Origin of the sequence: Rhizobium album, assembly GCF_003122325.1 — a bacterium.
In the GTDB taxonomy this organism is placed as follows: domain Bacteria; phylum Pseudomonadota; class Alphaproteobacteria; order Rhizobiales; family Rhizobiaceae; genus Metarhizobium; species Metarhizobium album.
This window is the reverse complement of record NZ_QFBC01000001.1, coordinates 733,903-789,852: the sequence shown is the minus strand read 5'-3', so window position 1 is coordinate 789,852 and position 55,950 is coordinate 733,903. Positions and strand designations below refer to the sequence as shown.

The window sequence follows — 55,950 nt, the reverse complement described above, 5'->3', positions numbered from 1 at the left end:
CGTCGATGACGCCGATAATGTTGGAAATCTCGCGCGACGAGGTTTCGATCCGGCCCATGGCATCGACGGCGGTGGTGACGATCTGGCCGGAGCGTTCGGCGCTGCTGCTGGTATGGGCCACCAGTTTGCCGACGGTATCGGCGACGGTGCTGGTGCGCCGCACCGCCTCCGTCACCAGCGTCAGCGAGCTTAGGGTTTCCTCGATGGAGGCTGCCTGGCGCTCGGTGCGGGCGGAGAGGTCCTGCGTGGCTTCGCTGATCTGGCTTGCGCCGTTGCGCACGCTGTTGGTGATCGAGCTGACCTGGCCGATGGCGGCCTCGAGATTTTCCACCGACAGGTTGAAGGAACTGCGCAGGCCGTCGAGATCGCCCTTGAAGTTTTCCGAAATGCGGCAGGCAAGATCGCCACGCGACAGCGCCGAAAGGGCCGTCTTGAGCTTTTCGACGGCAAATTCCAGTGCCGCCGCCTCGGTCTGGCGCTCCTGCTCATGCTGGCGGCGCTGTTCTTCGGCCTGGCGGTCGGCGCTGCGTGCCCGCTCCGACATGTCCTTTTCGTTGCGTTGGGCCTCCTGGGCCAGGGTAATGGCGTTTTCCGCCGAGGAGAACGACAGGCTGACGGCGCGCACCAGCGTGATCAGGACCGCCGTCTGCAGGATCAGCACGACGGCATGCAGGACGACCCGGCTGAAATCGGACTCGCCGGGGAAAACGGCAAGGGGCGCTGCAACGAACAGGAGAAGGTGATGAACGGCCACCAGTGCCGAATAGGCGATCAGGGCGCGCCAATCGACCCAGGCGGCACAGATCGCCAGCGAGGCGAAGAAATACATGTGGATGTCGATCTGCAGCGGCGATCCGGAAAAGGTGTAGACGAGGATCGCCACCGTTGCCGCATGCGCCATCGACGTCACCACGCGTGTCGTCGGGCCGGTGCGATCCGTCACCCAGCCGACGCTGACGGCAGCCGCGACGATGACGGCAGCCAGCACCGGAAAGATCTCGAAACCCTGCTCGCGAAAGATCGTATGAACGATGATGAGCAGAACGTTGATCCAGACAAGCCCGAAGATGGCAGGAGCGATCTTCTCTCGCAGTCGATTCAAGGCATTCATTTGAGATCCCTCTGTAGGCAGCCAGCAGCCAGACTATGATTGAGCACCAGCAGTGCTCCGGATTGCATGAGACGTGTGGGAAAACCCTCTGCGTCGGAATAGGCGATCGCCATCCATGGAAGGCGGCCGGGACCAACAAAAGCCCCTCCGGCACCGCCGATGACCGACAGCATATGCGCCGGCGGCGCGGACGGGTCGGTGACGACAAGCACGAAACGTCCGCTCGGCAACGCCCAGACCACGATCAGCAGCGTCAGAAACAGACAGAAATGGGCCGCAACGACGACACGGTTCATGCGATTGGTCACCAGGAAATGGATATCGGATCGCCGCCCCCTGTAGACGGCGTTCTTTATAAGGAAACACAATATGGCAACGTAATTAAAAAATCGTTACGACTGATATATTGCTGATTCTGCTGAAATATTCCGAAGATAATCATTTCCGTTGCTTCGTTTCCTCCAAAAAAATCGATGGAATTGACAAAAATCAACTTAAGAAACATCAATCGCAGGCAAATTTCTGGCGTCATACTTCTTTAATTGATTAAAAGCGCGGCATAGTTGCATAATATTTCACTCTCTCCGCAGGCAAAACGACGGCCTTTCATGCAAAGCGACATTCCTATCCTGCTCTTGCGTTCATGGCGGAGTTCGGCGAAAACGCCGACATGATTACGATAACCAATCTTTCGGCCCGCATCGCCGGGCGCCTGCTCATCGACCAGGCCAACGTGACGCTTCCGGCGGGCACGAAAGCCGGCCTCGTCGGCAGAAACGGCGCCGGCAAATCCACGCTCTTCCGCATCATCACAGGCGAGATGGAAAGCGAGAGCGGATCGGTATCGATGCCGCGCAATGCACGCATCGGGCAGGTGGCGCAGGAGGCGCCGGGCACCGAAGAATCGCTGATCACGATCGTGCTGAAGGCGGACAAGGAGCGCGAGGCCCTGCTCGCCGAGGCCGTCACGGCAAAGGATCCGCACCGGATCGCCGAAATCCAGACGCGGCTTGCCGATATCCAGGCGCATTCGGCCGAAGCGCGTGCCGCCAGCATCCTCTCCGGCCTCGGTTTCGACCATGAGGCGCAGGCCCGACCCGCCTCCAGTTTCTCCGGTGGCTGGCGCATGCGTGTGGCGCTTGCCGCGGTGCTGTTCTCCGAGCCGGACCTCTTGCTGCTCGACGAACCGACCAACTATCTCGACCTCGAGGGCACGCTGTGGCTGGAAGATTATATCCGCCGCTACCCCTACACCGTGATCATCATCAGCCACGACCGGGATCTTCTGAACACCGCGGTCAACTCGATCATTCATCTCGACCAGAAGAAGCTCACCTTCTATCGCGGTTCCTACGACCAGTTCGAACGCCAGAAGGCGGAAGCAGACGAGCTGCAGATGAAGGCGAAGGCGAAGAACGACGCGGCCCGCAAGCACCTGCAGAGTTTTATCGACCGCTTCCGCGCCAAGGCCACCAAGGCGCGGCAGGCGCAGAGCCGCATCAAGGCGCTGGAGCGCATGGGCACCGTTGCCGCGGTCATCGAAGACCATGTGCAGGGCTTTACCTTTCCCGAACCGGAAAAGCAGCCCGCCTCGCCGATCATCGCCATCCAGAGCGGTGCCGTCGGCTATACGCCCGGCAAGCCGATCCTGACGCGCCTCAACCTGCGCATCGACAATGACGACCGCATCGCGCTGCTCGGCTCGAACGGCAACGGCAAGTCGACCTTCGCGAAATTCATTTCCGGCAAGCTCGCCGCCGAGACCGGCGAAGTGCGGACGGCGCCGAACCTGAAGATCGGCTTCTTCGCGCAGCACCAGCTGGACGACCTCGTGCCGAAGGACAGCGCCGTCGAACATGTGCGCCGGCTGATGCCGGAAGCACCGGAAGCCAAGGTGCGCGCCCGCGTCGCGCAGATGGGACTGGCGACGGAGAAGATGGACACGCCGGCCAAGGATCTCTCGGGCGGCGAAAAGGCACGGCTGCTGATGGGCATCGCCGCCTTCGACGCGCCGAACCTGCTGATCCTCGACGAACCGACCAACCACCTCGACATCGACAGCCGCAATGCACTGATCCAGGCGCTGAACGACTATCCGGGCGCAGTTATCCTCATCTCGCATGACCGGCACCTGATCGAGGCGACCGTCGACCGGCTCTGGCTGGTGCGCGACGGCACGGTGACCAATTACGACGGCGACCTGGAGGACTATCGCAGCATCGTCGTCTCCAGTTCCAAGCCCAAAAGCGGCGCTGCCAAGGCGGATGCGGCCGACGACAGCCGCAACAAGGCCGACCAGCGCAAGGCAGCGGCGGAAAAGCGTGCCGCCTATGCACCGCTGAAGAAAAAGATCAACGATCTCGAATCCTTGACGGAAAAGCTGAACAAGCAGATTCAACTCCTCGACAAGGAACTTGAAGATCCCGCGCTCTACGAAAAATCTCCCGACAAGGCGGTTACCAAGTCCAAGGAGCGCGCGGCGGCACTTGCCAGGCTGAACGAGGCGGAAGAGCAGTGGCTGGAATTGTCCGCCGAATACGAAGAGGCGATGGCGGGATAACCGCCATCTGTCTACTGCATGCGGAATAGTTAAAATCCGCAGCACGGCGGAAACGCTTCATTAACCATAATCGAGAAAACTTGCTCAACATTATCGATTTGTTGAGTGATTTGATGTCGTCACGTCTTCTTTTCCCACTGCTTGCCGTGGCCCTTGCCCTGGCGGGCTGCGGCACCAAGCCCTCTCCCGAAACCGGCTCTCTCAAGACCTCGTTTGCGGCGACCACGCCGATGCACCACAAGAAGGGTGCGAGCGAGCCCGTGGAGATGGAACCGGCCGCCTGGGTCAAGCCAAGCCATCCCGGCGGACTTTCCGGCCGCACGCTGACCGTCGGTTCGCTCGGCGAACTGAAGCTGCGCCCCAAGGAAGTGATCCTGACCTTCGATGACGGCCCGATGCCCGGCAAGACGGAAAAGGTGCTCGATATCCTCGACGGCTACGGCGTCAAGGCCACCTTCCTGATGGTCGGCCAGATGGCGGAAACCTATCCGTCGATCGCCCGCAAGGTCGTGCAGCGCGGCCACACCATCGGCACCCACACCTACCGCCACAGCAACCTCGCCGGCATGGGATACGACAGCGCCCTGTCCGAAATCGCCCGCGGCGAGAAGGCGGTCGAAAAGGCGACGGCGGTCAATGCCGGCTTCTTCCGCTTCCCCTATCTCTCCGATAGCCGCCGGCTGCGCAGCGCGCTTTCAAGCCGCGGCCTGGTCGTCCTCGACGTCGACGTCGATTCGAAGGATTATTTCAAGGTCGGACCGTCAGCCGTCACCATGCGGACGATGGACACGCTTCGCCGGCGCGGCAGCGGCATCATCCTGATGCACGACATCCACAAGCGCACGGCCATCATGCTGCCCGCCCTTCTCGCCCAGTTGAAGAGCGACGGTTACAAGGTCGTGACGCTCCGCTACAAGCGCAGCCGCATGCCGAACTCGATGCTGATGGCCTCCGCCGAATAAAATCGCGCCGTCTTTCCGTACCGGATACCGCAAAAGCCGCCCTTGCCGAAGGGCGGCTTTCTGCTAAGACTGCCGGATAAACAGACCTAATTCTAGCGAAACACCCGTCAAAGAGCATTCCCATCATGGCCCCCATCAAGCTCGCCATCGTCGGCGTCGGCAAGATCGTCCGCGACCAGCACCTCCCCGCCATCGCCGCCAACGGCAGCTACGAACTGACGGCCACCGCGAGTCGTCACGGCACGGTGGAGGGCATCCCGAGCTATCCGACCATCGGCGCGATGCTGGAAGCCGTGCCGGACATCGATGCCGTCTCGCTGTGCATGCCGCCGCAGTATCGCTACGAGGCGGCCCATGCGGCACTTGCCGCCGGCAAGCACGTCTTCCTCGAAAAGCCGCCGGGCGCCACCCTGAGCGAAGTACAGGACCTCAAGCGGAGCGCCGATGAAAAGGGCCTGACGCTGTTCGCCAGCTGGCATTCACGTTATGCGCCGGCCGTGGAAGCCGCCAAGGCGTTCCTCGCCGCCACCACCATCCGCAGCGTCAACGTCATCTGGAAGGAAGACGTGCGTCACTGGCATCCGAACCAGGACTGGATCTGGCAGGCCGGCGGTCTCGGCATCTTCGATCCGGGCATCAACGCGCTGTCGATCGTCACGTATATCCTGCCGCGGGCGATCTTCCTCACCAAGGCCAGCCTGGAATTTCCGGAAAACCGCGATGCGCCGATTGCCGCCGATCTCCGCTTCACCGACATTGCCGGCCTCGACGTGCATGCCGAATTCGACTGGCGCCAGACCGGCAAGCAGAGCTGGGATATCGTTGCCGCCACGGATGCGGGCGAAATGGTGCTCTCCGAAGGCGGCGCCAAGCTCTCGGTGAATGGCGAACTGAAGTTCTCCGCGCCGGAAGCCGAATATCCGGCGCTCTACGCGCGTTTTGCCGCCCTCGTCGCCGCCGGCCAGTCGGATGTCGACCTGGCGCCGCTGACGCATGTCGCCGATGCCTTCATGCTCGGCCGGCGCAAATTCGTCGATTCGTTCTTCGATTAAAGATGGGCTTCGATTGGGATTGGAGGGCGGCGGAAGCCGCCCTTATCCCTTTTTCTCCCAGCGGCCCTCGGCATTCTGCTGCCAGTAGGTCAGCGTGTGCCCCTCGCCCTTCAACTTCTTCCACTGGCCTCTGGCCGCTTCGAGCTGGCCCTGGTCGTAGCCGTCGAACATGAAGACGACGCGTTCATAGGCATCCAGCGGCGGCGGCTCGGCGCCGTCGATGATGAAACGCACGGTCGCGCCGTTCACATTGTCCGTGGTCAGCGTCAAGAGCACCGGCTGCTCCTCCGCCATCTCCTCGCCATCGAGACCATGCGCCAGAAAGCTGTCGTCGCGAAACGTCCAGAGATGGCCATCGAGCTTGTCGCGCAAGGCGGCGTCGTTCATCTGGACGGCAACCCGCCAGCCGCGCTCGACGCTCTTGTCGAGCAGCGGCGGCAAGGCGTCTTCCAGCTTGCTCTCCGTCAGATGGTAGAACAGGACTTCGGTCACGCCCGTCTCAGACCTCGTAACGGGCGCGGACCAATTGATCCAGCAGCCGCACGCCAAAACCCGATCCCCAGGACTGGTTGATCTCGTTCGACGGCGACGACATCGCCGTGCCGGCGACGTCGAGATGCGCCCACGGCGTCTCGCCGACAAAACGCTTGAGGAACTGTGCCGCCGTGATCGCGCCGGCATGGCGTCCGCCAGTGTTCTTCATGTCGGCGAACTTGCTGTCGATCATCTTGTCGTATTCCTTGCCGAGCGGCATGCGCCACAGCTTCTCGTCCGTCGCAAGACCGGCTTCCGTCAGCTCGGCAGCCAGCGAATCGCTGTTGGTGAACAGGCCGGCATGGGTATTGCCGAGCGCGACGATGATCGCACCGGTGAGCGTCGCGAGGTTGATCATGAACTTCGGCTTGAAGTGCTCGTTGCAATACCACAGGGCATCGCAGAGCACGAGGCGGCCTTCGGCATCGGTGTTGATCACCTCGATCGTCTGGCCGGACATCGAGGTGACGATATCGCCGGGGCGCTGGGCGTTGCCGTCCGGCATGTTCTCGACGAGGCCGATGATGCCGATGGCGTTGACCTTGGCCTTGCGGGCGGCCAGCACATGCATCAGGCCGGTCACGGCAGCGGCGCCACCCATGTCGCCCTTCATCTCTTCCATGCCGGCGGCCGGCTTGATGGAAATACCGCCGGTGTCGAAGACCACGCCCTTGCCGACGAAAGCGACCGGCTGCTCCTTCTTCGCCCCTTTCCAGTGCATGACGACGAGGCGCGGCGGACGCACGGAACCCTGGGCAACGCCGAGCAGCGCGCCCATGCCGAGCTTGCGCATTTCCTTTTCCGTCAGGATCTCGACATCGACGCCGAGCTTCTCCAGTTCCTTCGCCTTGGCGGCGAATTCTTCCGGGCCGAGGATGTTGGCGGGTTCGTTGACCAGGTCTCTGGCAAGATTGACGCCGTCGGCAACGGCTCGCGCAACGGCAAAGGCCTTCTGCGCCGTCGATGAGTCGGCCGTCACGATGGTGACCTTGACGGTCGAGGCCTTGGCCTTGTCGTCGTCCTCGCCCTTCTTCGTCTTGTAGGTGTCGAAGCTGTAGGCGCGCAGAAGCAGGCCGAGGGCAAAATCGGCGGCCTGGGCCGGCTGCACGTCGAGACCGGGGGCATCGAGAAAAACCACGACCGATTCGCTCTTGCCGATCTTCGAGGCGGCGATGCCGCCAGCCCTGAGCCAGTCATGCGCCGTCATGTCTGCTGCCTTGCCGAGGCCCAGGACGAAAATACGATCGGCATCGGCGCCCTGCGGCGCCACGATATCCAGCACCGACATCGGCTTAGCGGTAAACCGTGCGACCTTGGCGGCCTTGGCGAAGACGCCCGCGGGATCGGCAACGGCTGCACCGGCGGGCGCTTCCCCATCCGAGGCCTTGAGAAGAACGGCCGTGGCGCCCTCGATACGGGCCGATTTGGCGAAGGAAATTTCGAATTTCGCAGACATTGATTCTCCGCTGCAACATTGTAATCATGATCGCGGGTCGATCATGGGGGTTTATAGCCTGAACGCAAGTACAAGCTGCTTATGCCGAAATGCACGGTTCTGTAAAACCGGCTCTCGGATCATCATTCTGCTGTCGTACTCCGCCACTAGGCAAGAAACCACATGTTCGAGGGAGCGACGCGGAATGAATCCGGGATTTTTTCGTGACAACTGACTTGGGGAAACCCTGCGCCGGGCAGGAAACAGGCGACCTGACACGTTCCTACGCATATACGCAGACCTTTTGCGTGATATTCGCGCTGTGGTGGGTGACGCTCTGCTTTTTTTACGTCTTTCCACAGATCGACCTGGTCGTCGCCAAGTGGTTCTTCGTGCCGTTCACCTGCCAGGAAACACCGAACGCCCTCGGCATCTGCGGACATTTTCCGCTCAGCCGCGATGATTTCCACAAGGGACTGCGCAAGTTCCTGTTCTTCCTGCCGTCGGTGATCGCCATCATCCTGGCCTGCATGACCGCGCTGGAACTGCGGCGGCGGCGGCGCGGTGTCAAAAAGCTCGACTTCCGCTATTACGGCGCAGCGCTCGTCTCCTTCGTCGTCGGGCCGTACATCCTCGTCAATCTCTGGCTGAAAACGCATTCGAATCGGCCGCGTCCCTACGAGACCGACATTTTCGGCGGCAAGCACATGTTCGAACCGGCCGGCTCCTTCGCCGGCACCTGCAATAACAACTGCTCCTTCATTTCGGGAGAGGGCGCCGGGGCCGGGTGGCTGTTCTGCCTGATTATCCTTGTTCCCCCGGCCCTGCGGCCGCTGCTCGTGCCGCCGATCGTCGTCGTCGCTTTCGTGACGCCGGCCCTGCGCGTCGCCTGGGGCGGCCACTATCTGTCCGATGCCGTGCTCGGCTGGATGTCGTCGCCGGTCATCTTCTTCGGCGTGCTGGCATTGACCGAAGTGACACGCCGCCGGAAAATTTTACTGGCCTGACGGAAATTTGAGAGACGGCCTGTCGCCAAAAATTCACAAACAGCGTAGAGAAACGCGTCGCCGGCAGGTCTTCACGAATGCCGGCCTGAGTTCGAAGGCCTGCATGAAACTTCTCGAGTCATATATTCTGCGGCGCGTGAGCCAGATGTTCCTGGTGGCGTTGCTGCCGGTGCTGGCCATCATCTGGACGACCCAGGTGCTCGGCCGCATCAATCTCGTGACCGATAGCGGCCAGTCGATCGGCTCATTCGTGCAACTGGCGACGCTTATCCTGCCGACGATCATCCCGATCGTCCTGCCGTTTGCGATCATCATCGGCGTCACCCAGACACTGGCGGCGATGAACAACGATTCGGAGCTGACGGTCATCGAGGCCGCCGGCGCGACACGCGCGACGATCATGCGACCGATCCTGCTGCTGGCCGCAGGCCTGAGCGTGTTTTCCTTCTTCGTCGACAACGTCATCGAGCCCAAGGTCCGCGTTGCCGCGCGCGAAATGGTCGCCGCCGCCTACGCCGACCTTCTCTCTTCGGTCATCGAGGAGAAGACGTTCCGGCGCATCGAGGACGGGCTCTATATCCAGATTTCCGAGCGGCATTCCGGCCGTATCCTCAAGGGCCTGTTCGTCGCCGATTCGCGCGATCCGAACTTCGACCTCATCTATTATGCCCGCGAGGGCGCGGTGAATGTCGAGGGCACGGCGCTGATCATGCATGACGGCGAAGTGCACCGGAAGATCCCGAACGGCAACGTCTCGATCATCCGTTTCGATTCCTATTCCTTCGACCTGTCGGACCTCACCCAGACACGCGGCCAGGCCACGCTGCGCTCGGGTGACCGAAGCCTCGGTTTCCTGCTCAATCCGGATCCCGAGGATACGCACTACAAGCAGAAACCCGGTGAATACCGCGCCGAATTGCACCGGCGGCTGACGGAATGGTGTTTTCCGCTGCTCTACGCGATGATTTCGTTGCTGATTGCCGGTGATGCCCGCTCCCACCGCGATGCGCACCTGCATCCGATGGTCTCGGCCCTGGCGATCAGCTTCGGCCTGCGCTGGGCGTCCTTCTACGCGTCGAACCAGTCGGAGCACGACATGACCTATGTCTATGTCGCTTATGCCGTGCCGATCGTCGCGGGTGCCGTTGCCGCCTTCCTGCTGTCGCGCAACATGAAGCTCAGAATTCCGGCCTTCCTCCGCTACCGGACCGCCGACATCTGGCGCGGGCTTGTGGCGCGGCTGAGCGGCCAGCGCGGCGCGTCGAAGGGAGATCCGGCATGATCTTCTCGACGCTCGGGCGCTATTTCTTCCGCCGCTATCTGGCGACCACCCTGTGGTTCCTGCTCGGCATCGTCTCGATCATCTTCCTGATCGATTTTTCCGAGACGTCCGGCCGTTTCTCTTCCCTTGCCGGCTATTCGGTCGGCGGCGCGCTGTTCATGACCTTCGTTCGCCTGCCGCTCATCCTGCAGCAGACTATTCCCTTCATCATGCTGTTCGTCGGCATGACGACGCTGATCGCGCTCAACCGCCGCTACGAGCTGGTGGTGACCCGGGCCGCCGGCGTTTCCGTCTGGCAGTTCATGACGCCCTTCGTGGTCGGCGCCTTCCTGGTCGGCGCGGCAACGACGCTGGCGCTCAATCCCTTGGCAGCCTGGGGCCAGCGTCAGGCTCTATTCCTCGAATCGGATTGGAAGGCAGCCAGCAACAAGTCCCGCTCCTCTTCCGCCGTTCCGTGGCTGCGCCAGATCAGCGGCAAGGACGACACGGTGATCGGCGGACGCGTGATCCTCGAGGACGGAACCCTGCTGGTCGACGCCGTTCTGATCCATTTCGATCCGGAGGGCCGGATCATTCTGAGACAGGACGCGGGAACGGCAAAATTGCAAGATGGTTACTGGTTGCTTAACGAGGTGACAGAGACTAGGCCAGGTGAAGTGCCTGTGCGTCTCCCGTCCGTCCAAGTGCCGACCAATTTGAAGCGGGAATTCGTGCAGGAGCGTTTGGCTCAACCGGAAACCGTTGCTTTTTATGATCTTTCTCAGAAAATTGCGATTGCCAAGTCCTTCGGCGTTTCCACCCGGGCGCTTGAAACGCAATATCACTCCCTGCTTTCGCTGCCCTTCCTGTTGATTGCGATGACCATGATCGCCGCAACCGTCACGCTGAAGTTCAGTCGTTTTGCACAATCCCGCTCGGTGATTCTGGGTGGAATCCTTTCAGGCTTCGTGCTTTATGTTGTGACCGTGCTTGTGAAAGCATTCGGAAGCAGCGGGGTAGTGCCTCCGTTCATTGCGGCCTGGATACCGGTCGTGGTGGCGATGGCACTCGGGGCTACAATTCTGCTGCATCAGGAGGATGGCTAGTGGCGGTAATAAACCGCAAAACGATCAGGAGGCTCTTGACCGCCCTGCTGACCGGGGTGGCTGCGTCTGCGTATTTCAGTGCGACCGTTGTAGCGGCTTACGCTCAGTCGAACAGTTTGCAGTCGCTGGAGCCGAACATTCCTGCCGAGTCGAAGCTCATGCTCGCGGCAAACGAACTCGTGTACGATAAAGATGCCGAGCGGATCTCCGCTGTCGGCGGTGTGCAGATCAATTACGCTGGCTACAAAATGGTGGCCCAGCGCGTTGAATACGATCAAAAAACCGGCCGGATGACGGCGATCGGCAATATCGAGCTGATCGAGCCCGGCGGCAACCGGCTGTATGCCGAAACGCTCGACGTCACGGACGACTTCGCCGAAGGTTTCCTGAACGCCTTGCGCGTGGAGACGACCGACAACACGCGCCTGGCGGCCGAAAGCGCCGAGCGCGTCGGCGCCCGCGACATGATTCTCAACAACGGCGTCTATACGGCCTGCCTGCCTTGCGCAAAGAAGCCGGATCGCGCGCCGCTCTGGCAGATCAAGGCCCAGCGTGTCATCCAGAACGGCGAGAAGCATACGGTGCGGCTGGAAAATGCCCGCTTCGAGCTTTTCGGCCAGCCGATCGCCTGGATTCCCGTGCTTGAGGTTCCCGACCATACGGTGAAGCGCAAGTCCGGCTTCCTCTTCCCGAGCATGTCGACCACTGAAAACCTCGGCTTCGGCCTGAAGGTTCCCTATTATTACGCCATTTCCAACAGCAAGGATCTGACCGTCAGCGGCACCGGCTATACCAACCAGGGCTTCCTGCTGGATGCCGAATATCGCCAGCGCTTCGACAATGGCATACTGACCCTGCGGGCTGCCGGCATCAGCCAGATGAAGCCCGAGGCGTTTACCGCCGGCACCAGCGATGCCGAGGTCAAAGAGCGCGGCATGATCCAGTCCACCGGCGCGTTCAACATCAATCCGCGCTGGGCGTTCGGCTGGGACGTCATGACTCAGACCGACAACAACTTCTCGCGCACCTACGATCTGAACGGTCTCGACGAGAGCGTCCATACCAACCAGGTCTATCTGACCGGCATGGGCGACCGTAACATCTTCGACATGCGCGCCTTCTATTTCGACGTCCAGGATTCCAATCCGCGCGATACGGAAGAGAACAAGCAGGCGATGGTCTACCCGGTCATCGACTACGGCTACATTGCGCCGGTTCCGGTCGCCGGCGGCGAACTGTCGATCGACGTCAACTTCACGAACATTTCGCGTTCGAACCCGGATATCTACACCGTCAGCGGCTACGACCGTTTCCGCGGTCTCGACGGTCGCATGGCGCGTCTTTCGGCGGAAGCCGAATGGAAGCGCACCTTCATCACCGACGGCGGCCTGTCGCTGACGCCGATCCTTGCCTTGCGCGGCGACGCGCTCAATGTCGACATGGCAAGCCCGAACTCCATCGATCCGGCCCGTTATCTCTACGGCGGCGGTTTCGAAGGCGACGACGCCAACGCCCGCGGCATGGTGACGGCCGGGCTCGAAGCGCGATATCCGATCCTGATGACGACGGCCAACAGCAGCCATGTGTTCGAGCCGATCGCGCAGATCTTCGTGCGTCCGGACGAGCAGATGGCCGGCCGCCTGCCGAACGAAGACGCCCAGAGCTTCGTGTTCGACGCCACCAACCTGTTCGAGCGCGACAAGTTCTCGGGCTACGATCGGATCGAGGGCGGCACGCGCGCCAATGTCGGGCTGCGTTACACCGGCACCTTCGATAGCGGCTACACGCTGCACGGCATCTTCGGCCAGTCCTATCACCTGGCGGGTCTGAACTCCTTTGCCACCGACGACCTGGTGAATGCCGGCGCCAATTCCGGCCTCGAAAGCGACGTCTCGGACTTCGTTTCCATGGCCAGCGTCACGACGCCATACGGTCTGTCGCTGACGGCATTGGCCCGCCTGGACGAGAAGACGCTCGAGCCGATGCGCACCGGTGCCTCCATCGGTTACGGCAACGACCGTCTGCAGACGAACCTGACCTACACCCAGATCGCCGCGCAGCCGAAATACGCCGCCTCGGAAGAAAGCACGGAACTGCAAACCTCCGCTTCCTTCCGCCTGACGCAATATGTTTCGGTTTTCGGCTCGATGACCTGGGACCTGAACAACGATGTCGTCAGCCGCCGCAGCGCCGGTTTCTCCTATGAGGACGAGTGCACGATCTTCTCGCTGTATTACACCGACAAGCGGGACATCTCGAACACCGCGGCAAACGACTGGCAGATCGGCGCCCGCCTCAGCTTCCGCACGCTGGGCGACATCCAGGTCGGTGACGCGCCGCAGGGCAACTATCGTTACTGACGAGGTCCTCGATGCCTTGGCGGAACCCCGCCAAGGCAGTGTTTTTCACGTCGCGAGACGCCGGAAAGCGGCTCGGTCATTGTTTTGCCGCAAGAATTACGTTATTCGGCACCTTCGTGGAATTTTCGCAAGATCGGAGCAGCGGGTAGCCCTGGTGGCGCCAGCCGGAGAGGTAGACCGATGAAATCTGGATTGAAGCCGATGCGTGCGCTTGTGTTCGGTGTCGCGGCCCTGGCGGTTTCCCTGACGGCGCAGCCGTTTGTACCGGCAGCTTTCGCCGCAAGCCAGATCAGCGCCACCGTCAACAAGACGGCGATCACCACCGGCGACGTCGCCAAGCGCGTCGCCTTCCTCAAGCTGCAGCGAACCAAGGGCAATCTGAACAAGATCGCCCAGCAGCAGCTGGTCGACGAATTTCTGAAGCGCCAGGAAGTGCTGCGCGTTCAGATGTCGGTGAGCACCCAGGAAGTCGATGCCGCCTATGCGCGTTTCGCCGCCAGCAACAAGCTTGCTCCCCAGCAGCTCGACAAGCTGCTGCAGCAGGCCGGCGTCGGCGCCGATCACTTCAAGGCCTACATCGCCATCTCGATGAGCTGGCCGCGTGTCGTCAATGCCCGCTACGGCTCCAGCGGCCGCATGTCGAACCAGGAGGTTGTCAGCCGCATGCTGCAGAACAAGCAGAAGCCGGTGACGACGGAATATTTCCTGCAGCAGGTCATCTTCGTGGTCCCCGCCTCGAAAAAGGGCATCGTCGGCAAGCGCAAGGCCGAAGCCGAAGCGTCGCGTGCCAAGTTCCCCGGTTGCGATCAGGCCAAAGTCTTTGCTGCCACCATGCATGACGTTTCGGTCCGCAGCCTTGGCCGCGTGCTTGCGCCCGAACTGCCGGAGGACTGGAAGCCGTTGATCGAGAAGGCCAAGGGCAACACGACCGGCACCCGTGTGACGGAACGCGGCGTCGAATACCTTGCCATCTGCAAGACACGCCAGGTTTCGGACGATTATGCGGCAGAAGTCGTCTTCCGCGCCGAGGATCTCGGCAAGCAGAAGGACGGGGAAAACGCCAACGAGCAGAAATATGTCGAGGAGCTGCGCAAGAGGGCGCAGATCGTCTACAACTAACCCTGGCCTCCAGAGACGAAAGAATGCCGATGCGCCCGCTTGCGCTTACCCAAGGCGATCCGGCGGGGATCGGCCCGGATATAACCCTGACCGCCTGGCTTGATCGCCAGGCGTTGTCGTTGGAGCCGTTCATTTTCATTGGCGATCCGGTGATTCTGGCAAAGCGAGCCCGTCATCTCGGCCTTTCGGTACCCATCGAAGAAACCGATGCCGAAGGGGCTGTCGGCATTTTCGATCGTGCCATTCCAGTCCTGCCAGTCGCGGCCGGCGCCGATAGTCAACCCGGCACGCCCGATGTCGACAGTGCGAGCGGCACCATCGGCGCCATCGAGCGGGCGGTCGAGCTTTGTTTTGCCGGCCGTGCGAGCGCCGTGGTGACCAATCCGATCGCCAAATCCGTACTTTATGACGCCGGTTTCCGCTTTCCGGGGCATACGGAGTTTCTGGCCGATCTCGCCGAACGTGCGACGGGCAAGCCGTCGCTGCCGGTGATGCTTCTGGCCGGCCCGAAGCTGAAAGCCGTGCCGGTGACCATCCATATCCCTCTCAAGGACGTGCCGGCGGCGCTCGATGCCGAACTGCTGCTCGACACCTGCCGCATCACCCATGCCGACCTGAAGCACCGCTTCGGCATCGCCGCACCGCGTCTTGCGGTCGCCGGCCTCAACCCGCATGCCGGCGAGGGCGGCGCTCTGGGGCTGGAAGACGACGCCGTCATCCGCCCGGCCATCGAGGTGCTGCGCGCCGAGGGCATCGATGCCTTCGGTCCCCTGCCCGCCGATACGATGTTCCACGACCGCGCCCGGCAGGGCTACGACGTGGCGATCTGCATGTATCACGACCAGGCGCTCATTCCCGCCAAGGCGCTAGGCTTCGACGATTCGGTCAATGCGACGCTCGGCCTGCCGTTCATCCGCACCTCGCCGGACCACGGCACCGCCTTCGGCATCGCCGGCAAGGGGATCGCGCGGCATGACAGCCTCGTTGCGGCCCTGACGCTCGCGGCCGAGCTCGCGCGCAACAGCGGAGCCCGCTCCTGATGGCAACCCTGGACGGCCTGCCGCCGCTGCGCGACGTCATCCAGCGGCACGGGCTCGACGCCCGCAAGGCGCTGGGGCAGAATTTTCTGCTGGATCTCAACCTCACCCAGAAGATCGCCCGCACGGCCGGGCCGCTGGAAGGTGTGACGGTGTTCGAGGTCGGGCCCGGCCCCGGCGGCCTCACCCGCGCCATCCTGTCGCTCGGCGCCAGGAAAGTCATCGCCATCGAGCGCGACGCCCGCTGCCTGCCGGCGCTGGCGGAAATTTCCGAGCATTATCCCGACCGGTTGGAAGTCATAGAAGGCGACGCGCTGAAAACCGATTTCGAGGCGCTGGCGCCCGAGGGACCGGTGCGCATCATCGCCAACCTGCCCTACAATGTCGGCACCCAGCTTCTGGTCAACTGGCTGCTGCCGAAGGCCTGGCCGCCATTCTGGCAATCGCTGACGCTGATGTTCCAGAAGGAAGTCGGTGCCCGCATCGTCGCCGATGAAAACGACGACGCCTATGGCCGCCTCGGTGTGCTCTGCGGCTGGCGCACCACGTCGCAAATGGTCTTCGACGTGCCCCCGCAGGCGTTTACGCCTCCGCCGAAAGTCACCTCGACAATCGTTCATCTGCTGCCGAAGGCAACACCCCTGCCCTGCGACGCCGAGAAGCTGGAGAAGGTGACACAGGCCGCCTTCGGCCAGCGTCGCAAGATGCTGCGGCAAAGCTTGAAGCCGCTCGGCGGCGAAACGCTGCTGCTCAAGGCCGGCATCGATCCGGCAAGGCGCGCCGAAACGCTCTCCGTCGAGGAGTTCGTGGCCCTCGCCAATCATCTGTGAGATGGTTTTGCCGAAGTTTAGAGCTTCGGCGTCTCTTCCAGAAGCCCGCGCACGAAATCGAACAGGCCATGGCGCCGGTCGCGGCGCACCCGCTCGGCCTTGACGATGCATTGAACCGTATCGAAGGCGATGTCGAGATCGTCGTTGATCAGCACGTAGTCGTATTCGCGCCAGTGCTCGATTTCCGAACGGGAATTGGCGAGCCGGGTGGCAATCACCTCTTCCGTATCCTCTGCGCGGCGATGCAGGCGCGACTGCAGCTCGGTCATGGTCGGCGGCAACACGAAGATCGACACGACGTCGGCCGCCATCTTCTCCTGCAATTGGCGGGCGCCCTGCCAGTCTATATCGAACAGCATGTCGCGGCCCTCGGCCATGGCGACCTCGACAGGTTCGCGGGGCGTGCCGTAAAAATTGCCGTGAACCTCGGCCCATTCGAGCAGCGAATCGGAATCGCGCATGCGTTCGAATTCACGCACGCTGATGAAATGGTAATGGCGGCCGGCGATCTCGCTCGGCCGACGTGCGCGCGTCGTGACACTCACCGACAGGCTGAGCCCCGGAACCGATTCCAGCAGGTTGCGGGCGATCGTCGACTTGCCGGCGCCGGAGGGCGAAGACAGGACGAGCATCAGGCCGCGGCGTTGGATAATGCTGGACGGCGTGGCCCGGGCGGTCATGGGATTACTCCAGATTCTGGACCTGTTCGCGGAACTGGTCGATGACAACTTTTAGCTCTATCCCCGCCGTGGTCACGGCCGCGGCATTGGACTTGGAGCAGATCGTATTCGATTCACGGTTAAATTCTTGTGCCAGGAAATCGAGCTTGCGGCCCACCGGACCACCTTTTTCCAGAAGATCCCGGGCGGCAAGCACATGCGCCTTCAACCGGTCGATTTCTTCGCGCAGGTCGGCCTTGGTCGCCAGCAGCGCCGCCTCGGCATGCAGCCGCTCGCGATCGAGGCTCGGGACGCCTTCGATCAGTGCTGCGACTTGGCCGGCAAGCCTGCGGGCGATTTCTTGCGGCGTGCGTGACGGATCGTTCTCGACCACCACCGTCAGGCTGGCGATCCGGTCGATCTGGCCGTGCAGCAGGCGGGCAAGCGCATCGCCCTCGCCTTCGCGCATCGCCTGGAGATCGGCGAGCGCGTCGGCAAGGCCGTCGAGGATCGCCCGGTCACGCCCGGCCATCGCCTCTTCGTCGTCCTTCGCCTCGCGGAAATCGACGAGGCCGCGAATGGTCAGAAGGGTATCCAGCCGCAGCGGAGACGGATCGACGAGATCCCCCAGTTCCGTGCGCAGGGCCATGACGGCATTGAGCGCCTCCTTGTTCAGCACGGCCTCGAGCTGGGCTTCGGCTGCGGTGACGGAGAGCGAGATCTGCATGTTGCCGCGGGAGAAACGCTCGGTGAGTTGCTTGCGCACCTCCGTTTCCATCTGTTCCAGGCCGGGCGGAAAGCGCAGGCGCAGATCCAACCCCTTGCCGTTGACGGACCGCAGTTCCCATGCCCAGCGATAACGCCCGACCGTTCCTTCGCGCCGGGCGAAGCCGGTCATGGATTGCAATGGCATTGGGCCTCCGCGCTCAGTTCGTGCTGTTCTTTTTGGCCGAAGGATCAGGCTGGTCTGCCGGCTGACCATCGACGGCGATGTTCGGATCGGAACCCTTGTCCGCCTCGATCTTCCGCCAGCGCTTGACGTTGGCGTTGTGCTCCTCGAGCGTCGCGGCGAAGACGTGTCCGCCCGTGCCGTCGGCAACGAAATAAAGATCCTTTGTGCGCCAGGGATTGGCGACGGCTTCCAGCGCCGCACGGCCCGGATTGGCGATCGGCGTCGGCGGCAGGCCCTTGATCTTGTAGGTATTGTACGGCGTTTCCTTCTGCAGGTCCGACTGGAAGATCGGCCGGTCACTCGGCTTTCCTTCGCCGCCGAAAATGCCGTAGACGATGGTCGGATCGGACTGCAGCCGCATGCCGCGCTCCAGGCGATTGATGAACACCGACGCGACATGCGCCCGTTCGTCCGCCTTGCCGGTTTCCTTCTCGACGATCGAGGCGAGCGTGACGAACTCTTCCTTCGATGTCAGCGGGATCGAAGCATCGCGTTTTTCCCAGATCTGGTCGATCAGCTTTTCCTGGGCCGCCTGCATCTGCTCGACGATTTCCGCACGCTTGGTGCCGCGCGAGAACTTGTAGGTATCGGGCCGCAGGCTGCCTTCCGCCGGCAGGTCGCCCGGCAGTTCACCTTCGAGAACCGGATCTTCCTGAAGCCGGCGGAACATCTGCCGCACGGTCAGGCCCTCCGGCAGCGACACCGAATAGAGGATCGACTTGCCGGATTTCAGGAGATCCATGATCTCCCGCATCGAGGCACCGGCCTTGATTTCGTATTCGCCGGCCTTCAGCGTCTCGTTGTCGGCGAGGTAGGTCGCCGTGACATAGCGGAAGATGCGCGCATCGGAAATGACGTCGTTGCGCTCCAGGTTGGAGGCGATTTCCGCCAGCCCGGCGCCGTTGCGGACGATGAAATTGGTGTTGACCGCCAGCGGACCCTTCGCCTGGTAGGTCGAGATCGCATAATAGAAGGCGAGCACGGCGGCGACAGCGACCACGACGGTCAGTGTCATCAGGAAGTTGAGGAAGATGATCAACTGGCTGCGCGCCTTGCGCGAACGGCGGGGCGGATCCGGCACCCGTTCGGGCCGCAGCGCCTCGGTGGCCGATTTCGGAATGATCGGTCCCTTCGTCACGCCTGCGCCGTCGCGACCGTAGATCGCCTCACCATTCTGGTTCGTATCGCTCACCGACAATCCTCATCATTTTGGCATTGCCCGCTGTTTGGCGAAGCAATGCGGCAAAAAACAGGTTCAGGAAACGGCCGCACGCCCTGAGCAATATTCACAATCAAGCAAATGCCGACGGGAAACCCCGCCGGTCAGCCTTCGTAACGGCGCAGCACCAGCGAAGCGTTGGTACCACCGAAGCCGAAAGAATTAGACACCGCGACGTTGACCTGACGCTTGCGTGCCGTATGCGGCACCAGGTCGATCGCGGTTTCCCGCTCCGGATTGTCGAGATTGAGCGTCGGCGGCACGATGTTGTCGCGGATGGCGAGCGTCGAGAAGATCGCCTCGATCGCGCCGGCGGCACCCAGAAGGTGGCCGGTGGCGGATTTCGTCGAGGACATGGAAATCTTCGACGCGGCATCGCCGACCAGCCGCTCGACAGCGCCGAGTTCGATCGTATCTGCCATGGTCGAAGTGCCGTGCGCATTGACGTAGTCGATATCGGCAGGCGTCAGGCCGGCACGCTTCAGCGCGGCAGCCATGCAGCGATAGGCTCCGTCGCCGTCTTCGGACGGTGCGGTGATGTGGAAGGCGTCGCCGGACAGGCCGTAGCCGACCACTTCCGCATAAATCTTGGCGCCGCGGGCCTTGGCGTGTTCCAGCTCTTCGAGAACCACGATGCCGGCGCCCTCGCCCATGACGAAACCGTCGCGGTCGCGGTCATAGGGGCGCGAGGCTTTCAGCGGGTCATCGTTGTGCTGGGTCGACAGCGCCTTGCAGGCGGCGAATCCGGCAAGCGAGATGCGGCAGATCGGCGATTCGGCGCCGCCGGCCACCATCACGTCGGCATCGCCGAGTGCGATCAGCCGCGCAGCGTCGCCAATGGCATGGGCGCCGGTGGAGCAGGCGGTGACCACGGCATGGTTCGGGCCGCGCAGCTTGTGGCGGATCGAAACCTGGCCGGACACGAGATTGATGAGGCGGCCGGGGATGAAGAACGGCGAGATGCGGCGCGGACCCTTGTCGCGTAGCGTATAACCGGCTTCGACGATGCCTTCGAGGCCGCCGATGCCCGAGCCGATCAGCACGCCGGTGGCGATCTGGTCTTCCTCGGTCTGCGGATGCCAGTCGGCATCGGCAAGCGCCATGTCGGCGGCAGCCATGCCATAGATGATGAAGGGATCGACCTTGCGCTGTTCCTTCGGCTCCATCCAGTCGTCGGCATTGTAGGTGCCGTTGGAGCCGTCGCCGAAGGGAATCCGGCAGGCAATCTTTGCCGGGAGATCATCGACCTCGAATTCGGTGACCAGACGAGCCCCGTTTTCGCCTGCCAGCAGTCGCGTCCACGTTACTTCCGTTCCGCAACCCAGAGGTGATACCATGCCGGTACCGGTGATAACGACACGTCTCATCGCCCGCAATCCACCCTATTTTTCAGTCGATGTCATCGTAAACAAAAGCCCGGAAAACCGGGCTCAAGCGGGCGGATTTCTGCAATCCGCCCATAAACTGTCGATCGATCAGGCCTGGGCCTTCTCGATGAACTTCACGGCATCGCCGACCGTCAGAATGGAATCTGCAGCGTCGTCGGGGATTTCAACGCCGAATTCTTCTTCGAACGCCATGACCAGTTCAACGGTGTCGAGCGAGTCCGCACCGAGATCGTCGATGAAGCTGGCGCCTTCGACAACCTTGTCGGCGTCAACGCCCAGATGATCAATCACAATTTTCTTTACGCGTTCTGCGATATCGCTCATGTCGGATTCCTCGACCTTTGACTTCACCAGAATGCCCTTCTGGCATTCTACCCTGTTATAACCCGCCGCCACCCGGAAGAGCGAAGCAGGCAAACCCGTTCAACCCGGAGAAACCGGGACCGAAGCTATGCAAAAAGCATAGTGGTCCCCTGCATTTTCGGGACGACTGTTCACAGTCATGGCCCGATTAACACGGTTTAAGTCTGCCGCAAAGCCTGAAAATGGCACAGAGGCAGCTTGCTCAACATGCAATTCTCTGCCGGGTCGCCGGGAATTGCTTGCCGAACCGCTTTCAGATCATCGCCATGCCGCCGTTGACGTGGATCGTCTGGCCCGTGACGTAGGATGCTTCGCCGGATGCCAGGTAGACGACGGCGGACGCGACTTCCGCGCCGGTGCCCATGCGCTTCATCGGAATGGCACCCATGATGCCCTCCTTCTGCTTGTCGTTGAGCTTGCCGGTCATGGCGCTTTCGATGAAACCCGGGGCAACACAGTTGACCGTGACGTTGCGGGTGGCGATTTCCTGGGCGAGCGACTTGGAGAAGCCGATCATGCCGGCCTTGGAGGCGCAATAGTTGGCCTGGCCCGGATTGCCGGTGACGCCGACGACCGAGGTGATGTTGATGATGCGGCCGTAGCGGCGGCGCATCATCGGATGGGTGAGTTCGCGCGTCAGGCGGAAGACCGCCGTCAGGTTCACCTCCAGAACCGCATCCCAGTCCGCGTCGCTCATGCGCACGAACAGGCCGTCCTTGGTGATTCCGGCATTGTTGACGAGGATATCGACACCTCCGAGATCGGCTTCCGCCTTTTCGCCGAGCGCCTTGACCTCGTCGCGATCCGAGAGGTTGGCCGGGAAGATCTTGACGCGGTCGCCGAGTTCAGACGCCAGGGCCTCCAGCTTTTCCACGCGCGTGCCGTGCAGGCCGACGATGGCGCCGCGGGCATGCAGCGTGCGGGCGATCTCTTCGCCGATACCGCCGGTGGCGCCGGTCACCAGCGCCTTGCGTCCGGTCAGGTCAAACATGGTTTTCTTCCTTCGTTCTGTCAGCCGAGAATGGCGGCAAGGGCCGCATCGATGTCTGCGGGCGTGTTGATGGCGGTTCCGGTCACCGTCTTGTCGATGCGGCGGGCAAGCCCCGTCAGCACCTTGCCGGCTCCGACTTCGTAAAGGGTGGTGACATTGTTGGCGGCGAACCATTCGACCGTCTCGCGCCAGCGCACCTGGCCGGTGACCTGCTCTACCAGCAGGCCGGCAATCTCCTTGGCGTCGGTCACCGGAGCGGCGCGGACATTGGCGATGACCGGCACGACCGGATCCTTGAGCGCGACGCCGGCAAGCGCCTGGCGCATCGCTTCGGCGGCCGGCGCCATCAGCGACGAATGGAAGGGCGCGGAGACGGGCAGCAGGATGGCACGCTTGGCACCCTTGCCGGTCGCCAGGCCGGCCGCCTTTTCGACGGCTGCCTTCTCGCCGGAGATGACCAGCTGGCCGCCGCCATTGTCGTTGGCAATCTGGCAGGCGCCGGCATCCGAAACGTCAGCGCAGATCGAGGCGACGTCGGCATGTTCGAGGCCGATGATCGCCGCCATGGCGCCGGCACCGACCGGGACGGCCGCCTGCATGGCGTTGCCGCGGATGCGCAAGAGACGCGCCGTGTCGGCGAGCGTGAAGGTTCCGGCGGCACAGAGGGCGGAATATTCGCCGAGCGAATGGCCGGCGACGTAGGCCACCTTGTCCTTGAGGTTCAGGCCCTTGCCTTCAAGGACGCGGATGACTGCCATGGACACGGCCATCAGCGCCGGCTGGGCGTTCGCCGTCAGCGTCAGGACGTCCTCGGGTCCGTTCCAGATGGTTTCGGAGAGTTTTTCGCCGAGCGCCTCGTCGACCTCTTCGAAGACCGCGCGGGCCTCCGGGAAAGCATCGGCAAGGTCCTTGCCCATGCCGACGGCCTGGCTGCCCTGGCCGGGGAATGTGAATGCTAGCGTCATTGGGATTGTTCCTTCCCTTGGTTTTCACCTCCATTCACCTTGTTGAAAGCCGGTGTCAAGACTGCGGCATGGCGGACATGACATGCTCGCAACTGCGAAATCACAGGATTTTGCGTATTGCGCTTCCGCAAAACGCTCCTAAATTCGCGGCATCCTTCCAAACACCGGGAATTCATTTCATGAAGTACAATATTTTGGGTCGCACCGGCATGTCGGTGTCGGAAATCTGCCTCGGCACCATGACCTGGGGCGGCGGGCAGAACACCCAGGACGATGCTTTCGCGCAGATGGACTATTCCGTCGACCAGGGCGTCAATTTCTTCGATACGGCAGAACTTTACCCGACGACGCCGCTGTCGCCCGAGACCTACGGCGGCACCGAAGAGATCATCGGCAACTGGTTCGAAAAGACCGGCAAACGCAAGGACATCATTCTCGCCACCAAGGTCGCCGGTCCCGGCCGGCCCTATATCCGCGATGGCCGGCCGGCCGATGCCGCCGGCATCCGCGAGGCGCTCGACCTCAGCCTGAAGCGGCTGAAGACCGACTATATCGACCTTTACCAGATCCACTGGCCGAACCGGCCGCATTTCCACTTCCGCCAGGCCTGGGATTTCGATCTCTACCAGAAGCCGCGCACGGATGCGTCCGCCGATATCCTGGTGATTCTCGAAACGCTCGACGAAGCGGTGAAGGCCGGCAAGATCCGCGCCATCGGCCTGTCCAACGAAACCACGTGGGGCACGCAGAAGTTCCTGACGCTGTCGGAGCAGAAAGGCCTGCCGCGGGTCGCTTCCGTGCAGAACGAATACAACCTGCTCTATCGCCACCACGACCTCGATATGGCCGAAGTCTCCTATTACGAGGATGTCGGCCTGCTCTCCTACTCGCCGCTCGCCGCCGGGCTTCTGTCCGGTAAATATGTCGGCGGCCAGGTGCCGGCGGGATCGCGCGCCTCGATCAACGGTAATCTCGGCGGCCGTCTGCAGCCGCTGCAGGAACCGGCGGTGAAGGCCTACGTGGAAATCGCCCGGAAACACGGCCTCGATCCGTCGCAGATGGCGCTCGCCTTCTGCCTCACCCGCGGCTTCATGGCTTCGGTGATCATCGGCGCGACCACCATGCAGCAATTGCAGACGGATATCGCCGCCAAGGACGTCAAGCTCTCGGACGACCTGCTGAAGGAAATCGCTGCGGTTCACCGCCAGTATCCGATGCCGATCTGAGGCGACGCGCCACACATCGAAGGCCGCCGGATACCGAATTCGGCGGTCACCCCTTGCCTTCCGGCGAAAAATGCGTATAAGCGCGCCTGTTCGCAACCCGGTCTTCTGGCTGGTGGCTGAACGGAGGGCCGGTTTCCTTCGGGGAACCGTTTGGGCCAAAAGGTTCCAGCCTCCCGTGTCTCCGCTCTCGACCGTCTCGAAATAACGCTTTCTTGCTTGGGTGCAGACCCTGACAGGAGCAGTCGTTGAGGCTTAGCCGCCGATTTCCGGGTTCATTGAAACGCAAGAAAGGCAAGCCCATCCATGGCTCTTTATGAACATGTATTCCTTGCCCGGCAGGATGTTTCCGCACAGCAGGTCGATGCCCTCGTAGAACAGTACAAGGGTGTCATCGAAGCTAACGGTGGCAAGGTCGGGCGCGTAGAAAACTGGGGCCTCAAGTCCCTGACCTACCGCATCAACAAGAACCGCAAGGCGCATTACGCACTGATGGACATCGATGCTCCGCCGGCTGCCGTCCAGGAAATGGAACGCCAGATGCGCATCAGCGAAGACGTTCTTCGCTACATGACCATCGCTGTCGAGAAGCACGAAGAAGGCCCCTCTGCCATGATGCAGAAGCGCGACCGCGACGACCGTCCGCGCCGCGATGGCGACCGTCCGGAGCGTAGCTTCGGCGATCGTGGTCCGCGTCCGGACCGTGGCCCGCGTGAAGGCGGCTTCGAGCGCCGTCCGCGCGAAGACCGTGCATAAGGAGATCTGAACATGGCTGAAACCTCTTCCTCCCCGGCACGCCGCCCGTTCCACCGTCGCCGCAAGACCTGCCCCTTCTCGGGCGCAAACGCTCCGCGGATCGACTACAAGGACGTCCGTCTCCTGCAGCGCTACATTTCCGAGCGCGGCAAGATCGTTCCGTCCCGCATCACGGCCGTTTCCCAGAAGAAGCAGCGCGAACTCGCCCAGGCGATCAAGCGCGCCCGTTTCCTCGGCCTGCTGCCCTACGTCCTCGCCTGATCCCAGGTTAGGCGCCTGACTCTCAGGCATGACTCCGGGAAAGGCGGTACACTCGCCCTTCCCTTCTTCCTTCCGCGGTGGGCGCGGATCGAGACAAGAAAATCCCATGTTGGGGACCGGCCTTCGTTTGGCCATGCTTCCCCTAACTGCTCGACAGCAGGACAGCGACGTGAAGAAACCGGAACCAAAAACGCTGCTTTTCGGCATTCTTGCCGGCATTACCGCCGCACTCCTGGTGCTTGGGGCGAATGCGCAGCCGTCTTTTGCCGCGATCCTCTATGCCGCTTCCGCCCTGCCGATCCTGATTGCCGGCCTCGGCTGGGGCAATCTCTGCACCATCGCCGCCATCGTTACCGCCGCGGCACTCGGCGCCGTCATGGTCAGCCCGAGTTTTGCCGTGGTCATGACCGTGGTGACGCTGGCGCCGGCGGGCTGGATCAGCCATCTCGCCAACCTGGCGCGGCCGGCCTCCGAACTCGGTGGTCCGTCGCATCTAACCGCCTGGTATCCGCTTTCCGATATCCTGATGCAGCTCTGCGCCATGGTGACGGTCGGGGTGGTCATCGTCGGTTTCATGATCGGCTACGGACCGCAGCTCACCGACCAGCTGGTCGACGTGATGATGACGCAGATGCAGCAGCAGGACCCGACCTTCGCCAGCAATGTCGACGTGATCGACCAGACCAAGCGGCTGGTGGTACTGGTGCTGCCGATGACGCAGGGCGGCCTCTGGGTCATCCTGCTGTTTGCCGCCTATTATTTTGCCACGCGCCTCGTCGGCGCCTCCGGCCGGGCACTGCGCCCGCGCGAGGACATGCCGTCGGCCTTGCGCATGAACCGCAATGCCATCTTCGTCTTCCTCGGAGGCCTGCTCGCCTGCTTCTTCGGCGGCGTGCCGGCGCTGGTGGGCGCCACCGTATTCGGTACTTTTGGCGCTGGCTTTCTCCTCGCCGGTTTTGCAGCGCTGCATTTTCGCACGCGCGGCAAGTCCTGGCGGGTGCCGGCGCTGATCCTCGCATACCTGGCAGCCACCATGGTGCTGCCGGCGCTGGCCATCCTCGTGCTCGGCCTGACCGACACGCGGCGGGCCATTGCGCTGACGCCTTCGGGCGCTCCGCAATCCAAGAACAATGAAACGACACCTGACATCTAGCATCTGAAAGGACACTGAAATGGACGTCATTCTCCTCGAACGCATCGCCAAGCTTGGCCAGATGGGCGAAACCGTAAAGGTTCGCGACGGCTTTGCCCGTAACTACCTGCTGCCGCAGGGCAAGGCGCTGCGCGCCAACGACGCCAACAAGAAGCGTTTCGAAACCGAACGCGCAACGCTCGAAGCCCGTAACCTCGAGCGCAAGTCCGAAGCCCAGAAGGTTGCCGACGTTCTCGGCGGCAAGTCCTTCGTCGTCGTCCGCGCCGCTGGCGAAACCGGCCAGCTGTACGGCTCGGTCGCTGCCCGCGACATCATCGACGCGCTGGCTGCTGCCGGCTTCAACATCGGCCGCAACCAGGTTGACCTCAACAACCCGATCAAGACGATCGGCCTGCACGACGTCACCCTGCACCTGCATTCCGAAGTCGAAATCACCATCCAGCTGAACGTTGCCCGTTCGGCCGACGAAGCCGAGCGCCAGCTGAAGGGTGAAACCCTGACGTCTGCCGACGCCATCTACGGCGTTGACGAAGACGCCCTGCGTCCGGAAGACTTTTTCGATCCGGATGCAGACGGCGACAGCGACGAAGAATAAGAATTTCCTTCCTTCGCGAAGGGAATCAGGCCCGGTTGCAATCGCAGCCGGGCTTTCTTTTTTAAAGGCGCAACGAGGTGGCCTCGTGCTACTCAGGCCATTCGATTCGCAGCAATGACCGACGACGATCACAGTCAAACGGATTCGCTAATTTTGCCGGAATTTTGCGCAAGACCGGCGCTGTCCCTGTGGATCGCTGTGGGTAGCCATTTTGGCGATGGTCTGGCGGGCGAACTCCGCTAGGGTAAGCGCTTCCCGCGCAGCAGAAGATAGGTAGAAGACATGAACGACACCGTGCGCAAGATCACGCCGCCCTCGCCCTCGGAGCCGCATTACCGCGAGGCGCCGAACAACATCGAGGCGGAGCAGGCGCTGCTCGGAGCCATTCTCGTCAACAACGACGCCTATTACCGGGTTTCGGACTTTCTCAAGCCCACGCATCTCTATGAACCGCTGCACCGCAAGATCTTCGAGGTCGCCGGCGACATCATCCGCATGGGCCGCATCGCCAACCCGGTGACGATCAAGAACTTCCTCGCCGCCGATGCCAAGGTCGGCGAGATGACCGTGTCGCAATATCTGGCGCGCCTCGCCGCCGAAGCCGTATCGATCATCAACACGGAGGACTACGGCCGGGCGATCTACGACCTCGCCCTGCGTCGCGCGCTGATCACCATCGGCGAGGACATGGTCAACATCGCCTTCGACGCGCCACTCGACATGCCGCCACAGGCGCAGATCGAAGATACCGAGCGCCGCCTGTTCGAGCTGGCCGAAACCGGCCGCTACGACGGCGGCTTCCAGGCCTTCAACGATGCGGTGGCGACCGCGATCGACATGGCCGCCGCCGCCAAGGAACGCGACGGCGGGCTTTCCGGCATCTCCACGGGCATCCACAGCCTCGATTCGAAGATGGGCGGCCTGCAGCGCTCCGACCTGATCATCCTCGCCGGCCGCCCGGGCATGGGCAAGACCTCGCTCGCCACCAACATCGCCTACAATATCGCCGCCTCCTACGAGAGCGAAGTCCAGGCCGACGGAACGATGAAAGCGAGAAACGGCGGCGTCGTCGGTTTCTATTCGCTGGAAATGTCGTCGGAACAGCTGGCCACCCGTATCATTTCCGAGCAGACGGAAGTCTCGTCCTCGAAGATCCGCCGCGGCGAGCTGACCGACACCGATTTCGAAAAACTCGTCGCCTGCTCGATGATGATGCAGAAGGTGCCGCTGTTCATCGACCAGACCGGTGGTATTTCCATCGCCCAGCTGGCCGCACGCGCCCGGCGCCTGAAGCGTCAGCGCGGCCTCGACGTGCTGGTGGTCGACTACGTGCAGCTGATGACCGGCTCGGGCAAATCCAACGAAAACCGCGTCCAGGAAATCACCCAGATCACCACCGGCCTCAAGGCGCTCGGCAAGGAGCTGAACATTCCGATCATCGCACTGTCGCAGCTCTCCCGTCAGGTGGAGAGCCGCGAGGACAAGCGGCCGCAGCTTTCGGACCTGCGTGAATCGGGTTCTATCGAGCAGGACGCCGACGTGGTGCTGTTCGTCTTCCGCGAGGAATATTACGTCAAGAACCAGGAACCCCGCGATATCCACGATCCGAAATATCCGGAATGGGAAGCCCTGTTCGACAAGGTCAAGGGCACGGCCGACGTCATCATCGCCAAGCAGCGTCACGGGCCGACCGGCACGGTGAAGCTCGCCTTCCAGGCCGAATTCACCCGCTTTGCCGATCTGGCCGACCCGTCCTTCACGCAATACGAAGAGCACTGATCCGGGGTCAGAGGCCCAGGAAACGCAATAGGGCCACCGTCGCGACACCGAGAGCGACGGCCGCGAGCATCGGAAAACGAAAGGCTGCCAGCGCGGTGACCAGGCAGGCGGCACTTTCGGCCGGGCCGGTCGCCAGCGCCGTCGGTGCGACGACCGCCATCAGCACCGCCGGCGGAATGGCATCCAGCGCACGGCGGCTGCGCGGCGAAAAATTCACGTAGCGCAGCAGCAGGAGCCCGCTCAGCCGCGTCAACACCGTTGCCGCGGCCATCGCCACGATGGCCGCCAGGGTCGTAAGCTCCACCGTCATGCCGGCACCTCCTCGCTTTCGCCGCCGATCAGCGCGGCGACGACCAGCCCGCCGAGGGCACCGGCAGCGATGTACCACACACCCGGAACGAAATGATGGACCGTCAGCGCGCAGGTGGCGCTGGCAAGCAGGACCAGGCCCGTTTCACTGCCCTTCCAGAACCCCGTCACCAGCACGATGAACACCGCCGGAAAGGCGAAATCCAGCCCGATCAGCGCCGGATCGCCGATGAAGGCGCCGAGCAGGCTGCCGGCGAGGCCCGACAGCACCCAGGCGCTGTAGAACGGCAGGACGAGGCCGAGATACCACAGCGGCTTCAGCACCGTCTCGCGGGCGCGAAACTCCGACATCGCCCAGATTTCGTCGGCGAGGAACAGCATGGAGAAGACCTTCTGCGGTCCGGAAAAGGCCTGCAGCTTGGTGCCGAGCGAGGCGCTCATCAACACATGGCGGACATTCACCAGCAGCGCCGCGAAACCGAGGCTCACCCAGCTTGCCGGATGCGTCCAGATATCCAGCGCCACGAATTGCGAGCCGCCGGCAAACACCAGCGCGCTCATCAGCACCGTCTCCAGCGGCGACAGGCCCTTGGTCGCGGCCACCGCGCCATAGACCATTCCGATCGGGATCACCGCCACGATCAACGGTGCTATTCTTCGCGCGCCGGCAGCGATATCCGCCAGCGCCTCATTCCATTTCGTCATCTGATATCTCAAGACTTGTTGCATCGGGGATGCGGGTTCTAACCGCCCGAACCGCACCCGTCTTGAACGAAAGTGTCACCGGTGCCGAAACTGGCCGGGCGTCACGCCGGTGCGCGCCTTGAAGTGGCGGGTGAAATGCGCCTGGTCGGCAAAACCGCAGGCAAGCGCCACCTCGGCCGGGCTCTGCCCCAGCCGCAGCAGTCGGCGCGCCTCGAGCACCCGGAGGTCGGTCAGGAAGGCATGCGGGGTGATGAAGAACTCGCGGCGGAAGGCGCGGATCATGTGCGCACGGCTGAGGCCGGCGATGCGCGCCAGTTCGTCGAGCCCGATGTCGCTGTCGAAATGCGCCGTCAGATAATCGCGCACGCGGCCGGCGGCGGAGCGTTCGCGGCTCGCAAGCTGCGACAGCACCATGCTGCCGTGGCGAACGAACAGGGCAGCGAGCACCCGGAACATCGCCTCATCCGATTCGAGCTGGCCGGCGCCCGTCTCCATCATCCGGTGGGCATGGGTGAAGGCGGCGGAAAGCTGCGGGTCGCGCGGCAGGCGGGTGGCGAAGGACGGCATGCCGTGCAGGCTGCGGCCCGACACATCCTCCAGGACGCCGGCCACCAGCTGGGCATCCGGATAGATCATCCGGTAGCGATAACCCGCATCGCCCGGCGCGCCGTCGTGTACGTCTCCGGGATTGATCAGATAGAGATCGCCCGGCCCCGTCTCCTCACGCGTGCCGCGGATGGTGGCAATCTGGCTGCCCTTCTCGATCGCGCCGATGCTGAAGGTATCGTGGGCATGCAGGGCATATTCATGGGTATGAAAGGTGGCGCTCAGGCATTCCATGCCGCCGAATCGCGACGCCCTCCAGAAACGGGTTTCCTCGAAACCGGAAAGCGGCATTTCATCCGCGGCCTGCTTTTGCGACACACTCTGCATGACGCCATTGTAGCGTACAACGAAACGGCGTCTTGTATAAAAGTGACACTTTTTCCTCCGGCATTTTGTGTTAGGGCTTGTTTCCCGCTCCCTGCCCCGTTCTCTGCCAAGACTGATGCCATGACCTTTTCCGCCGACGACCACGACCTTCCCGATCCCTTCGATTCCGCCCCGCTACGGCTGACCATCGATCTTGCTGCCATCACCGACAATTGGCGCGAGATGGCACGCCGCTCCGGCCGCGCCCGCACGGCCGCGGTCGTCAAGGCGGACGCCTACGGGCTCGGCATCGAGGATGTCGGCGCTGCGCTCTATTTCGCCGGCGCCCGCGATTTCTTCGTCGCCCTGCCGGCAGAGGGCGCGACCTTGCGCGCCTTTGCCCCCGAGGCGCGGATCTTCGTCCTTTCCGGCATCTGGCCCGGCATGGAAGAGCTGTTCTTCGAGAACGACCTCGTGCCGGTGCTCGCCTCGCAGGAGCAGTTCGCCTTCTGGATGGCGGTGCTCGCCGATTACGGCGACTACCCTTGCGTATTACAGGTGGATACCGGCTTCAATCGCCTCGGCCTCTCCGTCGAGGATGCCCTGATGCTTGCCGACGACACCTCGCGGCCGGCAAGCTTCTCGCCGGTGCTGGTGATGAGCCACCTCGCCTGCGCCGACACGCCGACAGCGGTGATGAACCGCACGCAGCTCGACAGTTTTCGCACGGTGGCGGCGGCGTTCGAGGGGGTCGAGGCCAGCCTTGCCGCTTCCGCCGGCATCCTGCTCGGCGAGGATTATCATTTCGACCTCACCCGTCCGGGCATTGCCCTTTACGGCGGCGAATCGGTCAACGGCCTGCCGAACCGGATGCGCAACGTCGCCATGGCCGAAGCCCGCATCCTCACGGTGCACGGTGCCCGCAGCGGCGAGACCGTCAGCTATGGCGGCACCGGCATCCTCAGCCGCGACAGCCGGCTTGCTGTCGCCTCCATCGGTTATGCCGACGGTTTTCAGCGCAACCTCTCCGGCTCGGGCGTCGCCCTGCGCAATGCCGGCCTTGCCGGCGGCTACGGCTGGATCGCCGGCCGCAAGGTGCCGATCGTTGGCCGCGTGACGATGGACCTGACGATCTTCGACGTCACCGACCTGCCCGAAAACGCGGTCCGCGCCGGCGACTACATCGAACTCATCGGTCCCAACATCGCTCTGGACGACGCGGCCCGCGCCGCCGGCACCATCGGCTACGAACTCCTGACCAGCCTCGGCCTGCGCTACGAACGGCGTTATGTCCAGCCAACCGATTGACGCTTGGAGTGGCGAAGAACCTGTGCTAGACGAGAACAAAAAGAGATCAACCGCCGTTTTGAGATGAGCGGTGCATGGCCTTTTCCAACACATCTCGATAGGCGAAAAACCACTCCATGGCGAAAGCCCGTACCCAATTCATCTGCCAGAACTGCGGCACCGTCCATAATCGCTGGGCCGGCAAGTGCGACGGCTGCGGCGAGTGGAACACGATCGTCGAAGAAGACCCGATGGGCGGCATCGGCGCTGGCCCCGGCAAGACACCGAAGAAGGGCCGCGCCGTGGCGCTGACGGCGCTGTCCGGCGAGATCGAGGAGGCGCCGCGCATCCATACCGGCATGGGCGAGCTCGACCGGGCGCTCGGCGGCGGTTTCGTGCGTGGATCAGCGGTGCTGATCGGCGGCGATCCCGGCATTGGCAAGTCCACCCTGCTGATGCAGGCGGCGGCGGCTCTTTCCCGCAACAGGCACCGAATCATCTATGTGTCGGGCGAAGAGGCGGTGGCCCAGGTGCGGCTGCGCGCCCAGCGCCTCGGCGCCGCGCAGACCGACGTGCTGCTCGCCGCCGAAACCAATGTCGAGGACATCCTGGCGACGCTCGCCGAAGGCAAGCGGCCGGACCTCGTGATCATCGATTCGATCCAGACGCTGTGGAGCGACACGGCCGAATCGGCCCCCGGCACCGTCACTCAGGTGCGCACCGGCGTTCAGGCGATGATCCGCTTCGCCAAGCAGACGGGGGCGGCGATCGTGCTTGTCGGCCATGTCACCAAGGAGGGGCAGATCGCCGGGCCGCGCGTCGTCGAGCACATGGTCGATGCGGTCTTGTATTTCGAGGGCGACCGCGGCCATCACTACCGCATCCTGCGCACGGTGAAGAACCGCTTCGGGCCGACCGACGAAATCGGCGTGTTCGAAATGTCCGATATCGGCCTGCGCGAAGTCGCCAACCCCTCCGAACTGTTTCTGGGCGAGCGCAACGCCAAGGCGCCGGGCGCCGCCGTCTTCGCCGGCATGGAGGGCACGCGGCCGGTGCTGGTGGAGGTGCAGGCGCTGGTGGCGGCAACCTCGCTCGGCACGCCGCGGCGCGCCGTCGTCGGCTGGGATTCGGCCAGGCTTTCGATGATACTGGCGGTGCTGGAGGCCCATTGCGGTGTTCGCCTCGGCCAGCATGACGTCTATCTCAACGTCGCCGGCGGCTACCGCATTTCCGAACCGGCCGCCGACCTTGCCGTCGCATCCGCACTGGTTTCGTCTCTGGCCGGTCTTGCCCTTCCCGCCGATTGCGTCTATTTCGGCGAAGTCAGCCTGTCGGGTGCCATCCGGCCGGTTGCGCACACCGCCCAGCGCCTCAAGGAAGCCGAGAAGCTGGGGTTTTCCGCAGCCCTTCTGCCAGCCGCCTCGGCCGATCTGCCGAAGGTTTCCGCCGGCCGTTGGAGCGAGGTCGAGGCCTTGCCGGATCTGGTGGCGCGCATCGCCGGCTCCAAGGGTGCGTTAAGACAGGTGGAGGACGAGGATTGATCCTTTCGCTCCACGGCACGGTGATGCTATAGGAGCGAGCGCGTCCGGCAGCGGCAGCCGGGCGATTCTGCAGGACCGTCATGGAGTTCGAAAATATGCCTATTACGATTTTTGACGGCATTGTCATTGGCGTCACCCTGTTTTCAGCCGTGCTGGCCATGGTTCGCGGTTTTTCCCGCGAGGTGCTGTCGATCGCCAGCTGGGGCGGTGCCGCCGCCGCGGCCTATTATTTCTATCCGACACTGGTTCCCTACGCGTCGAAATACACCGACGACAACCGCATCGCCGTTGCCGGTTCCGCCGCCGTCATCTTCCTGATCGCGCTGATCGTCATTTCGTTCATCACCATGCGGATCGCCGATTTCATCATCGACAGCCGCATCGGCGCGCTGGACCGTACGCTTGGCTTCCTGTTCGGCGCCGCCCGCGGCATCCTGCTTCTCGTCGTCGCCGTCGCCTTCTGGAACTGGCTGGTCGACGTCAACCACCGCCCGGACTGGGTCAACAACGCCAAGTCGAAGCCCTTCCTCGATGCGCTGGTGCTGAAGCTCGAAGGCGTGCTGCCGGAGGATATCGAGCCGCAGATCCGCGCCCGCATCCTCGGCAAGGAAGCCCCGGCTGAGAACAGCACCGACCCGAGCACCACGACCGAACCCGCCCCGGAAGAAGACGTACCCGCAACGAACGGTTGACACTCCGTTTGCGTCTTGAAACACTTGATGGCCGGGGCCATTTGTGGCATCGCAACATCGCTCCGTACGAGGCACTAGCCGGACGGAGCCAAACGCATTCCAAGATTGCCCGACCCGTTCTGTAGAAGCAAAGGCCTGCAGCAATGACCCATTCCCATTCCATCCGCATCGATGACGAAATCGACGGCGACACCCTGCATGAAGAGTGCGGGGTGTTTGGCATTTTGGGGCATCCCGACGCCGCGACGCTGACGGCACTCGGCCTGCACGCGCTGCAGCATCGCGGACAGGAGGCGGCGGGCATCGTTTCCTTCGACGGCAAGCAGTTCCACACGGAAAAGCGCATGGGCCTGGTCGGCGACCACTACACCGATCCGGCGATCCTCGCCAAGCTGCCGGGTTCGATCGCCATCGGCCACACCCGCTATTCGACGACGGGCGAAGTGGCGCTGCGCAACGTCCAGCCGCTGTTTGCCGAACTGGAAGTCGGCGGCATCGCCATCGCCCATAACGGCAACTTCACCAACGGCCTGACGTTGCGCCGCCAGATCATCGCCACCGGCGCCATCTGTCAGTCGACCTCAGATACCGAAGTCGTCCTCCACCTCGTCGCCCGCTCGCGCCACACCTCCACCGCCGACCGCTTCATCGACGCCATCCGCCAGATGGAAGGCGGCTATTCGATGCTGGCGATGACGCGCACCAAGCTGATCGCCGCCCGCGACCCCACCGGCATCCGCCCGCTGGTGATGGGCGAACTGGACGGCAAGCCGATCTTCTGCTCGGAAACCTGCGCCCTCGATATCATCGGCGCGAAATATATCCGCGACGTGGAAAATGGCGAGCTGATCATCTGCGAGATCCAGCCGGACGGCTCGATCAACATCGATTCCCGCAAGCCGGTCAATCCGCCGCCGGAACGCCTCTGCCTGTTCGAATATGTCTATTTCGCCCGGCCGGATTCGGTCGTCGGCGGCCGGAGCGTCTATGTGGCGCGCAAGAACATGGGCATCAACCTCGCCAAGGAAGCGCCGGTCGAGGCGGATGTCGTCGTGCCGGTTCCCGATGGCGGCACGCCGGCGGCGCTCGGTTTCGCCCAGCAGAGCGGCATTCCCTTCGAATACGGCATCATCCGCAACCATTATGTCGGCCGCACCTTCATCGAGCCGACGCAGCAGATCCGCGCCTTCGGCGTCAAGCTGAAGCATTCGGCCAACCGGGCGATGATCGAGGGCAAGCGTGTCGTGCTGGTCGACGATTCCATCGTGCGCGGCACCACCTCGGTAAAGATCGTGCAGATGATGCGCGAGGCCGGCGCCACCGAAGTGCATATCCGCGTTGCCAGTCCGATGATCTTCTACCCGGATTTTTACGGCATCGACACGCCGGATGCCGACAAGCTGCTCGCCAACCAATATGCCGACGTCGAGGCGATGGCCCGCTACATCGGCGCCGACTCGCTGCAGTTCCTGTCGATCGACGGCCTCTACCAGGCTGTCGGCGGTGCGCCGCGCAATGCTGCGCAGCCGCAGTTCACCGACCATTATTTCACCGGCGACTATCCGACCCGGCTGCTCGACAAGAACGGCGAGACGCCCGGCCGCAAACTGTCGATGCTCGCCAGCAACGGCTGACCCTTTATTCAAAGATCTGTTCGGTGCGGGGCCATCGGGCTTCCGCGCGCACATTCGATTGGGAGGAACGATGACTGTCAACCTCAAGGACCGGATCGCCCTGGTCACCGGCGCCTCGCGCGGCATCGGTTATTTCACCGCGCTCGAATTGGCCAAGGCCGGCGCCCATGTCGTTGCCTGCGCCCGCACCGTCGGCGGCCTGGAAGAGCTGGATGACGCGATCAAGGCCGTTGGCGGCTCCGCGACGCTCGTTCCTTTCGACCTCGGCGACATGGCGGCCATCGACAAGCTCGGCGGCTCGATCTTCGAGCGCTGGGGCAAGCTCGACATCCTCGTCGCCAATGCCGGCGTTCTCGGCACCATCTCGCCGATCGGCCATGTCGAGGCCAAGGTGTTCGAAAAGGTGATGACGATCAACGTCAACGCCACCTGGCGGCTGATCCGCTCCGTCGAGCCACTGCTGCTCAAGTCGGATGCCGGCCGGGCGCTGATCCTGTCGTCCAGCGCCGCGCACAAATGCAAGCCGTTCTGGGGTCCCTACTCCGCCTCGAAGGCCGCCGTCGAAGCGCTGGCCCGCACCTGGGCCGGCGAAACGCAGCGCACGCCGCTGCGCATCCTCTGCGTCGATCCCGGCGCCACGCGCACGGCGATGCGGGCGCAGGCCGTTCCGGGCGAAGACCCGACGACGCTGCCGCATCCCTCCGAGGTCGCCGGAGCCTTGCTGCCGCTGGTCGGCCCGGAGCAGAGCGAGACCGGCAAGCTGTTCATCGTCCGCGACAGGCAGATCGTCGATTATCGCATGCCGGAGTGACGCAAGAGGGGCTGACACAGACACAGGCTGCCGTATCAAGCCTGCACTCTCCTCCGCGCCCGGCCCTTCGCTTTCGCTCCGGGCGTTCGACGCTGCGATCGATCCACCGGATCGATCGCTCGGGCTTTGCCCGACCGCGTCTCACCCTCTTGACCAAATCCCTGCTGCGGGCCATAACCACGCCCATGAAAACGGCAATTCGCATCTGCTGGATTATTATTCGCTAGCGCTTCCGCTGGCCTGGCCGTTTTCGTCTCCTTGAAAAGCTCACGAAGCAGACAAACGACCCGGTCAAGCCGGCCGCTTGCCTTTGGGAGGTTTTTATGGGCGCGACGCTCAAGTTCTACAACACGCTGACGCGCGAGAAGGCGGAATTCCAGCCGATCGACCCGCAAAACCTGCGCATGTATGTCTGCGGCCCGACCGTCTACGATTTCGCCCATATCGGCAATGCGCGCCCGGTGATCGTCTTCGACGTGCTCTACCGGCTGCTGCGGCATGTTTACGGCGAAAGCCATGTCACCTATGCCCGCAACATCACCGACGTCGACGACAAGATCAACGCCCGGGCGCTGCGCGACTTCCCGCACCTGCCGCTCAACGACGCCATTCGCGCCGTGACCAAAAAGACCGAAAAGCAGTTCCACGACGATGTCGCCGAACTCGGCTGTCTGGAGCCGAGCGTCGAGCCGCGGGCGACCGACAATATTGCCCAGATGATCGACATCATCGAAAAGCTGATCGGCAAGGGCCACGCCTATGTCGCCGAAGGTGAAGTGCTGTTCGACACCAAGTCGATGGCCGACTACGGCCAGTTGTCCAAACGGCCGCTCGACGAACAGCAGGCCGGCGCCCGCATCGCCGTCGACGCCCACAAGAAGAGCCCGGGCGACTTCGTGCTGTGGAAGCTGTCTGACGACAACGAGCCCGGCTGGGAGAGCCCGTGGGGCCGCGGCCGTCCCGGCTGGCATATCGAATGCTCGGCGATGAGCGGCCGCTACCTCGGCGAGGTCTTCGACATCCACGGCGGCGGGCTCGACCTGATCTTCCCGCACCACGAAAACGAGATCGCCCAGTCCCGCTGCGCCCATGGCACGGCCGTGATGGCCAATGTCTGGATGCACAACGGTTTCGTGCAGGTGGAAGGCCGCAAGATGTCGAAGTCGGACGGCAATTTCGTCACCATCTACGACCTGCTGCACACCGAAAGTTTCGGCGGCCGCAAATGGCCGGGCGACGTGCTGCGGCTTGCCATGCTGATGACCCACTATCGCGAGCCGATCGATTTCTCCGTCAAGCGGCTGGAGGAGGCCGAGCGGCTGCTCGCCAAATGGCCGGCCGCCGAAGCCGGCGATGCTACCCCCGATGAAACCGTGCTGGCAGCGCTGGGCGATGACCTCAACACTGTCGCCGCCGTGCAGGCCTTGCACGCGCTGGCGCAGGGCGCCCATGGCGACGCCGGGCTGCTTGCCACCTTCGCCGCAAGCGCCGCCCTTCTCGGCGTCCTGCCCGAAAAGACGGAAATCGACGAAGCCGTCGCCTCCGCCGTCGACGCGCTCGTCGCCATGCGGCTGGAGATGCTGAAGGCCAGGGATTTTGCCGAAGCCGACAAGATCCGCAACGATCTCGCCGAGAAGGGCATCCAGCTCAAGGACGGCAAGGACCCGGCAACCGGTGAGCGTGTTACCACCTGGGAGGTGAAGCGGTAGACGTTGTCGAACAAACTTGACCGGCCTATGGTTGAAGCGGGCCAGAGGAGGACACGATGGGAGCAGAACGTCACGTCAAGCTGTTTCGCCACGGCCAGCACCATGTCGTTCTAATCCCCGTGGAATTCGAACTGCCTGGAGAGGACGCGATCATGAGCAAGGAAAGCGACCGGCTGGTGATCCAGCCGACCAAGGCGAGCAATCTCTTGGAATGGCTGATGACGATCGAACCTTGGGATGAAGAGTTTCCAGATATAGACGAAAAAGACCCCCTGCCGCGAGAATTCGACCTGTGAGCGATCTAACCGACATGCTCGATAAGAACATCATCTTGAATGCGACCTGCGCTTCGTGCCGGCCACAGGAGACAGCACCATGACCATCTACACCGGCGGCTGTCAGTGCGGCGCGATCCGCTTCCGGGTCGAGGGCGAACTTCGGGACAGCTCGATCTGTCATTGCCGCATGTGCCAAAAGGCTTTTGGTGCCTATTATGCGCCGCTGGTCTCCACGCGTGGTGCCGGTCTCAGCTGGACGCGCGGGACGGTGAAGAAATTCCAGTCCTCGAATTTCGCCCATCGTGGATTCTGCAGCGATTGCGGCACGCCGCTGACCTATGAGGCGCCGGACGGCGTGGCGATCGCGGCGGGCGCCTTCGACGATCCGGCGGCGCTGCCGCCGACCGTGCAGTTCGGCGTCGAGGGCAAGATCGGCTTCGTCGATCGGCTGCATGCATTGCCGGGACGCTTGACGGAGGAGGATGTCGAGGAAGCCCCGTTCATCCTCGACATCGTGTCCTACCAACATCCCGATCACGACACCACTACCTGGCCAGCGGAGAAAAAATCATGAGCGACACCGTCCGTACCGGCGGCTGCCAATGCGGCGCCGTGCGCTTCCGTATCAGCGGCAAGCTCGGCCGCCCGTCGATCTGCCATTGCCGCATGTGCCAGAAGCAGTTCGGCGGCTTTTTCGGCCCGCTGGTGACCGCGCCCGAAGAGGGCATGGAATGGACGCGGGGCGAACCCAGCTATTTCCAGTCGTCGATCAACATCGCCCGCGGCTTCTGCAGGAACTGCGGCACGCCGCTGGCCTACAAGCATCCCGGCGGCCTGGAACTGGCGATCGGCGCTTTCGACGACCGCTCCGATCTCGCGCCGCAGATCCAGGTGAATTTTTCCGCCCGCCTGCCCTGGGTCGAAACCATCTTCGACCAGCCGGTACATGACGATCCCGATTATTACAGCCGCCAGGAGGAGATCATCTCCTTCCAGCATCCCGACCACGATACCGACGCCTGGCCGTCGCAAGGTTTGAAGATATGACCGACAGTTTTCGCACGCTTTACCCGGAAATCGAGCCTTATGCTTCCGGGCACCTGGATGTCGGCGACGGCCATGTAATCTACTGGGAGCGTTCCGGCACGCCCGGCGCCAAGCCGGCGGTTTTCCTGCATGGCGGCCCCGGCGGCGGCTTCTCGCCGAGCCATCGCCGGCTGTTCGATCCGAAACTCTACGACGTCACGCTGTTCGACCAGCGCGGCTGCGGCCAGTCGACGCCGCATGCGGAGCTGAATGCCAACAGCACCTGGCATCTCGTCGACGACATCGAGCGGCTGCGCGAGATGGCGGGCGTCGAAAAATGGCAGGTTTTCGGCGGCTCCTGGGGCTCGACGCTGGCGCTCGCTTATGCCGAAAAATTCCCGCATCGCGTCTCGGAACTGATCGTTCGCGGCATCTATACGCTGACCAAGGCGGAACTCGACTGGTATTACCAGTTCGGCGTCTCGGAAATGTTTCCCGACAAGTGGGAGCGTTTCATCGCACCGATCCCGCCGGAAGAGCGCCACGAGATGATGCTCGCCTACAATCGCCGCCTGACGCATCAGGACAAGGCCGTGCGCATTGCCGCCGCCAAGGCCTGGAGCCTCTGGGAAGGCGAGACGATCACGCTGCTGCCGGAACCCTCGACCAGCGACAAGTTCGGCGAGGACGAGTTCGCCCACGCCTTCGCCCGCATCGAGAACCACTTTTTCGTCAATGCCGGCTGGATGGAGGAAGGACAGTTGCTGCGCGATGCCCACAAGCTCACCGGCATTCCGGGTGTCATCGTTCACGGCCGCTACGACATGCCCTGCCCGGCAAAATATGCCTGGACGCTGCACAAGGCCTGGCCGGAAGCGGAGTTCTACCTGGTCGAGGGCGCGGGGCATGCCTATTCGGAGCCCGGCATCCTCGACCGGCTGATCTATGCGACCGACAAGTTTGCCGGGAAGATCGGATAAGGGCGCTTCCCCTCATCCGCCAGCCGGCTTTTACCTCTCCCCGCAAGCAGGGAGCGGATCAGGGTGAAGGGCAAACCGCACCCGCATCAAACAAGACATCAGTTCCTCGGGAGGGAACGACGGACATGGCAATGACACGCGAAAAAATCTACCTCTTCGATACGACGCTCCGGGATGGGCAGCAAACGCCCGGCATCGACTTTTCGACCGAGGACAAGATTGCCATTGCCGCCATGCTCGACGATTTCGGCATCGATTATGTCGAGGGCGGTTATCCGGGCGCCAATCCCACGGACACCGCCTTCTTCACCCGCAAACGGACGGAAAAGGCCGCCTTCGTCGCCTTCGGCATGACCAAGCGCGCCGGCGTTTCCGCCTCCAACGATCCGGGGCTGGCGGCGCTGCTGCAGGCCGAAAGCGACGCCATCTGTTTTGTCGCCAAGAGCTGGGACTACCACGTCAAGGTGGCGCTCGGCTGTTCGAACGATGAAAACCTCGAGAGCATCCGCGACAGCGTCATCGCGGCCATCGGCGTCGGCAAGGAGGCGATGGTCGATTGCGAGCATTTCTTCGACGGTTACAAGGCCAACCCCGACTACGCCCTTTCCTGCGCCCGGACCGCTTATGAGGCCGGCGCGCGCTGGGTGGTGCTCTGCGATACCAATGGCGGCACGCAGCCGGCGGAAGTGCGCGAGATCGTCGCCGCCGTGATTGCCGCCGGCGTTCCGGGGCACTGTCTGGGGATCCATGCCCATAACGATACCGGCCAGGCCGTCGCCAATTCGCTGGCGGCCGTCGAAGCCGGCGTACGCCAGATCCAGGGCACGCTGAACGGCATCGGCGAACGCTGCGGCAACGCCAACCTGGTGACGATCATCCCGACGCTGGCGCTGAAGGAAACTTACAAGAGCCGTTTCGACACGACGATCGACGCCGAACGGCTGGTCGAACTCACCCGCATCTCACATGCCTTCGACGAGCTTCTCAACCGCTCGCCGGACCACCAGATGCCCTATGTCGGCGCCTCCGCCTTCGCCACGAAGGCCGGCATCCACGCCTCGGCGCTGCTGAAGGACCCGCGCACCTACGAACATGTGCCGCCGGAAAGCGTCGGCAATTTCCGCAAGGTGATGGTCTCCGACCAGGGTGGCAAGTCGAACTTCATCAACGCGTTGAAGCGCCGCGGCATCGAGGTCGGCAAGGACGACCCGCGCCTCGACAAGCTGATCACCATCGTCAAGGAACGGGAAGCCTCGGGTTACGCCTACGAAGGTGCGGATGCGAGCTTCGAACTGCTCGCCCGCCGCACGCTCGGCACCATTCCGGAATTCTTCGCCATCGACGGCTTCCGGGTGATGGTCGAGCGCCGCTTCGATTCCCACGGCCGGGTGAAAATCGTCTCGGAAGCGGTGGTCAAGCTGGTCATCGACGGCCAGACGCTGATGTCGGTCGCCGAGGGCGACGGTCCCGTCAACGCGCTCGACCGGGCGCTGCGCAAGGATTTCGGCAAATACCAGCACGAAATCGACGACCTGCTGCTCGCCGACTTCAAGGTGCGTATCCTCAACGGCGGCACGGAAGCCATCACCCGCGTGCTGATCGAATCGATCGACAGCGACGGCGTGCGCTGGTGGACGGTGGGCGTGTCGGAAAACATCATCGACGCCTCTTTCCAGGCGCTGATGGATTCCGTCATCTACAAGCTGATGAAGAACCGCGCGCTGGCCGGCAAGATCGCCGCCGAATAGGCGAGAGGTATGCCGGCCTTACCATTCTTCACGGAAATGAATTGGTGTATTCGCGCCCGTTGCGTTAAGGCCCGGCATAAACAAAAAATCGGGCGGGTACACCATGGCAGTCGAAGCGGTGCCGGAACGCAAGAACGAAGACAGCGCGCGCGGTTTCGCCTTTGCGCTTGCGGCCTATCTTCTCTGGGGCTTCCTGCCCTTCTACATGAAGGCCGTGGCGCATATCTCGCCGGCGGAAGTGATCGCTCACCGCATCATCTGGTCGTTGCCGGTCGCCGGGGCGGTCCTGGTCGCCGTCGGCCGTACCGCCGATGTCAGGGCTGCACTTCGTACACCGCGCATCCTGGCAATGGCAGCACTGACGGCAGCGCTGATCACCGTCAACTGGGGTCTCTATGTCTGGGCGATCGGCTCCGGCCGCGCCCTCGACACGGCGCTCGGCTATTTCATCAACCCGCTGCTCAGCGTGCTGATGGGCGCCGTTCTGCTCGGCGAAAAGCTGAAGCCGGCGCAGATGGTGGCGATCGGGCTTGCCGCTTGTGGCGTCCTGGTGCTCACTGTCGAAGCCGGCACGCTGCCCTGGGTGGCGCTGGCACTGAGCGTCAGCTGGGCGTTCTACGCCTTCTTCCGCAAGACCCTGCCGATCGGCCCCAACCAGGGCTTTTTCCTGGAAGTGCTGATCCTCGGCCTGCCGGCGCTCGGCTACATCATCTATCTCCAGGTGACGGGACAGAGCCATTTCTTTGCCGGCAACGCCAGCGACACGACCCTTCTCATCGGCGCCGGCATCGTCACCGCAGGGCCGCTGATCATCTATGCCAACGGCGCCAAGCTGCTGAAGCTCTCCACCATCGGCATCATGCAATACATCGCCCCGTCGATGATCTTCATCATCGCCGTCTTCGTCTTCGGAGAGCCTTTCGGCCCGGAAAAGATGATCGCCTTCCCGCTGATCTGGCTGGCACTGGTGGTCTACACCTGGTCGATGATAAGGAGCAGCCGCCGCGACGGGGCGTAACGGCTCCCGATCACAGCTTGTCGATAACGGCCTTTTCGCCCTCGCGGCTGACGCCTTCGACCGAGTGCTTGCGAATGGCGGGGACGATGTCCTCGACGCGGTCGATCAGCATCGGCTGCACCAGGTGCGACGTGTGCACGAAACCCTGCTCGGTCATGTGAAGCAGAAGGTCCATCATCGGGTTCCAGAAACCGTTGATATTGGCGAAGACCATCGGCTTGCGATGCCGACCGAGCTGCGCCCAGGTCATGATCTCGACGATCTCTTCCAGCGTGCCGATGCCGCCCGGCAAGGCGACGAAGGCGTCGGCGCGCTCGAACATCCGATGCTTGCGCTCGTGCATGTCGGGCGTGACGATCAATTCGTCGAGTTCTCCGAGAGAATGGCGGGTTGCCTCCATATCGACAAGAAATTCCGGTATGATGCCGGTTACCTTGCCGCCGTGGGACATGACGCCGCTGGCAACGGCGCCCATGATGCCCTTGGTGCCGCCACCATAGACGAGCGAGAGCCCGTTTTCGGCAATCGACTTGCCGAGCGCACGGCCTGCCTCGATATGGGAAGGGTCGCGCCCCGGCCGGGAGCCGCAGTAGACGCAGATGGATCGAATCGGAACAGTTTGATCAGTCATGGGTGCAGAGAACTATGCTGCACCTGCTGCGTCAAGAAAATTGACGGAAAAATCGGCGCTTAACCTGTGCCGGCGGCGGAGAATGCTTGTGCAAAGCAGCAGGAATCGTTAGCAGTTTCAGTAGGGTTTCCTCAAGTTTTTCCAGTGCGCGTCAACGCGTCCATGCTGCGGGGATGCCGGTTCGGCAAGGTCCTCGACCTGACCGGAGCCGGCTGTTGCCAGGCGCCACGGATGCAAGGCGCGGCGGGTCCGCAAGGACCGGCCCTGCAGAGACGTTTCAAAGCTTGAGGACATGCAGTGGGGAATATGGCGGGCGATCCGCTTGGAGAATCGAGATGAAGAATAACCGGGCCGGTTTGCTGGCACTGTTGGTCCTTGTGGCGGCCGCCGCATTGATGGTCTTTTTCGTGCTTCCGCGGGTGACCGGCGACAAGCAGCCGGCGGGCGACAAGGCAAGCCAGATCGTCAGCGAGACCGCGGGCAACACCGCCCAGGATACCAAGACGGAGCCCGAAAAACAGACCCCGGCAGTCGAGGATGTCGCAACCGTCACCCAGAAGATGGGCCGCCTTTCGGCGGATGCCATCGCCGCGACGGCGGACCTCAAGGCCCTGTTCATCGGCGGCAAGGCGCCGGAAGCGCAGGCACTCGCCGGCGCCAAGGCGAAGGCGGAGACAACGATCCGCGCCATTGCGGAGTTCGAACTGCCGGCCGGCCTCGACGCGACGGTCACCGCCTCGCTGGCGAAATTCCGCGACGGCGCCGCCAAGGCCCTCGCCATCCTGCAGGCGCTGCCGGTCGAGCCCGCCGCCGCACTCGAGGCGCTGAACCAGCTTGAAGGCTTCCTGACGGGCAAGCCGGTCGAAACGGCCGAGAAAACGACGCGCGACGCCTCCCTGCCACTGACGGAAGACAAGCCTGCTGCCGGCACCGGCACGTCCAACGACGCGGCTTCGGATGCATCGCAAGTCTCCGGCCAGGACTCCGGGCAGACCTCCGATCAAGGCTCAAAGCAGGCGTCGGGACAGACCGCTTCCGACGAGACGGTTCCCGCCTTCGACGTGCTGCGCGTCGAGCCGGACGGATCGACCGTCATTGCCGGCAAGGCGGAGCCCAATACCAAGCTCGACATCCTCAACGGCGAGACAGTGATCAGTTCGCTCAGCGTCGATTCCACCGGCGACTTCGCTGCAGTTCTCGACGACCCGCTGCCGGCCGGCGACCACCAGCTGACGCTGAAGGCCACCGACAAAGACGGCAAGACCACCGTTTCCGAAGAAGTCGCCACTGTCTCCATACCTAAGACCGAGAGCGGCGAGTTGCTGGCGATGATCACCACGCCCGGCAAGGCCAGCCGCATCATCACCGCCCCGACCGAAGCGAACACCGACGCGAAGCCGGCGCAGCAGCAGACCCAGGATAACCAGCAGCAGGACAGCCAGGAAACCGCCGTCGGCCTGCCTGACCTGCCCGCCGGCTCCAACGACCTGTCCTCGTCCGCACCGGCCATCGCTGTCGACGATACGGCGTCCAAGACCTCCGGGACGTCGGGAGAACAGGCAGCCATCACCACCAAGCCGCAGCAGCAACCGCAGATCAAGGTCACCGCCGTCGAGATCGAGGGCAACAAGATCTTTGTCGCCGGCACCGCCAGATCGGGTGCGACCGTTGCCGCTTATGCCGACGAGAAGCTGATCGGCAGATCCGTGACCGAACCCGAGGGCCATTTCGTGGTCGAAGGCGTCATGGAGCTTGCCGTCGGCGATCATACCATCGGCGTCGATATGCTGGATGCATCCGGCAAGCCGCTGGTGCGTGCCTCGGTTCCGTTCAACCGTCCAGCCGGCAACATCACCGTTGCGGCCCAGACGCCTGCTGCGGAAGAGATCGTTGCCCAGGCGACGACGGACGTCAAGTTCCGGCGTCTGCGCAGCGACCTGGCGACCGCCTATACGCTGCTTCGCAACCTCTTCGCCAACGGTCGCCTTCCCGGCGGCGAAGAATTGGCCGCCGCCCGCTCGTCGACGGAAATCGCCCTGAAATCGCTGGCGGAATTCCGCCCGGCGCTCGATGCGCCGGATACCTTCAAGACGATTGCGACAAAAACCTCCGAAAGTGCAGGCACGGCATTGCAGGCGCTGCAAGCCGTTCCGCGCGACGCCAAGGCGATGGCGGCAGCCCTCGACAGGGTCGGCGCGCTGATTGCCGACACGCTGAAATTCGGAGACGAAATCGGCGAAGAGACGGCGGCACGGCCGAAGCCGGCAAGCGAAAGCACGACGGAAACCGCCAATGCCGAGGCAAACTCGAGCGCCGGCGCCGGTGGAGACCCGGTGGTCATCGCCCAGGCGCCGCTGACGGAGAGCAAGAATTCCGTCATCATCCGCCGCGGCGACACATTGTGGCAGATTTCGCGCCGGGTCTACGGCATGGGCGTGCGCTATACGACGATCTACGTGGCCAACCGCGAGCAGATCAACAATCCTGACCGTATCCGCCCCGGCCAGATCTTCGGCCTGCCGAAGGATGCGCGGCCGGATTCGGAAGAGCTGCACCGTAAGCGCCTGCACGGCGATCCGCTCAACTGAGCCGCCCAATCCATCCGCTTTTCGGGCACGCAGGGGAAACCCTGCGTGCCGTTATTTTGCCCGCTTCCATATACGGCCCGGCCGGTGAAGTTGAGGCCGCGCCATTGTCTTCCCGGGGCAAAGAACCTATGTGCGTGATGCGGCGGCGCCTCTGCGGGCCCGCCGCTTTTTGTATTTGACGCTGGGCATTTCCAGGAGGCCGCATGGCAACGAAGAAAAAGACGATCTCGGCGGATTCCAGGAACCCTTTTCATACCCTGCTCAACCTCTGGCCCTACATGTGGCCGACGGAGCGTCCCGACCTGAAATCGCGGGTGATCTGGGCCAGCGTTCTTCTGGTGATCGCAAAGATCGTCCTGCTCTCCGTTCCCTATTTCTTCAAGTGGACCACCGATGCGCTGAACGGCAAGATGGACGCGGCGGGCATCCTGCCGGCCATCATGCTCGGCGCCACGGCCCTGATCATCGCCTACAACGTGGCGCGCATCCTGCAGCAGGGGCTCAACCAGCTGCGGGACGCGCTGTTTGCCCGCGTCGGCCAATATGCCGTGCGCCAGCTCGCCTACCGCACCTTCGTGCACATGCACCAGTTGTCGCTGCGGTTCCACCTCGAACGCAAGACGGGCGGCCTGTCGCGCATCATCGAACGCGGCACCAAGGGCATCGAGACGATCGTCCGCTTCACCATCCTCAACAGCGTGCCGACCTTCATCGAATTCCTGCTGACGGCGGCGATCTTCTGGTGGGGTTACGGTTTTTCCTATCTGCTCGTCACGGCCGTGACCGTCTGGGCCTATATCTGGTTCACCGTGCGCGCCAGCGACTGGCGCATCTCCATCCGCCGTTCGATGAACGACAGCGATACCGACGCCAACACCAAGGCGATCGATTCGCTCCTGAATTTCGAGACCGTCAAATATTTCGGCAACGAGCAGATGGAGGCCCGCCGTTTCGACGCGTCGATGGAGCGCTACGAAAAATCGGCGACGCAGGTCTGGACCTCCCTCGGCTGGCTGAACTTCGGCCAGGCCGTCATCTTCGGCCTCGGCACCACCGTCATGCTGGTGATGTCCGGCTTGGCCGTGCAGCGCGGCGAACAGACGATCGGCGATTTCGTCTTCATCAACTCGATGCTGCTGCAGCTTGCCGTGCCGCTGAATTTCATCGGCTTCGTCTACCGCGAAATCCGCCAGGGCCTCACGGATATCGAGCAGATGTTCGAACTGCTCGAAGTGGAAGCCGAAATCAACGATGCGCCGGACGCACGAGAACTCGACATCCGCCAGGGCGGCATCGTCTTCAAGGACGTGCATTTTTACTACGACCCGGAACGCCCCATCCTCAAGGGCATCTCCTTCGAGGTCCCGGCCGGCAAGACCGTCGCCGTCGTCGGCCCTTCCGGCGCCGGCAAGTCGACGATCTCGCGGCTGCTGTATCGCTTCTACGATATCCAGCAGGGTTCCATCACCATCGACGGCCAGGACATCCGCACCGTCACCCAGAAGAGCCTGCGGGCGGCAATCGGCATGGTGCCGCAGGATACGGTGCTGTTCAACGACACGATCGCCTACAACATCCGCTACGGCCGCCCCGCGGCAAGCGAAGAGGAGATGAAGGCTGCGGCCGAGATCGCCCAGATCGGCACGTTCATCAGCCACCTGCCCGACGGCTACGACACCAAGGTGGGCGAACGCGGCCTCAAACTGTCGGGTGGTGAAAAACAGCGCGTCGCCATTGCCCGCACCGTGCTCAAGGCCCCGCCGATCCTCATTCTCGATGAGGCGACATCGGCGCTGGACACCACGACGGAACGGGAAATCCAGACCGCGCTCGACATCGTGTCCAAGAACCGCACGACGCTGATCATCGCCCACCGGCTATCGACCGTCATCGGCGCCGACGAGATCATCGTGCTCAAGGGCGGCGAGATCGCCGAGCGTGGCTCACATGCCGAGCTCATGCAGCACGACGGCGGCCTCTATGCCTCGATGTGGGATCGCCAGCGCGAGGCGGTGCAGGCCGAGGAGCGCTTGAAGCAGGTGCGCGAAAACGACGAATTCGGCATCGTCGTGCGCAAGGCGCCGGCAAACTGAGATGGCGCGGGGGCGTCCCTTTGACAATCCGTTCGCGACCGTCCATTTACCGTGCGCGGCAGGCCAGGCCCAAGATTGAGCGGTAGCAGCGTGCCTCGGCGCATTGCTCCCACTGTTTTTTCACGCTACTGCATAGCTCCCGAAATCGGGGGCATTGCCGGGAAAATGGTGCAAAAGCCTTGGCGCCTTGAAACCGTTGCCTAGGTTAAGCCCGAAGAGCGACGCCTCCGATGCAAAATATAAGAACAACAGGAGACCCCCGAATATGAGTTTGGTCAAAACGATACGCAGCACGTTCGTTCCGGTGCACCGGGACGGCTGGAAGTTCGTGGCCGCCTTTTTCGTGGTTTCCGTGGTGCTCGGCCTGCTCTGGAAACCGCTTTTCTGGGCGGGTCTCGTGCTGACGCTGTGGTGCGCCTACTTTTTCCGCGATCCCGAACGCATGACGCCGCAGGACGACGACCTGGTGATCAGCCCGGCCGATGGCCGCGTGTCGTCGATCCAGATGGTGACGCCGCCGGACGAGCTGAACCTCGGCAACCAGCCGATGCTGCGCATCACCGTGTTCATGAACGTCTTCAACTGCCATGTGAACCGCGCCCCGATGCGCGGTCGCATCCGCAGCATCGCCTACAAGGAAGGCAGCTTCCTCAACGCCGAACTCGACAAGGCGAGCCACGAGAACGAGCGCAACGGCCTGGTCATCGATACGGCCCATGGCGAAATCGGCGTGGTGCAGATCGCCGGCCTCGTCGCCCGCCGCATCATCTGCTGGTCGGCCGTCAACGAGCCTCTCGAAGCGGGCGAACGTTTCGGCCTGATCCGCTTCGGTTCGCGCCTCGACGTCTTCCTGCCACCGTCCGCCGCACCGCGCGTTTCCCTCGGACAGACGGCGATTGCCGGCGAAACCGTTCTTGCCGAATTCGGTTCGGCGAAGGGACCGGTCGTCAGCCGCCGTATCTGAACCCTGCAAGGAAGCGCCGATGGATACGCCTTTTCCGCCTTTCGAACCGCATGGACCCAACGATGCCGCCCGCGGCCCCCGGCTGCGGGAGATCCCGCTGCGGCTGATGATCCCCAACCTGATCACCATCCTGGCGATCTGCGCCGGCCTGACGGGCGTGCGGCTGGCATTCGAAAGCCGCTATGAACTGGCCGTCGCCATGGTGCTGGTGGCAGCGTTTCTCGACGGCATCGACGGACGTATCGCCAGGCTGATGAAGGCGACGTCAAAGTTCGGCGCCCAGATGGATTCGCTCGCCGACATCGTCAATTTCGGCGTGGCACCGGCGCTGGTGCTGTATGTCTTCCTTCTCGACCAGGCGCGCTCCATCGGCTGGATCGCCGCGCTGATCTATGCGATTGCCGCCGGCCTGCGCCTGGCACGTTTCAACGTCATGGAGGAGCGCGAGACCAAGGCGAGTTGGCAATCGGAATATTTCGTCGGCGTGCCGGCGCCCGCCGGTGCGATGATCGTGCTGCTGCCGGTGTATATCGGCTTCCTCGGCGTCGAGATCAGCCAAACCTTCGCCTATATCGCTTCCGCCTATACCGCGATCATCGGCCTGTTGCTGGTCAGCCGCCTGCCCGTCTGGTCGGGAAAATCCGGCGGCAGCCGCGTCCGGCGCGACCTGGTCCTGCCACTGATGCTCGCCGTCGTCATCTACGTCGCCCTGCTGATGAGCTTTACCTGGCAGGTGCTGTCCCTGACAGTCATCACCTACCTTGCCACCCTGCCCTTCGGCGCCCATGCCTGGAAAAAGAAGTATGGCACCCTTATCATCGAGGATGCGGTGCACGCTGATTCGACGGATGATGCCGCCAAGGAAGACGATCTCGACCGCGGCATCTAAACTCCGTTGGGGAAAGCATCTTCCGGCATCTCTTCTTTAAATCTTCTTTAAAGCCTGCCTGCTAAGCGGCCCTCTCGCGAAATATGGTCAACGTTGATTAAATTTGATCTCCGCGGCCTCGCTTTCGTCATGAATCCGTGATGGAATCGCAGATGCATAACAAAAGGCAGGAAACACGTGAAGGAGATGGAAATGACCGCGCCGAAGACTACGCCGGGGAAAGCGCAAGCCGGTATACCGCAGAAGACCGACCTGGCCTCGCTCTACCGTCCGCTCGGCATAAAGGCGGTGCTGGCCGCGGCGTTGATGCAGAAGCCGAAGCAGAAGAAGAAATTCGCCTGATATCCCTCCCGGCATCACGTCGGGATTTGGAGCCGAGCGTTCCTCAATGATGTGCGACCCGCCTGAAGGCGGGTTCGGAGAGCGGCGCAACAGACCGTTCTACTGCAGGCCATGGTCGCATGCGACAGGGCGACCGGCGACACAATATTCCTTTTCAGCACCACAGACTTGGCCGCGCTTGTCTCGCGGATGCTGCCCTTGTTCTCAGAACAGGCTCATCTGGCCCGAATCGGGCTTTGTAGATTTGGGTTTTTCGACCGCCAGGACCTCGGCCACCGGCGCCTGGATCTCCGGCCCGCCGTTGCTCACCTTGTTGACGAGGTCCGACACCGGCACGGCTTCGAAAAAATCCTCCTGCACCGGCGCCATCAGGTCGGCGACGTCACGCGGTTCCTGAGTCTTGCAGTCGAGCCAGCGGGAAAAATCGTCCGGATGGATGACGACCGGCATGCGATCATGGATGCGGGCCATGGAGCGGTTCGCCGAGGTGGTGAGGATCGCGCCGGTATCGACCTCCGAACCGTCTGCGGAAGACCAGGTTTCCATCAGCCCGGCGAATGCGACGATGCCGCCCCGTTTCGGCCGGATCCAGTAGGCCTGGGACTTTTCGCCGCTTTCCTTCGACGGACGGTGCCACTCGTAAAAACCCGTTGCCGGCACGAGGATACGGCGATGGCGCATGGCAGCGCGGAACGACGCTTTGCTGACCGCCGTCTCGGACCTGGCATTGAGCAACAGCGGAAAATCCCGCGGGTCCTTCACCCAGCCGGGCAGGAAACCCCAGCGCACCAGCATGGCGCGCCGTTCGGGCAGATTGCTGCCGCGCTCCTGCCGTTCGCCGGCGATGACCACGAGGATCGGCTGCGTCGGCGCGATGTTGTATCGCGCCGGAAAACCTTCCAGTTCCGCGAGGTTCAACGCATCCCGAACCAGCTCGGATTTTGCCGTCAATGCAAACCGTCCACACATGGGTTCTTACTTGGCACTGCGGGTCCCGGGGGTCAAGGATCGACGTCAGCCGCGCGGCCCGAGCAGGATGATGCCGGCGCCGAGCAGGCAGACGAATGCGCCCGACACGTCCCAGCGATCCGGCACGCGCTGTTCGACGATCCAGAGCCAGAGGATGGAGGCGAGGATATAGATGCCGCCATAGGCGGCGTAGGTGCGGCCGGCCGCCTCACTCGGAACAAGCGTCAGCAGCCAGGCGAAGGCCGAAAGCGCCACCAGACCCGGCGCCAGCCACCAGACCGGTTTGTCGAGGCGAAGCCATGCCCAGAAGGCGAAACAACCGGCGATTTCCGCCAGGGCGGCAAAGGCATAGATCACCAGCGACATGCGTGGGACGTCTCCTGCTTTCGCCGGGCGGAATCAACCGGCGTCCTTCTGCCGAAAACCTATTCGGCCGTGGGACGGAAACCAACCCTTGGCGGCCCGGGCCGGACTATTTATAGCTTTGGAGCATTTCCGCTTTTCTCCGAAACGCGAAAACGCTCTATTCTTTTTGTGTCTACGCAATTCCGGACGCAAAACCGCTACGCACTTTGGCTGGAATTGCTCCAGCCTGCATCATCAACGGATCCAGCCGCCATGACCTCCCGCCCATCGCCTGCCTCTTCCGCCGTTCTCGAACGCGACGGCCGTTACCTTCTGGTGCGAAGGGCCAACCCGCCGGCGGCCGACATGTACGCCTTTCCCGGCGGCAGGGCCGAGCAGGGCGAAACGCCTGCCGAGACGGCGATCCGCGAGGTTTTCGAAGAAACCGGCCTCACCGTCTGCAATCCCCGCCTGTTTGCCACCTACGACCTGAAGACGCTGGCCGACGACGGCAGTGTCAGCAGCCATTTTTTCCTGTCGGTCTTCCTTGTCGATAGCGAACCGGACGCCGTTGCCTTGGCGGCCGACGATGCCGCTGACCTCGGCTGGTACACGGCGGAAGAGATTCGCGCCCTGCCCGTTCCGCCAAGCGTCATCGATTGCGTCGACAGGCTTCTGCTTGCCCGGACGTGACCGAAAATGCGCTTCCGCGCTTGCGTCCCGCCGGTTGACGCTGTCAATTGAGCGCATGATTCATCCCCGATTTCTCCTGTGCGCGCTCCTGATTTGTGGCGGCTCCAGCCTGGCGCCAGCCTATGCGCAGAAAAATACCGCCAAAGCCGAAACGCCTGCGGTCAATGTGCCGGAGGAAAAACCGGCTCCTTACGACGACAAGCTCGGCCGCCTGGCGGAAATCCTGGGCTCCGTGCACTACCTGCGCGGGCTCTGCAATCCGGGCAAGGAGGATGATTGGCGCAGCGTGATGCAACAGCTTCTCGACGCCGAAACACAGAACGAACCGAAGCGGCGCGAGGTACTGACGGCCGCTTTCAATCGCGGATACCGGTCCTTCGCGTCGGTTTATACCGATTGCACCCCGGCAGCCGTCATGGCAGAAGAACGCTACCGTATCGAAGGTGCAACACTGGCCGCAGAAATTACCGCGCGGTTTGGAAATTAGCGAATTGTTAACCTCTTTTCATGGCATGCCGTGCCGTTTTAAGAAAAGACTGCTAAGACGTTAACCGAGCGGTAACGACCGGACGCTCTCGAGGATAGAATGATGGAAGCAAGCCTCAACGACATCGATGACATGATCGTGCACGAGAAGATGCAGGCCGCCCTGGAATACCAGAACGAAGCCTGGGCTGACGGCATGGCTGATGGCATCGAGCCGGAAATCATCGCCGATGCGGCGATCGTGCTCGCCATGCGCGAGACCGTGCGCATTCATGGCGAGGACGGCGCGGAGGCAATGCTCGATTCCCTGCGTGAACGCATCCTGGCCGGCGAATTTTCTCCCAAGCGTTGCCTGCAGTAAGACGTGGGAGTGTGACGATGCTGATTTCGGCGAAGACATCTGCCCGGATTGCCCTGACGTCGCGCCTTCTGGCCGGTGTTTTTAGTGCAGGCCTGATTTTCGCCCTGTCGCAGCCGGCAGCCGCCCTGTCGGAACTGAAGCAGGTTCCGGGCCAGACAACCACACAGAACAATACCCCGCAGACACCCGCCGATAGCGATGAACCGGCCGACGATGCCGGTGCCGCAGACGGCCTGCCCCAGCCAGATCCGCTGATCGACCCGACGAACAAGACGACCCAGGCAGACGATGGCAAGCCGGTCGAAGTCCTCTACGACGTCAACAAGGCGCCCGAGCCGGTTCGGCGCATGCGCCAGTTGATCGTCGAGGCCGCAGCGTCCGGGGAGATCGAGCGCTTGCGGGCGCTGATGAACCCGGGCCCGAACCAGACGCAGGTGACCATCGGCGAAACCGCCGACGACCCGATCCGGGCGCTCAAGGAACTGTCGGGTGATTCCGAAGGCATCGAAGTGCTGGCGATTCTGCTCGACGTCATCTCGACCGGTTTCGTGCATACCGGCCAGGGCACGCCGGATGAAATGTATGTCTGGCCCTATTTCACCGAAAAGAGCCTCTCGACGCTGACGCCACCGGAAAAGGTCGATTTGCTGCGCATCATCACGGCCGGCGACTATTCCGACATGCTGGAATTCGGCGGCTACAATTTCTACCGTGTCGGCATTTCGCCGGATGGCCAGTGGAAATTTTTCGTCGCCGGCGATTGAGGCACGTCGAAGCCTTGCGGTCGTCGTCGCGACCTCTTACCTCGTTCACCGGACGAACCGGAATGGGCCGAGACAATGACACATGCCTATCTGCCTGAACGTGCGCTGATTCGGATCGGCGGCAGCGACGCGGAAGCTTTCCTTCACAGCCTGATCACCACCGACGTCGAGGGACTGCCGGAAGGCGAAGCCCGGCCGGGGGCGCTGCTGACGCCGCAAGGCAAGATCCTCTTCGATTTCCTGATCTGGCGTGATGCCGGCGGCTTCCTGCTCGAAACCGATGCCACCCAGCGGGACGGCCTGCTGAAACGGCTCGCCATGTACAAGCTGCGCGCCGCGGTCGAGATTTCCGCCGAAGCCGAAGACGGCGTCACCGTTTTCTGGGACGGCGAAGGCGGCGGCATCATCGACGGACGATTCGCCAGGGCCGGCCTGGCGCTGACGCGGCAACGGGGCAAGCATGGTGATAGCGGGCCGGAGGCCTACGACGCCCTGCGTATCAGCGCCGGCATCGCCCATTCGGGCAGCGATTTTACCTTGCAGGATGCCTTTCCGCACGATGTGCTGATCGATCTCAACGGCGGCCTGTCGTTCAGGAAGGGTTGTTATGTCGGGCAGGAGGTCGTCTCCCGCATGCAGCATCGTTCGACCGCGCGCCGGCGCGTGGCGATCATTTCCGCCGAAAGCCCGCTGCCGCCCGCCGGCACGGACCTGACCGCCGGCGGCAAGCCGGTCGGGACACTCGGCACGGTGGTCGGCAACCAAGGCCTCGCCATCATCCGCATCGACCGGGTGGGCGAAGCGATCGCCGACGGCAGCGGCGTGTTTGCCGGCAACGTGCCGGTATCGGCGCAACTGCCCGCGTGGACGGGCCTCTCCTTTCCCACCGCGACCGACGAGGCGCAGGCGTGACACCGGAAAAGGCGCCGCGCGCCTGGCAGCGCATGCTGTCCGGCCGTCGACTCGATCTGCTCGACCCCTCGCCGCTCGACGTGGAGATTTCCGATATCGCCCACGGTCTTGCCCGCGTCGCCCGCTGGAACGGCCAGACATCCGGAGACCATGCCTTTTCGGTGGCGCAGCATTCGCTGGTCGTCGAAGAAATCTTTCGCCGCTGCAACAAGGCGACGGCCGACGAGCTACAGATGGCCCTGCTGCACGACGCGCCGGAATATGTGATCGGCGACATGATCTCGCCGTTCAAATCCGTCGTCGGTGGTGGATACAAAAGCGTCGAGAAACGGCTCGAAGAGGCCGTGCACCGGCGCTTCGGCCTGCCGGCGCATGCCTCCCGGGAGTTGAAGGACCAGATCAAGAAGGCAGACCGCATCGCCGCCTATTTCGAGGCGACGGAACTGGCCGGGTTCACGTCGGAGGAAGCCCGCAAATTTTTCGGGCAGCCACGCGGCATCACCCTCGACATGCTGATGGTGTCGCCACTGCCGGCCATCGAGGCACAGCGGCTCTTCCTGCACCGTTTTGCCGCCATCGAAACAC

The 55,950-nt window shown here is 62.9% G+C and carries 56 protein-coding genes (2 of these 56 cut by a window edge); 39 read left to right on the top strand and 17 right to left on the bottom strand.

Annotated elements, in window-relative coordinates:
• On the bottom strand, nucleotides 1–1,111 hold the 5' portion of the coding sequence (locus tag DEM27_RS03885; RefSeq protein WP_109456831.1) for a methyl-accepting chemotaxis protein. It extends 488 nt beyond the left edge of the window; only the first 1,111 of its 1,599 coding nucleotides appear in the window; its start codon is at nucleotides 1,109–1,111; its stop codon lies off the left edge, out of view.
• The gene (locus DEM27_RS03880) at nucleotides 1,108–1,407 is read right to left on the bottom strand and encodes a hypothetical protein (protein ID WP_109456830.1); all 300 of its coding nucleotides are present in this window, start codon (nucleotides 1,405–1,407) and stop codon (nucleotides 1,108–1,110) included. The genes DEM27_RS03885 and DEM27_RS03880 overlap by 4 nt, the downstream gene beginning before the upstream one ends.
• A 374-nt stretch (nucleotides 1,408–1,781) precedes the next feature.
• Here DEM27_RS03880 and DEM27_RS03875 point away from each other — a divergent pair, with 374 nt between their 5' ends.
• From DEM27_RS03875 to DEM27_RS03865, 3 genes are all read left to right on the top strand, one after another.
• A complete protein-coding gene (locus DEM27_RS03875; protein ID WP_109456947.1) occupies nucleotides 1,782–3,671 on the top strand; it encodes an ABC-F family ATP-binding cassette domain-containing protein in 1,890 nt (629 codons plus the stop codon).
• Nucleotides 3,672–3,784: 113 nt separating this feature from the next.
• Complete coding sequence (locus tag DEM27_RS03870; RefSeq protein ID WP_109456946.1) at nucleotides 3,785–4,633, top strand: polysaccharide deacetylase family protein; 849 nt, start codon at nucleotides 3,785–3,787, stop codon at nucleotides 4,631–4,633.
• 125 nt (nucleotides 4,634–4,758) lie between these two features.
• Nucleotides 4,759–5,685, top strand: coding sequence for a Gfo/Idh/MocA family protein (locus tag DEM27_RS03865; protein WP_109456829.1), 927 nt, complete (start codon nucleotides 4,759–4,761; stop codon nucleotides 5,683–5,685).
• A 42-nt stretch (nucleotides 5,686–5,727) separates the two neighbouring features.
• Here the strand turns inward: DEM27_RS03865 and DEM27_RS03860 are convergent, their stop codons facing one another.
• Together DEM27_RS03860 and DEM27_RS03855 are read right to left on the bottom strand one after the other, a co-directional pair.
• Nucleotides 5,728–6,177, bottom strand: a complete 450-nt coding sequence (locus DEM27_RS03860) for a DNA polymerase III subunit chi (protein WP_109456828.1) — start codon at nucleotides 6,175–6,177, stop codon at nucleotides 5,728–5,730.
• Between the two features lie 7 nt (nucleotides 6,178–6,184).
• Entirely contained in the window at nucleotides 6,185–7,675 is a 1,491-nt protein-coding gene (locus tag DEM27_RS03855; RefSeq protein ID WP_109456827.1) for a leucyl aminopeptidase, read from the bottom strand.
• A 287-nt stretch (nucleotides 7,676–7,962) separates the two neighbouring features.
• On the opposite strand from DEM27_RS03855, the gene DEM27_RS03850 reads away from it, so the two are divergent.
• From DEM27_RS03850 to rsmA, 7 genes are all read left to right on the top strand, one after another.
• On the top strand, nucleotides 7,963–8,661 hold the full coding sequence (locus DEM27_RS03850) for a phosphatase PAP2 family protein (protein WP_128755430.1): 699 nt from the start codon (nucleotides 7,963–7,965) through the stop codon (nucleotides 8,659–8,661).
• A gap of 103 nt (nucleotides 8,662–8,764) precedes the next feature.
• A complete protein-coding gene (gene lptF, locus DEM27_RS03845) occupies nucleotides 8,765–9,943 on the top strand; it encodes an LPS export ABC transporter permease LptF (protein ID WP_109456825.1) in 1,179 nt (392 codons plus the stop codon).
• Nucleotides 9,940–11,028 carry an LPS export ABC transporter permease LptG gene (gene lptG, locus DEM27_RS03840; RefSeq protein WP_109456824.1) on the top strand — a complete coding sequence of 363 codons (1,089 nt, stop codon included), beginning with the start codon at nucleotides 9,940–9,942 and terminating at the stop codon, nucleotides 11,026–11,028. Before lptF ends, lptG begins: the two co-directional genes overlap by 4 nt.
• Nucleotides 11,028–13,388 (top strand): LPS-assembly protein LptD, encoded by a 2,361-nt coding sequence (locus DEM27_RS03835; RefSeq protein ID WP_109456823.1) that lies wholly within the window; start codon nucleotides 11,028–11,030, stop codon nucleotides 13,386–13,388. Before lptG ends, DEM27_RS03835 begins: the two co-directional genes overlap by 1 nt.
• 180 nt (nucleotides 13,389–13,568) lie before the next feature.
• Nucleotides 13,569–14,507: a SurA N-terminal domain-containing protein gene (locus DEM27_RS03830; RefSeq protein WP_109456822.1), complete on the top strand. Its 939-nt coding sequence runs from the start codon at nucleotides 13,569–13,571 to the stop codon at nucleotides 14,505–14,507.
• Between the two features lie 23 nt (nucleotides 14,508–14,530).
• A complete protein-coding gene (gene pdxA / locus DEM27_RS03825) occupies nucleotides 14,531–15,547 on the top strand; it encodes a 4-hydroxythreonine-4-phosphate dehydrogenase PdxA (RefSeq protein ID WP_109456821.1) in 1,017 nt (338 codons plus the stop codon).
• Nucleotides 15,547–16,374 carry a 16S rRNA (adenine(1518)-N(6)/adenine(1519)-N(6))-dimethyltransferase RsmA gene (gene rsmA, locus DEM27_RS03820; protein WP_109456820.1) on the top strand — a complete coding sequence of 276 codons (828 nt, stop codon included), beginning with the start codon at nucleotides 15,547–15,549 and terminating at the stop codon, nucleotides 16,372–16,374. The genes pdxA and rsmA overlap by 1 nt, the downstream gene beginning before the upstream one ends.
• Before the next feature lie 17 nt (nucleotides 16,375–16,391).
• On the opposite strand, the gene gmk is transcribed toward rsmA, so the two are convergent.
• The 7 genes from gmk to fabD all read right to left on the bottom strand — a co-directional run bounded on the left by gmk (nucleotide 16,392) and on the right by fabD (nucleotide 22,911).
• Nucleotides 16,392–17,054: a guanylate kinase gene (gene gmk / locus DEM27_RS03815; protein WP_109456819.1), complete on the bottom strand. Its 663-nt coding sequence runs from the start codon at nucleotides 17,052–17,054 to the stop codon at nucleotides 16,392–16,394.
• Between the two features lie 4 nt (nucleotides 17,055–17,058).
• Nucleotides 17,059–17,946: a YicC/YloC family endoribonuclease gene (locus tag DEM27_RS03810; protein WP_109456818.1), complete on the bottom strand. Its 888-nt coding sequence runs from the start codon at nucleotides 17,944–17,946 to the stop codon at nucleotides 17,059–17,061.
• Between the two features lie 13 nt (nucleotides 17,947–17,959).
• The gene (mltG, locus tag DEM27_RS03805) at nucleotides 17,960–19,177 is read right to left on the bottom strand and encodes an endolytic transglycosylase MltG (protein ID WP_109456817.1); all 1,218 of its coding nucleotides are present in this window, start codon (nucleotides 19,175–19,177) and stop codon (nucleotides 17,960–17,962) included.
• A gap of 131 nt (nucleotides 19,178–19,308) precedes the next feature.
• A complete protein-coding gene (gene fabF / locus DEM27_RS03800; protein ID WP_109456816.1) occupies nucleotides 19,309–20,571 on the bottom strand; it encodes a beta-ketoacyl-ACP synthase II in 1,263 nt (420 codons plus the stop codon).
• A 108-nt stretch (nucleotides 20,572–20,679) separates the two neighbouring features.
• On the bottom strand, nucleotides 20,680–20,916 hold the full coding sequence (locus DEM27_RS03795; RefSeq protein WP_003502080.1) for an acyl carrier protein: 237 nt from the start codon (nucleotides 20,914–20,916) through the stop codon (nucleotides 20,680–20,682).
• A 292-nt stretch (nucleotides 20,917–21,208) separates the two neighbouring features.
• Nucleotides 21,209–21,946, bottom strand: coding sequence for a 3-oxoacyl-[acyl-carrier-protein] reductase (gene fabG, locus DEM27_RS03790; protein WP_109456815.1), 738 nt, complete (start codon nucleotides 21,944–21,946; stop codon nucleotides 21,209–21,211).
• A gap of 20 nt (nucleotides 21,947–21,966) precedes the next feature.
• Nucleotides 21,967–22,911, bottom strand: coding sequence for an ACP S-malonyltransferase (gene fabD, locus DEM27_RS03785; protein ID WP_109456814.1), 945 nt, complete (start codon nucleotides 22,909–22,911; stop codon nucleotides 21,967–21,969).
• A 179-nt stretch (nucleotides 22,912–23,090) separates the two neighbouring features.
• Here fabD and DEM27_RS03780 point away from each other — a divergent pair, with 179 nt between their 5' ends.
• From DEM27_RS03780 to DEM27_RS03750, 6 genes are all read left to right on the top strand, one after another.
• The gene (locus DEM27_RS03780; protein WP_109456813.1) at nucleotides 23,091–24,137 is read left to right on the top strand and encodes an aldo/keto reductase; all 1,047 of its coding nucleotides are present in this window, start codon (nucleotides 23,091–23,093) and stop codon (nucleotides 24,135–24,137) included.
• Nucleotides 24,138–24,440: 303 nt separating this feature from the next.
• A complete protein-coding gene (gene rpsF / locus DEM27_RS03770) occupies nucleotides 24,441–24,890 on the top strand; it encodes a 30S ribosomal protein S6 (protein ID WP_109456812.1) in 450 nt (149 codons plus the stop codon).
• 12 nt (nucleotides 24,891–24,902) lie between these two features.
• On the top strand, nucleotides 24,903–25,151 hold the full coding sequence (rpsR, locus tag DEM27_RS03765; protein WP_109456811.1) for a 30S ribosomal protein S18: 249 nt from the start codon (nucleotides 24,903–24,905) through the stop codon (nucleotides 25,149–25,151).
• 133 nt (nucleotides 25,152–25,284) lie between these two features.
• Nucleotides 25,285–26,304 carry a DUF2232 domain-containing protein gene (locus DEM27_RS03760; protein WP_420028798.1) on the top strand — a complete coding sequence of 340 codons (1,020 nt, stop codon included), beginning with the start codon at nucleotides 25,285–25,287 and terminating at the stop codon, nucleotides 26,302–26,304.
• A gap of 19 nt (nucleotides 26,305–26,323) precedes the next feature.
• A complete protein-coding gene (gene rplI, locus DEM27_RS03755) occupies nucleotides 26,324–26,899 on the top strand; it encodes a 50S ribosomal protein L9 (RefSeq protein ID WP_109456809.1) in 576 nt (191 codons plus the stop codon).
• 282 nt (nucleotides 26,900–27,181) lie between these two features.
• A complete protein-coding gene (locus tag DEM27_RS03750) occupies nucleotides 27,182–28,678 on the top strand; it encodes a replicative DNA helicase (RefSeq protein ID WP_109456808.1) in 1,497 nt (498 codons plus the stop codon).
• Nucleotides 28,679–28,685: 7 nt separating this feature from the next.
• On the opposite strand, the gene DEM27_RS03745 is transcribed toward DEM27_RS03750, so the two are convergent.
• The 3 genes from DEM27_RS03745 to DEM27_RS03735 all read right to left on the bottom strand — a co-directional run bounded on the left by DEM27_RS03745 (nucleotide 28,686) and on the right by DEM27_RS03735 (nucleotide 30,625).
• Complete coding sequence (locus DEM27_RS03745; protein WP_109456807.1) at nucleotides 28,686–28,988, bottom strand: AzlD family protein; 303 nt, start codon at nucleotides 28,986–28,988, stop codon at nucleotides 28,686–28,688.
• Nucleotides 28,985–29,692, bottom strand: coding sequence for an AzlC family ABC transporter permease (locus DEM27_RS03740; RefSeq protein WP_109456806.1), 708 nt, complete (start codon nucleotides 29,690–29,692; stop codon nucleotides 28,985–28,987). The genes DEM27_RS03745 and DEM27_RS03740 overlap by 4 nt, the downstream gene beginning before the upstream one ends.
• A gap of 75 nt (nucleotides 29,693–29,767) precedes the next feature.
• Nucleotides 29,768–30,625: an AraC family transcriptional regulator gene (locus tag DEM27_RS03735; RefSeq protein WP_109456805.1), complete on the bottom strand. Its 858-nt coding sequence runs from the start codon at nucleotides 30,623–30,625 to the stop codon at nucleotides 29,768–29,770.
• A gap of 120 nt (nucleotides 30,626–30,745) precedes the next feature.
• Here DEM27_RS03735 and alr point away from each other — a divergent pair, with 120 nt between their 5' ends.
• The 12 genes from alr to rarD all read left to right on the top strand — a co-directional run bounded on the left by alr (nucleotide 30,746) and on the right by rarD (nucleotide 43,328).
• Entirely contained in the window at nucleotides 30,746–31,912 is a 1,167-nt protein-coding gene (gene alr / locus DEM27_RS03730; protein ID WP_109456804.1) for an alanine racemase, read from the top strand.
• A 116-nt stretch (nucleotides 31,913–32,028) separates the two neighbouring features.
• Nucleotides 32,029–33,432, top strand: coding sequence for a DNA repair protein RadA (gene radA, locus DEM27_RS03725; RefSeq protein ID WP_109456803.1), 1,404 nt, complete (start codon nucleotides 32,029–32,031; stop codon nucleotides 33,430–33,432).
• 95 nt (nucleotides 33,433–33,527) lie between these two features.
• Entirely contained in the window at nucleotides 33,528–34,124 is a 597-nt protein-coding gene (locus tag DEM27_RS03720) for a CvpA family protein (protein ID WP_109456945.1), read from the top strand.
• Between the two features lie 143 nt (nucleotides 34,125–34,267).
• A complete protein-coding gene (purF, locus tag DEM27_RS03715) occupies nucleotides 34,268–35,758 on the top strand; it encodes an amidophosphoribosyltransferase (RefSeq protein ID WP_109456802.1) in 1,491 nt (496 codons plus the stop codon).
• Nucleotides 35,759–35,828: 70 nt separating this feature from the next.
• Nucleotides 35,829–36,569, top strand: coding sequence for an SDR family NAD(P)-dependent oxidoreductase (locus tag DEM27_RS03710; protein ID WP_109456801.1), 741 nt, complete (start codon nucleotides 35,829–35,831; stop codon nucleotides 36,567–36,569).
• Between the two features lie 323 nt (nucleotides 36,570–36,892).
• The gene (gene cysS / locus DEM27_RS03705) at nucleotides 36,893–38,278 is read left to right on the top strand and encodes a cysteine--tRNA ligase (protein WP_109456800.1); all 1,386 of its coding nucleotides are present in this window, start codon (nucleotides 36,893–36,895) and stop codon (nucleotides 38,276–38,278) included.
• Between the two features lie 56 nt (nucleotides 38,279–38,334).
• Nucleotides 38,335–38,574 (top strand): antitoxin, encoded by a 240-nt coding sequence (locus DEM27_RS03700; RefSeq protein ID WP_109456799.1) that lies wholly within the window; start codon nucleotides 38,335–38,337, stop codon nucleotides 38,572–38,574.
• A 79-nt stretch (nucleotides 38,575–38,653) separates the two neighbouring features.
• Nucleotides 38,654–39,130, top strand: coding sequence for a GFA family protein (locus DEM27_RS03695; protein WP_109456798.1), 477 nt, complete (start codon nucleotides 38,654–38,656; stop codon nucleotides 39,128–39,130).
• Nucleotides 39,127–39,603: a GFA family protein gene (locus DEM27_RS03690; RefSeq protein WP_109456797.1), complete on the top strand. Its 477-nt coding sequence runs from the start codon at nucleotides 39,127–39,129 to the stop codon at nucleotides 39,601–39,603. The genes DEM27_RS03695 and DEM27_RS03690 overlap by 4 nt, the downstream gene beginning before the upstream one ends.
• Nucleotides 39,600–40,562, top strand: coding sequence for a prolyl aminopeptidase (pip, locus tag DEM27_RS03685; RefSeq protein ID WP_109456796.1), 963 nt, complete (start codon nucleotides 39,600–39,602; stop codon nucleotides 40,560–40,562). Before DEM27_RS03690 ends, pip begins: the two co-directional genes overlap by 4 nt.
• Before the next feature lie 131 nt (nucleotides 40,563–40,693).
• The gene (cimA, locus tag DEM27_RS03680) at nucleotides 40,694–42,310 is read left to right on the top strand and encodes a citramalate synthase (RefSeq protein ID WP_109456944.1); all 1,617 of its coding nucleotides are present in this window, start codon (nucleotides 40,694–40,696) and stop codon (nucleotides 42,308–42,310) included.
• Between the two features lie 103 nt (nucleotides 42,311–42,413).
• A complete protein-coding gene (gene rarD, locus DEM27_RS03675; RefSeq protein WP_109456795.1) occupies nucleotides 42,414–43,328 on the top strand; it encodes an EamA family transporter RarD in 915 nt (304 codons plus the stop codon).
• Nucleotides 43,329–43,338: 10 nt separating this feature from the next.
• Here the strand turns inward: rarD and DEM27_RS03670 are convergent, their stop codons facing one another.
• On the bottom strand, nucleotides 43,339–43,959 hold the full coding sequence (locus DEM27_RS03670; RefSeq protein WP_109456794.1) for an LOG family protein: 621 nt from the start codon (nucleotides 43,957–43,959) through the stop codon (nucleotides 43,339–43,341).
• Nucleotides 43,960–44,294: 335 nt separating this feature from the next.
• On the opposite strand from DEM27_RS03670, the gene DEM27_RS03665 reads away from it, so the two are divergent.
• The 5 genes from DEM27_RS03665 (at nucleotide 44,295) to DEM27_RS33845 (ending at nucleotide 50,835) form a co-directional block, all read left to right on the top strand.
• Entirely contained in the window at nucleotides 44,295–46,547 is a 2,253-nt protein-coding gene (locus tag DEM27_RS03665; RefSeq protein ID WP_109456793.1) for a LysM peptidoglycan-binding domain-containing protein, read from the top strand.
• 203 nt (nucleotides 46,548–46,750) lie between these two features.
• Complete coding sequence (locus DEM27_RS03660; protein ID WP_109456792.1) at nucleotides 46,751–48,640, top strand: ABCB family ABC transporter ATP-binding protein/permease; 1,890 nt, start codon at nucleotides 46,751–46,753, stop codon at nucleotides 48,638–48,640.
• A gap of 265 nt (nucleotides 48,641–48,905) precedes the next feature.
• The gene (locus DEM27_RS03655; protein ID WP_109456791.1) at nucleotides 48,906–49,604 is read left to right on the top strand and encodes a phosphatidylserine decarboxylase; all 699 of its coding nucleotides are present in this window, start codon (nucleotides 48,906–48,908) and stop codon (nucleotides 49,602–49,604) included.
• A gap of 19 nt (nucleotides 49,605–49,623) precedes the next feature.
• Nucleotides 49,624–50,493 (top strand): CDP-alcohol phosphatidyltransferase family protein, encoded by an 870-nt coding sequence (locus DEM27_RS03650; protein WP_109456790.1) that lies wholly within the window; start codon nucleotides 49,624–49,626, stop codon nucleotides 50,491–50,493.
• A gap of 192 nt (nucleotides 50,494–50,685) precedes the next feature.
• Nucleotides 50,686–50,835: a hypothetical protein gene (locus tag DEM27_RS33845; protein WP_165823333.1), complete on the top strand. Its 150-nt coding sequence runs from the start codon at nucleotides 50,686–50,688 to the stop codon at nucleotides 50,833–50,835.
• A 204-nt stretch (nucleotides 50,836–51,039) separates the two neighbouring features.
• On the opposite strand, the gene DEM27_RS03645 is transcribed toward DEM27_RS33845, so the two are convergent.
• Nucleotides 51,040–51,804, bottom strand: coding sequence for an SOS response-associated peptidase (locus DEM27_RS03645; protein ID WP_109456789.1), 765 nt, complete (start codon nucleotides 51,802–51,804; stop codon nucleotides 51,040–51,042).
• 45 nt (nucleotides 51,805–51,849) lie between these two features.
• On the bottom strand, nucleotides 51,850–52,170 hold the full coding sequence (locus tag DEM27_RS03640; protein WP_109456788.1) for a YnfA family protein: 321 nt from the start codon (nucleotides 52,168–52,170) through the stop codon (nucleotides 51,850–51,852).
• 252 nt (nucleotides 52,171–52,422) lie between these two features.
• Between DEM27_RS03640 and DEM27_RS03635 the strand changes: the two genes are divergently transcribed.
• The 6 genes from DEM27_RS03635 to DEM27_RS03610 form a co-directional block, all read left to right on the top strand.
• The gene (locus DEM27_RS03635) at nucleotides 52,423–52,842 is read left to right on the top strand and encodes an NUDIX hydrolase (protein ID WP_109456787.1); all 420 of its coding nucleotides are present in this window, start codon (nucleotides 52,423–52,425) and stop codon (nucleotides 52,840–52,842) included.
• Between the two features lie 55 nt (nucleotides 52,843–52,897).
• A complete protein-coding gene (locus tag DEM27_RS03630) occupies nucleotides 52,898–53,329 on the top strand; it encodes a TIGR02301 family protein (RefSeq protein ID WP_109456943.1) in 432 nt (143 codons plus the stop codon).
• Nucleotides 53,330–53,431: 102 nt separating this feature from the next.
• Complete coding sequence (locus tag DEM27_RS03625; RefSeq protein WP_165823343.1) at nucleotides 53,432–53,689, top strand: hypothetical protein; 258 nt, start codon at nucleotides 53,432–53,434, stop codon at nucleotides 53,687–53,689.
• 17 nt (nucleotides 53,690–53,706) lie between these two features.
• Complete coding sequence (locus tag DEM27_RS03620) at nucleotides 53,707–54,453, top strand: hypothetical protein (protein WP_109456785.1); 747 nt, start codon at nucleotides 53,707–53,709, stop codon at nucleotides 54,451–54,453.
• A gap of 75 nt (nucleotides 54,454–54,528) precedes the next feature.
• Nucleotides 54,529–55,365: a CAF17-like 4Fe-4S cluster assembly/insertion protein YgfZ gene (ygfZ, locus tag DEM27_RS03615; protein ID WP_109456784.1), complete on the top strand. Its 837-nt coding sequence runs from the start codon at nucleotides 54,529–54,531 to the stop codon at nucleotides 55,363–55,365.
• A gap of 32 nt (nucleotides 55,366–55,397) precedes the next feature.
• On the top strand, nucleotides 55,398–55,950 hold the 5' portion of the coding sequence (locus DEM27_RS03610) for a YfbR-like 5'-deoxynucleotidase (RefSeq protein WP_109456942.1). Its footprint extends 32 nt past the window's final position; only the first 553 of its 585 coding nucleotides appear in the window; it begins with the start codon at nucleotides 55,398–55,400; its stop codon lies off the right edge, out of view.

Excerpts from the sequence above, each read along its gene's own strand:
- DEM27_RS03645 (WP_109456789.1), bottom strand. The coding sequence starts at position 51,804 with ATGTGTGGACGGTTTGCATTGACGGCAAAATCCGAGCTGGTTCGGGAT.
- DEM27_RS03740 (WP_109456806.1), bottom strand. The coding sequence starts at position 29,692 with ATGACGAAATGGAATGAGGCGCTGGCGGATATCGCTGCCGGCGCGCGA.
- DEM27_RS03750 (WP_109456808.1), top strand. The coding sequence starts at position 27,182 with ATGAACGACACCGTGCGCAAGATCACGCCGCCCTCGCCCTCGGAGCCG.
- DEM27_RS03865 (WP_109456829.1), top strand. The coding sequence starts at position 4,759 with ATGGCCCCCATCAAGCTCGCCATCGTCGGCGTCGGCAAGATCGTCCGC.
- radA (WP_109456803.1), top strand. The coding sequence starts at position 32,029 with ATGGCGAAAGCCCGTACCCAATTCATCTGCCAGAACTGCGGCACCGTC.
- DEM27_RS03690 (WP_109456797.1), top strand. The coding sequence starts at position 39,127 with ATGAGCGACACCGTCCGTACCGGCGGCTGCCAATGCGGCGCCGTGCGC.
- DEM27_RS03795 (WP_003502080.1), bottom strand. The coding sequence starts at position 20,916 with ATGAGCGATATCGCAGAACGCGTAAAGAAAATTGTGATTGATCATCTG.
- pip (WP_109456796.1), top strand. The coding sequence starts at position 39,600 with ATGACCGACAGTTTTCGCACGCTTTACCCGGAAATCGAGCCTTATGCT.
- purF (WP_109456802.1), top strand. The coding sequence starts at position 34,268 with ATGACCCATTCCCATTCCATCCGCATCGATGACGAAATCGACGGCGAC.
- DEM27_RS03855 (WP_109456827.1), bottom strand. The coding sequence starts at position 7,675 with ATGTCTGCGAAATTCGAAATTTCCTTCGCCAAATCGGCCCGTATCGAG.
- DEM27_RS03880 (WP_109456830.1), bottom strand. The coding sequence starts at position 1,407 with ATGAACCGTGTCGTCGTTGCGGCCCATTTCTGTCTGTTTCTGACGCTG.
- fabF (WP_109456816.1), bottom strand. The coding sequence starts at position 20,571 with ATGAGACGTGTCGTTATCACCGGTACCGGCATGGTATCACCTCTGGGT.
- DEM27_RS03710 (WP_109456801.1), top strand. The coding sequence starts at position 35,829 with ATGACTGTCAACCTCAAGGACCGGATCGCCCTGGTCACCGGCGCCTCG.
- gmk (WP_109456819.1), bottom strand. The coding sequence starts at position 17,054 with ATGACCGCCCGGGCCACGCCGTCCAGCATTATCCAACGCCGCGGCCTG.
- DEM27_RS03760 (WP_420028798.1), top strand. The coding sequence starts at position 25,285 with ATGCTTCCCCTAACTGCTCGACAGCAGGACAGCGACGTGAAGAAACCG.
- DEM27_RS03735 (WP_109456805.1), bottom strand. The coding sequence starts at position 30,625 with ATGCAGAGTGTGTCGCAAAAGCAGGCCGCGGATGAAATGCCGCTTTCC.
- rpsR (WP_109456811.1), top strand. The coding sequence starts at position 24,903 with ATGGCTGAAACCTCTTCCTCCCCGGCACGCCGCCCGTTCCACCGTCGC.
- DEM27_RS03720 (WP_109456945.1), top strand. The coding sequence starts at position 33,528 with ATGCCTATTACGATTTTTGACGGCATTGTCATTGGCGTCACCCTGTTT.
- lptG (WP_109456824.1), top strand. The coding sequence starts at position 9,940 with ATGATCTTCTCGACGCTCGGGCGCTATTTCTTCCGCCGCTATCTGGCG.
- cimA (WP_109456944.1), top strand. The coding sequence starts at position 40,694 with ATGACACGCGAAAAAATCTACCTCTTCGATACGACGCTCCGGGATGGG.
- DEM27_RS03660 (WP_109456792.1), top strand. The coding sequence starts at position 46,751 with ATGGCAACGAAGAAAAAGACGATCTCGGCGGATTCCAGGAACCCTTTT.
- DEM27_RS03650 (WP_109456790.1), top strand. The coding sequence starts at position 49,624 with ATGGATACGCCTTTTCCGCCTTTCGAACCGCATGGACCCAACGATGCC.
- pdxA (WP_109456821.1), top strand. The coding sequence starts at position 14,531 with ATGCCGATGCGCCCGCTTGCGCTTACCCAAGGCGATCCGGCGGGGATC.
- lptF (WP_109456825.1), top strand. The coding sequence starts at position 8,765 with ATGAAACTTCTCGAGTCATATATTCTGCGGCGCGTGAGCCAGATGTTC.
- DEM27_RS03655 (WP_109456791.1), top strand. The coding sequence starts at position 48,906 with ATGAGTTTGGTCAAAACGATACGCAGCACGTTCGTTCCGGTGCACCGG.
- DEM27_RS03745 (WP_109456807.1), bottom strand. The coding sequence starts at position 28,988 with ATGACGGTGGAGCTTACGACCCTGGCGGCCATCGTGGCGATGGCCGCG.
- DEM27_RS03670 (WP_109456794.1), bottom strand. The coding sequence starts at position 43,959 with ATGACTGATCAAACTGTTCCGATTCGATCCATCTGCGTCTACTGCGGC.
- DEM27_RS03630 (WP_109456943.1), top strand. The coding sequence starts at position 52,898 with ATGATTCATCCCCGATTTCTCCTGTGCGCGCTCCTGATTTGTGGCGGC.
- DEM27_RS03870 (WP_109456946.1), top strand. The coding sequence starts at position 3,785 with ATGTCGTCACGTCTTCTTTTCCCACTGCTTGCCGTGGCCCTTGCCCTG.
- alr (WP_109456804.1), top strand. The coding sequence starts at position 30,746 with ATGACCTTTTCCGCCGACGACCACGACCTTCCCGATCCCTTCGATTCC.
- DEM27_RS03780 (WP_109456813.1), top strand. The coding sequence starts at position 23,091 with ATGAAGTACAATATTTTGGGTCGCACCGGCATGTCGGTGTCGGAAATC.
- DEM27_RS03810 (WP_109456818.1), bottom strand. The coding sequence starts at position 17,946 with ATGCCATTGCAATCCATGACCGGCTTCGCCCGGCGCGAAGGAACGGTC.
- DEM27_RS03695 (WP_109456798.1), top strand. The coding sequence starts at position 38,654 with ATGACCATCTACACCGGCGGCTGTCAGTGCGGCGCGATCCGCTTCCGG.
- rplI (WP_109456809.1), top strand. The coding sequence starts at position 26,324 with ATGGACGTCATTCTCCTCGAACGCATCGCCAAGCTTGGCCAGATGGGC.
- rpsF (WP_109456812.1), top strand. The coding sequence starts at position 24,441 with ATGGCTCTTTATGAACATGTATTCCTTGCCCGGCAGGATGTTTCCGCA.
- DEM27_RS03665 (WP_109456793.1), top strand. The coding sequence starts at position 44,295 with ATGAAGAATAACCGGGCCGGTTTGCTGGCACTGTTGGTCCTTGTGGCG.
- fabD (WP_109456814.1), bottom strand. The coding sequence starts at position 22,911 with ATGACGCTAGCATTCACATTCCCCGGCCAGGGCAGCCAGGCCGTCGGC.
- DEM27_RS03635 (WP_109456787.1), top strand. The coding sequence starts at position 52,423 with ATGACCTCCCGCCCATCGCCTGCCTCTTCCGCCGTTCTCGAACGCGAC.
- DEM27_RS03625 (WP_165823343.1), top strand. The coding sequence starts at position 53,432 with ATGGAAGCAAGCCTCAACGACATCGATGACATGATCGTGCACGAGAAG.
- ygfZ (WP_109456784.1), top strand. The coding sequence starts at position 54,529 with ATGACACATGCCTATCTGCCTGAACGTGCGCTGATTCGGATCGGCGGC.
- cysS (WP_109456800.1), top strand. The coding sequence starts at position 36,893 with ATGGGCGCGACGCTCAAGTTCTACAACACGCTGACGCGCGAGAAGGCG.
- DEM27_RS03875 (WP_109456947.1), top strand. The coding sequence starts at position 1,782 with ATGATTACGATAACCAATCTTTCGGCCCGCATCGCCGGGCGCCTGCTC.
- DEM27_RS33845 (WP_165823333.1), top strand. The coding sequence starts at position 50,686 with ATGACCGCGCCGAAGACTACGCCGGGGAAAGCGCAAGCCGGTATACCG.
- fabG (WP_109456815.1), bottom strand. The coding sequence starts at position 21,946 with ATGTTTGACCTGACCGGACGCAAGGCGCTGGTGACCGGCGCCACCGGC.
- DEM27_RS03640 (WP_109456788.1), bottom strand. The coding sequence starts at position 52,170 with ATGTCGCTGGTGATCTATGCCTTTGCCGCCCTGGCGGAAATCGCCGGT.
- rarD (WP_109456795.1), top strand. The coding sequence starts at position 42,414 with ATGGCAGTCGAAGCGGTGCCGGAACGCAAGAACGAAGACAGCGCGCGC.
- rsmA (WP_109456820.1), top strand. The coding sequence starts at position 15,547 with ATGGCAACCCTGGACGGCCTGCCGCCGCTGCGCGACGTCATCCAGCGG.
- DEM27_RS03700 (WP_109456799.1), top strand. The coding sequence starts at position 38,335 with ATGGGAGCAGAACGTCACGTCAAGCTGTTTCGCCACGGCCAGCACCAT.
- DEM27_RS03620 (WP_109456785.1), top strand. The coding sequence starts at position 53,707 with ATGCTGATTTCGGCGAAGACATCTGCCCGGATTGCCCTGACGTCGCGC.
- DEM27_RS03830 (WP_109456822.1), top strand. The coding sequence starts at position 13,569 with ATGAAATCTGGATTGAAGCCGATGCGTGCGCTTGTGTTCGGTGTCGCG.